At 66.8% G+C, this 55,306-nt stretch carries 57 protein-coding genes, 1 tRNA gene and 1 riboswitch (2 of these 59 running past the window's edge); of the genes, 42 read left to right on the top strand and 16 right to left on the bottom strand.

The window, feature by feature from the left end; translation table 11 throughout:
* From AC1ROX_RS02410 to AC1ROX_RS02435, 6 genes are all read left to right on the top strand, one after another.
* On the top strand, window positions 1–134 hold the 3' portion of the coding sequence (locus AC1ROX_RS02410; protein ID WP_493122009.1) for a transporter substrate-binding domain-containing protein. The gene continues 700 nt to the left of window position 1, outside the view; the window shows 134 of its 834 coding nt (coding positions 701–834); its start codon lies beyond the left edge, outside the window; it ends in the stop codon at window positions 132–134.
* A 13-nt stretch (window positions 135–147) separates the two neighbouring features.
* Entirely contained in the window at window positions 148–828 is a 681-nt protein-coding gene (locus tag AC1ROX_RS02415) for an amino acid ABC transporter permease (protein WP_493122011.1), read from the top strand.
* Window positions 828–1,487, top strand: coding sequence for an amino acid ABC transporter permease (locus AC1ROX_RS02420; RefSeq protein WP_493122013.1), 660 nt, complete (start codon window positions 828–830; stop codon window positions 1,485–1,487). The genes AC1ROX_RS02415 and AC1ROX_RS02420 overlap by 1 nt, the downstream gene beginning before the upstream one ends.
* Window positions 1,484–2,251 (top strand): amino acid ABC transporter ATP-binding protein, encoded by a 768-nt coding sequence (locus tag AC1ROX_RS02425; RefSeq protein ID WP_493122015.1) that lies wholly within the window; start codon window positions 1,484–1,486, stop codon window positions 2,249–2,251. Before AC1ROX_RS02420 ends, AC1ROX_RS02425 begins: the two co-directional genes overlap by 4 nt.
* A 9-nt stretch (window positions 2,252–2,260) precedes the next feature.
* Complete coding sequence (locus tag AC1ROX_RS02430) at window positions 2,261–3,175, top strand: aminotransferase class IV (protein ID WP_493122017.1); 915 nt, start codon at window positions 2,261–2,263, stop codon at window positions 3,173–3,175.
* A 130-nt stretch (window positions 3,176–3,305) separates the two neighbouring features.
* Window positions 3,306–3,962, top strand: coding sequence for a glutathione S-transferase family protein (locus tag AC1ROX_RS02435; protein ID WP_493122018.1), 657 nt, complete (start codon window positions 3,306–3,308; stop codon window positions 3,960–3,962).
* Here AC1ROX_RS02435 and AC1ROX_RS02440 read toward each other — a convergent pair whose 3' ends face one another.
* From AC1ROX_RS02440 to AC1ROX_RS02450, 3 genes are all read right to left on the bottom strand, one after another.
* Window positions 3,963–5,630: a hydantoinase B/oxoprolinase family protein gene (locus tag AC1ROX_RS02440; protein WP_493122020.1), complete on the bottom strand. Its 1,668-nt coding sequence runs from the start codon at window positions 5,628–5,630 to the stop codon at window positions 3,963–3,965. It abuts the gene before it with no gap.
* Window positions 5,627–7,642, bottom strand: a complete 2,016-nt coding sequence (locus tag AC1ROX_RS02445; protein ID WP_493122022.1) for a hydantoinase/oxoprolinase family protein — start codon at window positions 7,640–7,642, stop codon at window positions 5,627–5,629. The genes AC1ROX_RS02440 and AC1ROX_RS02445 overlap by 4 nt, the downstream gene beginning before the upstream one ends.
* A gap of 105 nt (window positions 7,643–7,747) precedes the next feature.
* A complete protein-coding gene (locus tag AC1ROX_RS02450) occupies window positions 7,748–8,005 on the bottom strand; it encodes an accessory factor UbiK family protein (RefSeq protein ID WP_493122024.1) in 258 nt (85 codons plus the stop codon).
* A 69-nt stretch (window positions 8,006–8,074) separates the two neighbouring features.
* Between AC1ROX_RS02450 and AC1ROX_RS02455 the strand changes: the two genes are divergently transcribed.
* From AC1ROX_RS02455 to AC1ROX_RS02475, 5 genes are all read left to right on the top strand, one after another.
* Entirely contained in the window at window positions 8,075–8,809 is a 735-nt protein-coding gene (locus AC1ROX_RS02455; RefSeq protein ID WP_493122026.1) for an enoyl-CoA hydratase/isomerase family protein, read from the top strand.
* 2 nt (window positions 8,810–8,811) lie between these two features.
* Window positions 8,812–9,609 (top strand): pyrroline-5-carboxylate reductase, encoded by a 798-nt coding sequence (proC, locus tag AC1ROX_RS02460; RefSeq protein WP_493122028.1) that lies wholly within the window; start codon window positions 8,812–8,814, stop codon window positions 9,607–9,609.
* On the top strand, window positions 9,606–10,229 hold the full coding sequence (locus tag AC1ROX_RS02465; RefSeq protein WP_493122030.1) for a TetR family transcriptional regulator: 624 nt from the start codon (window positions 9,606–9,608) through the stop codon (window positions 10,227–10,229). The genes proC and AC1ROX_RS02465 overlap by 4 nt, the downstream gene beginning before the upstream one ends.
* 129 nt (window positions 10,230–10,358) lie before the next feature.
* Window positions 10,359–10,793 (top strand): phasin family protein, encoded by a 435-nt coding sequence (locus tag AC1ROX_RS02470; RefSeq protein WP_493122032.1) that lies wholly within the window; start codon window positions 10,359–10,361, stop codon window positions 10,791–10,793.
* Window positions 10,794–10,892: 99 nt separating this feature from the next.
* Complete coding sequence (locus tag AC1ROX_RS02475) at window positions 10,893–11,231, top strand: tRNA-binding protein (protein ID WP_493122034.1); 339 nt, start codon at window positions 10,893–10,895, stop codon at window positions 11,229–11,231.
* A gap of 7 nt (window positions 11,232–11,238) precedes the next feature.
* Here the strand turns inward: AC1ROX_RS02475 and AC1ROX_RS02480 are convergent, their stop codons facing one another.
* The 4 genes from AC1ROX_RS02480 to AC1ROX_RS02495 form a co-directional block, all read right to left on the bottom strand.
* Window positions 11,239–12,330, bottom strand: coding sequence for a branched-chain amino acid aminotransferase (locus AC1ROX_RS02480; protein ID WP_493122036.1), 1,092 nt, complete (start codon window positions 12,328–12,330; stop codon window positions 11,239–11,241).
* Between the two features lie 76 nt (window positions 12,331–12,406).
* Window positions 12,407–13,762: an ATP-binding protein gene (locus AC1ROX_RS02485; protein WP_493122038.1), complete on the bottom strand. Its 1,356-nt coding sequence runs from the start codon at window positions 13,760–13,762 to the stop codon at window positions 12,407–12,409.
* Entirely contained in the window at window positions 13,759–14,463 is a 705-nt protein-coding gene (locus AC1ROX_RS02490) for a response regulator (protein WP_493122040.1), read from the bottom strand. The genes AC1ROX_RS02485 and AC1ROX_RS02490 overlap by 4 nt, the downstream gene beginning before the upstream one ends.
* Window positions 14,464–14,469: 6 nt before the next feature.
* Window positions 14,470–14,967, bottom strand: coding sequence for a MarR family winged helix-turn-helix transcriptional regulator (locus AC1ROX_RS02495; protein WP_493122042.1), 498 nt, complete (start codon window positions 14,965–14,967; stop codon window positions 14,470–14,472).
* Window positions 14,968–15,069: 102 nt separating this feature from the next.
* Between AC1ROX_RS02495 and AC1ROX_RS02500 the strand changes: the two genes are divergently transcribed.
* The 10 genes from AC1ROX_RS02500 (at window position 15,070) to AC1ROX_RS02545 (ending at window position 23,217) form a co-directional block, all read left to right on the top strand.
* Window positions 15,070–15,711 carry a glutathione S-transferase family protein gene (locus tag AC1ROX_RS02500; protein ID WP_493122044.1) on the top strand — a complete coding sequence of 214 codons (642 nt, stop codon included), beginning with the start codon at window positions 15,070–15,072 and terminating at the stop codon, window positions 15,709–15,711.
* Window positions 15,712–15,843: 132 nt separating this feature from the next.
* Entirely contained in the window at window positions 15,844–16,773 is a 930-nt protein-coding gene (locus tag AC1ROX_RS02505; protein WP_493122046.1) for a branched-chain amino acid aminotransferase, read from the top strand.
* Window positions 16,774–16,928: 155 nt separating this feature from the next.
* Window positions 16,929–17,294 carry a GCG_CRPN prefix-to-repeats domain-containing protein gene (locus AC1ROX_RS02510; RefSeq protein WP_493122048.1) on the top strand — a complete coding sequence of 122 codons (366 nt, stop codon included), beginning with the start codon at window positions 16,929–16,931 and terminating at the stop codon, window positions 17,292–17,294.
* Between the two features lie 17 nt (window positions 17,295–17,311).
* Window positions 17,312–17,797: a Spy/CpxP family protein refolding chaperone gene (locus tag AC1ROX_RS02515; RefSeq protein WP_493122050.1), complete on the top strand. Its 486-nt coding sequence runs from the start codon at window positions 17,312–17,314 to the stop codon at window positions 17,795–17,797.
* A gap of 71 nt (window positions 17,798–17,868) precedes the next feature.
* A riboswitch (TPP riboswitch) is annotated at window positions 17,869–17,986 on the top strand.
* Window positions 17,982–18,986: a glycine oxidase ThiO gene (thiO, locus tag AC1ROX_RS02520; RefSeq protein ID WP_493122052.1), complete on the top strand. Its 1,005-nt coding sequence runs from the start codon at window positions 17,982–17,984 to the stop codon at window positions 18,984–18,986. It overlaps the preceding riboswitch by 5 nt.
* Window positions 18,955–19,152: a sulfur carrier protein ThiS gene (gene thiS / locus AC1ROX_RS02525; protein WP_493122054.1), complete on the top strand. Its 198-nt coding sequence runs from the start codon at window positions 18,955–18,957 to the stop codon at window positions 19,150–19,152. Before thiO ends, thiS begins: the two co-directional genes overlap by 32 nt.
* 2 nt (window positions 19,153–19,154) lie before the next feature.
* The gene (locus AC1ROX_RS02530; protein WP_493122056.1) at window positions 19,155–19,931 is read left to right on the top strand and encodes a thiazole synthase; all 777 of its coding nucleotides are present in this window, start codon (window positions 19,155–19,157) and stop codon (window positions 19,929–19,931) included.
* Between the two features lie 4 nt (window positions 19,932–19,935).
* Entirely contained in the window at window positions 19,936–20,535 is a 600-nt protein-coding gene (locus AC1ROX_RS02535) for a thiamine phosphate synthase (RefSeq protein ID WP_493122058.1), read from the top strand.
* Complete coding sequence (locus tag AC1ROX_RS02540; protein ID WP_493122060.1) at window positions 20,532–21,491, top strand: ThiF family adenylyltransferase; 960 nt, start codon at window positions 20,532–20,534, stop codon at window positions 21,489–21,491. The genes AC1ROX_RS02535 and AC1ROX_RS02540 overlap by 4 nt, the downstream gene beginning before the upstream one ends.
* A gap of 37 nt (window positions 21,492–21,528) precedes the next feature.
* Entirely contained in the window at window positions 21,529–23,217 is a 1,689-nt protein-coding gene (locus AC1ROX_RS02545; protein ID WP_493122062.1) for an FAD-dependent oxidoreductase, read from the top strand.
* A 6-nt stretch (window positions 23,218–23,223) separates the two neighbouring features.
* On the opposite strand, the gene AC1ROX_RS02550 is transcribed toward AC1ROX_RS02545, so the two are convergent.
* The 5 genes from AC1ROX_RS02550 to AC1ROX_RS02570 form a co-directional block, all read right to left on the bottom strand.
* Window positions 23,224–23,694, bottom strand: coding sequence for a molybdenum cofactor biosynthesis protein MoaE (locus tag AC1ROX_RS02550; RefSeq protein ID WP_493122064.1), 471 nt, complete (start codon window positions 23,692–23,694; stop codon window positions 23,224–23,226).
* A gap of 4 nt (window positions 23,695–23,698) precedes the next feature.
* Window positions 23,699–23,950, bottom strand: coding sequence for a MoaD/ThiS family protein (locus tag AC1ROX_RS02555; protein WP_493122066.1), 252 nt, complete (start codon window positions 23,948–23,950; stop codon window positions 23,699–23,701).
* A complete protein-coding gene (gene pgsA, locus AC1ROX_RS02560; RefSeq protein ID WP_493122068.1) occupies window positions 23,947–24,534 on the bottom strand; it encodes a CDP-diacylglycerol--glycerol-3-phosphate 3-phosphatidyltransferase in 588 nt (195 codons plus the stop codon). Before pgsA ends, AC1ROX_RS02555 begins: the two co-directional genes overlap by 4 nt.
* A complete protein-coding gene (uvrC, locus tag AC1ROX_RS02565; protein WP_493122070.1) occupies window positions 24,534–26,420 on the bottom strand; it encodes an excinuclease ABC subunit UvrC in 1,887 nt (628 codons plus the stop codon). Before uvrC ends, pgsA begins: the two co-directional genes overlap by 1 nt.
* Window positions 26,421–26,702: 282 nt before the next feature.
* The gene (locus AC1ROX_RS02570) at window positions 26,703–27,428 is read right to left on the bottom strand and encodes a PhoH family protein (protein WP_493122072.1); all 726 of its coding nucleotides are present in this window, start codon (window positions 27,426–27,428) and stop codon (window positions 26,703–26,705) included.
* A gap of 351 nt (window positions 27,429–27,779) precedes the next feature.
* On the opposite strand from AC1ROX_RS02570, the gene AC1ROX_RS02575 reads away from it, so the two are divergent.
* From AC1ROX_RS02575 to AC1ROX_RS02585, 3 genes are all read left to right on the top strand, one after another.
* Window positions 27,780–28,619: an alpha/beta hydrolase gene (locus tag AC1ROX_RS02575; protein ID WP_493122074.1), complete on the top strand. Its 840-nt coding sequence runs from the start codon at window positions 27,780–27,782 to the stop codon at window positions 28,617–28,619.
* Window positions 28,620–28,697: 78 nt separating this feature from the next.
* Window positions 28,698–28,916 carry a hypothetical protein gene (locus AC1ROX_RS02580; protein WP_493122076.1) on the top strand — a complete coding sequence of 73 codons (219 nt, stop codon included), beginning with the start codon at window positions 28,698–28,700 and terminating at the stop codon, window positions 28,914–28,916.
* Window positions 28,917–29,081: 165 nt separating this feature from the next.
* Window positions 29,082–30,146 carry an SGNH/GDSL hydrolase family protein gene (locus AC1ROX_RS02585; RefSeq protein WP_493122078.1) on the top strand — a complete coding sequence of 355 codons (1,065 nt, stop codon included), beginning with the start codon at window positions 29,082–29,084 and terminating at the stop codon, window positions 30,144–30,146.
* 43 nt (window positions 30,147–30,189) lie between these two features.
* On the opposite strand, the gene AC1ROX_RS02590 is transcribed toward AC1ROX_RS02585, so the two are convergent.
* From AC1ROX_RS02590 to AC1ROX_RS02600, 3 genes are all read right to left on the bottom strand, one after another.
* Window positions 30,190–33,063 carry a DUF4114 domain-containing protein gene (locus tag AC1ROX_RS02590; RefSeq protein ID WP_493122080.1) on the bottom strand — a complete coding sequence of 958 codons (2,874 nt, stop codon included), beginning with the start codon at window positions 33,061–33,063 and terminating at the stop codon, window positions 30,190–30,192.
* Window positions 33,064–33,294: 231 nt separating this feature from the next.
* Window positions 33,295–33,370, bottom strand: a tRNA-Ala gene (locus tag AC1ROX_RS02595).
* Between the two features lie 57 nt (window positions 33,371–33,427).
* The gene (locus AC1ROX_RS02600) at window positions 33,428–33,784 is read right to left on the bottom strand and encodes a TIGR02300 family protein (protein WP_493122082.1); all 357 of its coding nucleotides are present in this window, start codon (window positions 33,782–33,784) and stop codon (window positions 33,428–33,430) included.
* Between the two features lie 146 nt (window positions 33,785–33,930).
* Between AC1ROX_RS02600 and aroA the strand changes: the two genes are divergently transcribed.
* From aroA to lhpI, 6 genes are all read left to right on the top strand, one after another.
* Window positions 33,931–35,274 (top strand): 3-phosphoshikimate 1-carboxyvinyltransferase, encoded by a 1,344-nt coding sequence (gene aroA / locus AC1ROX_RS02605; RefSeq protein WP_493122517.1) that lies wholly within the window; start codon window positions 33,931–33,933, stop codon window positions 35,272–35,274.
* A complete protein-coding gene (locus tag AC1ROX_RS02610; protein ID WP_493122084.1) occupies window positions 35,271–35,903 on the top strand; it encodes a (d)CMP kinase in 633 nt (210 codons plus the stop codon). Before aroA ends, AC1ROX_RS02610 begins: the two co-directional genes overlap by 4 nt.
* A gap of 151 nt (window positions 35,904–36,054) precedes the next feature.
* Window positions 36,055–37,785 carry a 30S ribosomal protein S1 gene (rpsA, locus tag AC1ROX_RS02615; RefSeq protein WP_493122086.1) on the top strand — a complete coding sequence of 577 codons (1,731 nt, stop codon included), beginning with the start codon at window positions 36,055–36,057 and terminating at the stop codon, window positions 37,783–37,785.
* A gap of 131 nt (window positions 37,786–37,916) precedes the next feature.
* The gene (gene ihfB, locus AC1ROX_RS02620; protein ID WP_493122519.1) at window positions 37,917–38,279 is read left to right on the top strand and encodes an integration host factor subunit beta; all 363 of its coding nucleotides are present in this window, start codon (window positions 37,917–37,919) and stop codon (window positions 38,277–38,279) included.
* Window positions 38,280–38,351: 72 nt separating this feature from the next.
* Window positions 38,352–38,753 (top strand): lipopolysaccharide assembly protein LapA domain-containing protein, encoded by a 402-nt coding sequence (locus tag AC1ROX_RS02625; protein ID WP_493122088.1) that lies wholly within the window; start codon window positions 38,352–38,354, stop codon window positions 38,751–38,753.
* Window positions 38,750–39,736, top strand: a complete 987-nt coding sequence (lhpI, locus tag AC1ROX_RS02630) for a bifunctional Delta(1)-pyrroline-2-carboxylate/Delta(1)-piperideine-2-carboxylate reductase (RefSeq protein WP_493122090.1) — start codon at window positions 38,750–38,752, stop codon at window positions 39,734–39,736. Before AC1ROX_RS02625 ends, lhpI begins: the two co-directional genes overlap by 4 nt.
* On the opposite strand, the gene AC1ROX_RS02635 is transcribed toward lhpI, so the two are convergent.
* On the bottom strand, window positions 39,720–40,922 hold the full coding sequence (locus AC1ROX_RS02635) for a CaiB/BaiF CoA transferase family protein (RefSeq protein ID WP_493122092.1): 1,203 nt from the start codon (window positions 40,920–40,922) through the stop codon (window positions 39,720–39,722). The genes lhpI and AC1ROX_RS02635 overlap by 17 nt on opposite strands.
* A gap of 315 nt (window positions 40,923–41,237) precedes the next feature.
* Between AC1ROX_RS02635 and AC1ROX_RS02640 the strand changes: the two genes are divergently transcribed.
* The 12 genes from AC1ROX_RS02640 to AC1ROX_RS02695 form a co-directional block, all read left to right on the top strand.
* Window positions 41,238–41,708: a MarR family winged helix-turn-helix transcriptional regulator gene (locus AC1ROX_RS02640; protein WP_493122094.1), complete on the top strand. Its 471-nt coding sequence runs from the start codon at window positions 41,238–41,240 to the stop codon at window positions 41,706–41,708.
* Window positions 41,709–41,765: 57 nt separating this feature from the next.
* Window positions 41,766–42,596 carry an FAD binding domain-containing protein gene (locus tag AC1ROX_RS02645; RefSeq protein ID WP_493122096.1) on the top strand — a complete coding sequence of 277 codons (831 nt, stop codon included), beginning with the start codon at window positions 41,766–41,768 and terminating at the stop codon, window positions 42,594–42,596.
* Entirely contained in the window at window positions 42,593–45,304 is a 2,712-nt protein-coding gene (locus AC1ROX_RS02650; protein ID WP_493122098.1) for a molybdopterin-dependent oxidoreductase, read from the top strand. The genes AC1ROX_RS02645 and AC1ROX_RS02650 overlap by 4 nt, the downstream gene beginning before the upstream one ends.
* Window positions 45,301–46,731: a 6-hydroxynicotinate reductase gene (locus tag AC1ROX_RS02655; protein ID WP_493122100.1), complete on the top strand. Its 1,431-nt coding sequence runs from the start codon at window positions 45,301–45,303 to the stop codon at window positions 46,729–46,731. Before AC1ROX_RS02650 ends, AC1ROX_RS02655 begins: the two co-directional genes overlap by 4 nt.
* Window positions 46,728–47,573 carry a UPF0280 family protein gene (locus AC1ROX_RS02660; RefSeq protein ID WP_493122102.1) on the top strand — a complete coding sequence of 282 codons (846 nt, stop codon included), beginning with the start codon at window positions 46,728–46,730 and terminating at the stop codon, window positions 47,571–47,573. Before AC1ROX_RS02655 ends, AC1ROX_RS02660 begins: the two co-directional genes overlap by 4 nt.
* Window positions 47,570–48,157 (top strand): amino acid synthesis family protein, encoded by a 588-nt coding sequence (locus AC1ROX_RS02665; RefSeq protein ID WP_493122104.1) that lies wholly within the window; start codon window positions 47,570–47,572, stop codon window positions 48,155–48,157. Before AC1ROX_RS02660 ends, AC1ROX_RS02665 begins: the two co-directional genes overlap by 4 nt.
* A 13-nt stretch (window positions 48,158–48,170) precedes the next feature.
* Complete coding sequence (locus AC1ROX_RS02670; protein ID WP_493122106.1) at window positions 48,171–48,551, top strand: hypothetical protein; 381 nt, start codon at window positions 48,171–48,173, stop codon at window positions 48,549–48,551.
* A gap of 76 nt (window positions 48,552–48,627) precedes the next feature.
* Window positions 48,628–49,833, top strand: coding sequence for an ABC transporter substrate-binding protein (locus AC1ROX_RS02675; protein WP_493122108.1), 1,206 nt, complete (start codon window positions 48,628–48,630; stop codon window positions 49,831–49,833).
* Between the two features lie 132 nt (window positions 49,834–49,965).
* Complete coding sequence (locus AC1ROX_RS02680; protein WP_493122110.1) at window positions 49,966–51,843, top strand: ABC transporter permease; 1,878 nt, start codon at window positions 49,966–49,968, stop codon at window positions 51,841–51,843.
* Window positions 51,840–52,589 carry an ABC transporter ATP-binding protein gene (locus tag AC1ROX_RS02685; protein ID WP_493122112.1) on the top strand — a complete coding sequence of 250 codons (750 nt, stop codon included), beginning with the start codon at window positions 51,840–51,842 and terminating at the stop codon, window positions 52,587–52,589. Before AC1ROX_RS02680 ends, AC1ROX_RS02685 begins: the two co-directional genes overlap by 4 nt.
* On the top strand, window positions 52,586–53,290 hold the full coding sequence (locus AC1ROX_RS02690; RefSeq protein WP_493122521.1) for an ABC transporter ATP-binding protein: 705 nt from the start codon (window positions 52,586–52,588) through the stop codon (window positions 53,288–53,290). The genes AC1ROX_RS02685 and AC1ROX_RS02690 overlap by 4 nt, the downstream gene beginning before the upstream one ends.
* Window positions 53,291–53,294: 4 nt before the next feature.
* Window positions 53,295–55,306, top strand: the 5' portion of a protein-coding gene (locus AC1ROX_RS02695) for a hydantoinase/oxoprolinase family protein (RefSeq protein ID WP_493122114.1). It continues 34 nt past the right edge of the window; 2,012 of the gene's 2,046 nt are visible here — the first part of the coding sequence; it begins with the start codon at window positions 53,295–53,297; the stop codon falls past the right edge of the window.

The following is a 55,306-nucleotide window of genomic DNA, read 5'->3' on the forward strand; positions in this document are numbered from 1 at the left end:
CCGCCTGGGTCGACAAGCAGCTGGTCACCTACTACCAGAGCGGCCAGACGCAGAAATGGTACGAGCAGGCGCTGGCCGACTTCGGTCTCGATCCCAAGCTCGCGCCGCCGATCATGAAAGAGATGATCAAGTAGGCGGCTCCGCCTCTTGGCCTATCAGTGGGACTTCTCGCCGGTCCTCGCCAACGCACCCTTGTTGGCTGAGGGCCTGGTGAACACGCTCAAGGTCACGGGCACAGCGCTGGTCTGCGGCGTCGTGCTGGGCCTCGCGCTGGCGCTGCTGCGGTTGTCGCCGCGGCGGGTCCTGTCGTGGCCGGCCGGCTTCGTCATCGAAGTGTTCCGAACGACGCCGCCGCTGGTCCAGCTCTTCTGGTTCTTCTTCGCCCTTCCGATGCTGGTCGGCATCGAGATGACGCCGTTCGTCGCCGGCGCCGTCACCTTCTCGATCCAGTCGGCCGCGTTCTTCGCCGAGGTGTTCCGCGCCGGCATCCAGTCGATCGAGCGCGGCCAGTGGGACGGCGCGCGGGCGATCGGCATGCGCCACGACCAGGCGATGCGTCGCATCATCCTGCCGCAGGCGGTGAAGCGCATGATCCCGGCCTTCATGGAGCGCGCCATCGAGCTCATGAAGACGACGACCCTGATCGCCACCATCTCCTATGCCGACCTTCTGTTTGCCGCCAACGAGGTCTCGCAGAAGACGTTCAGGCCGCTCGAGACCTACACGGTGGTGGCGCTGATCTATTTCGTCGTGATCTTCCTCGCGAGCCAGGTCGCACGATGGTTCGAGCTGCGGCTGGCGCGCAGTGGCGAATCGACGGTGCACTGATGCGCTGGGATTTCGCCTCGGTCTTCGACAATACCGACGCGCTGCTGGTCGGCGCGGCGGGCACCTTGCGCATCTTCGCCATCTGCCTGGTGCTGGGCCTGAGCCTCGGCTTGCTCGTCGGCCTCGGCCGCTATTCGCGCAACCGCTGGATCCACATCCCGGCCACGATCTTCGTCGAGTTCTTCCGCAACACACCGGTGCTCGTGCAGATCCTGTGGTTCTACTTCGCCCTGCCGATCCTGCTGCCGTTCACCATCACACCGCTGGCCGCCGCCTCGCTCGGCATCTCGCTCAACTCGGCGGCCTTCTCGGCCGAGATCTATCGCGGCGGCATCCAGTCGATCGAGACCGGCCAGTGGGACGGGGCGCGGGCGCTGGGCATGCGCTGGGGCCAGGCGATGCGGCGCATCATTCTCCCGCAGGCGCTGAAGCGCATGCTGCCGGCGCTGACCAATCGCGCCATCGAGATCTTCAAGATGTCGACCTTGGCGTCGGCCGTGGCCTATGTCGAGCTGCTGCAGCAGGGCAAGCTGATCGCCTCGCTCAACTACAATCCGATCGAGGCCTATACAGCCGTCGCGCTGATCTTCTTCGTCTTCCTGTGGCCGCTGGTGCAGTTCAGCTACTTCCTCGAACGCCGTCTGCGGAGGGACGAATGACGATCCTCCACGTCACCGGCCTCACCAAGCGCTTCGGCGCCACCGAGGTGCTGCGCGGCATCGATCTCGACGTTCAGCGCGGCGAGCGCATCGCCATCCTGGGCGCCTCGGGTTCGGGCAAGAGCACGCTGCTGCGCTGCCTCAACTTCATGGAGCGTCCGGGCGGCGGCACGATCGCGCTCGACGGCCAGGTGCTGGGCCGGGAGGGCCGCGCGGGCGAGCGGACCTATCGCGAAAGCGAGCTGATCCAGGTGCGCCAGCGGGTCGGCATGGTGTTCCAGCAATTCAATCTCTTCCCGCACATGACGGCGATCGGCAACGTGATGGAAGGGCTGCGCACCGTGCGCGGCATGCCCAAGCCGGAAGCCGACGCGCGGGCGCGGAAAGAGCTGGCGCGGGTCGGACTCGCGGAGAAGGCCGACACCTATCCGGCCCATCTCTCGGGCGGCCAGAAGCAGCGGGTCGCCATTGCGCGTGCGCTGGCGATGGATCCGGAGATGCTGCTGTTCGATGAGCCGACCTCGGCACTCGATCCCGAACTGGTGGGCGAGGTGCTGAACGTGATCCTCGCCTTGGCCAAGGAAGGCCGCACCATGCTGCTGGTCACGCACGAGCTGGGCTTCGCCTATCACGTCGCGACGCGCGTGATCTTCCTGGCCGACGGCGCGATCCACGAGCAGGGCACGCCGGACGAAGTCCTCAAGAACCCGAAGAAGGAGCGCACCCGCGCCTTCCTCGCCAGCCACAAGCAATTCAGCTTCTAGGGAAACGTCATGAGCAACGAGCAAGCGAGCGCCCAGGCCTACATGGCCGATGCGCGCAACGACCAGGTGCTGGTCTACGTGAACGGCGCGTTCGCGCCCCGCAACGAGGCCAGCGTCTCGGTGTTCGATTCCGGCTTCGTGCTGGGCGACGGCGTGTGGGAGGGGCTGCGCCTCGTGAAGGGCAAGCTGATCAGCCTGGACGCCCATCTCGATCGCCTGTTCGAGGGTGCGCGCTCGATCGATCTCGACATCGGCCTCGACCGTGCCGGCGTCACCAGGGTCGTGACCGATACCTTGGCGAAGAACGGCATGACCGACGGTGCCCATGTTCGCCTCATGATCACGCGTGGCCTCAAGAAGACGCCCAACCAGGATCCGCGCTTCGTGATCGGCAAGGCCACGATCGTCTGCGTCGCCGAATACAAGACGCCGATCCCCGAGGCCAAGGCCCGGGGCTACTCGCTCTTCACCTCGACCTTCCGCACGACCAATCCCGACCAGTTCGACCTGCGCCTCAACTCGCACTCGCGGCTCAACCTGATCCAGGCGCTGATCCAGGCCATCAAGGCCGGTGCCGACGAGGCGCTGATGCTCGACCCGCGCGGCTTCGTGGCCTCGTGCAACTCGACCAACTTCTTCATCGTGCGCGGCCGCGAACTCTGGACCTCGACCGGCCTCTACAGCTTCAAGGGCATCACCCAGCAGAACGTGATCGACGCCTGGCGCGCAGCCGGCAACGTCGCGAAGGAGTGCGATTTCACCCTCGCTCAGGTATACTCCGCCGACGAGGCCTTCGTGACCGGCACCCTGGGCGGCGTCACGCCGGCGACGAAAATCGACGGCCGCCCGATCGGCGACGGCAAGGCGGGCAAGGTGACGAAGCAAGCGAGCGACCTCTATCTGAGGTCGGTCGGGGCGCTGTAAGCGAAATAAACGAAACAAACGAATCAGACGAATCGGGGTAGGGGCTCCTGTGTTGCGGTAACTAAATACCGCAACAATTTCGCTCTTCGGTACTTCTCAACACCCTTCAACAGCCTGCTAGGCTCGTCCCATGAGCCACCCGTCCCCTTCCTATCGCCTCCACTACTTCCCCGAGTCGGGCAACAGCTACAAGCTGGCGCTGATGCTGACCTTGTGCGGCCAGACCTTCGAGCCGGTCTGGACCGATTTCGGCGGCGGCATCACGCGCACGCAAGAATGGCGCGCCACGGTCAACGAGATGGGTGAGATTCCCGTTCTCGAAGAGGATGGCGAGCGCCTGACCCAGACCGCGCCGATCCTGCTGAAGCTCGCCGAACGCCATGGCCGCTTCGGTGGAGAGAGCGAGGCGGAGACGTTCGAGATCCTGCGCTGGCTGTTCTGGGACAACCACAAGCTCACCGGCTACATGGCGACCTATCGCTACATTCGCGCCTTCACGCCGTCGGCCGATCCCGTCGTGCTCGCCTTCCTGCGCAAGCGCATCGACGACTATCTCGGAATCCTGAACGGCCACCTTGCGACTCGGCCCTTCGCGATCGGCGACCGGCCGACCATCGCCGACATTTCGATGATGGCCTATCTGTCCTTCCCCAAGCACGAAGCCGGCTACGACCTCGCGGTCAGCCATCCCGCCGTGAATGCGTGGCTTCTGCGCATGGCGTCACTTCCCGGCTGGAAGTCGCCGTACGACCTGCTCCCGGGCAAACGGCTGCGCTGCTACGTGTAGCTACTCCGCTGCGAGCTTCCGCGCCGCGCGCGGATCGCGTGTCAGGAGACCGTCGGCTAGGTCGCGCTCGATCATCGCATCGGGGCGCTCGACGACGCGGCCGAAGCCGGCGCCGCCGCCCACGAACATTTCGACGATGTCGCCCTTGCCGAGATCGAGCGCGGCCTTGCTCTTCAGCTCCTCGACGGTGCCGTTCGCGCGGAAGATGCGGCAGTAGCCGCGCTGGCCGGGCTCACCGCCCAGAAGGCCCTCGGGGGCGAGGCGGAAGCGGTCGGAGTAGATGGCGAGCTGCACGTCGTCGTGCAGGATCTCGCAGCGTCGCGTGAAGCCCGCGCCGCCGCGTCGGGCGCCCAGTCCGAACGAGTCGGGTGCCAGCTCGTAGCCGACGATGCGGAAGAAGCCGTAGTCGATGTCGAGCGATTCGACCGGCGCGTTGGAGCAGTTGCTGAGCGGCGAATCGACGGCATCGCAACCGTCGGCGTCCCTGGAGGCGCCGTAGCCACCGCCGAAGATTTCGAGATAGACGCTGTAACCCTTCTCGCCGAGATGGCTCAGGCAAAAAGCCGTCGTGCAGTCGAAACCGGTGGCGATCACCTTGTCGGGGAGCGCCTGGGCCAGCGCCTTCATCACCGCGTTGAACACGCGATAGGCCGGGATCATGCGCGCCCGCACCGGCGCCGGCGGCCGCGGATTGAGCAGCGAGCCGTAGGGCACCTTGATGGTGATCGGCCGCGCCATGCCCTCGTTGTAGGGAATGTCGGGACTGGTCAGCACCGACTTCACGCAGGACAGCGCCGCGGAGAGCGTGCTGGAATAGGGGCAGTTGAGGTTGCGCTTCACCTGCGCGCAGGTGCCCTCGAAATCGATCTCGACCGAATCGTCGGAGATGGTGACTTTGGCCTTCACCACCAGCGGCTCGTCGGTCAGGCCATCGTCGTCGACCGCGTCCTCGCCGTAGAAGGTGCCCTTCGGCGCCTGCGCGATGGCGGCACGCACGCGGCGCTCGGAATAGTCCTGCATCTCGCGCATCGCCGCCTCGACCTTGTCGGTGCCGTAGCGCTCGCAGAGCTGCTTCACCCGCATCACGCCGATGGCGTTGGCGGCGAACTGGGCGTTGAAGTCGCCGATGGTGAGGTCGGGCACGCGCACGTTGGCCGTCACGAGCCGTTCGAACGAGCCGCCGTTCCAGTCGTGCTCGAAACTGTAGCGCGAGGGCGGGAAGCGCAGCCCTTCCTGGTAGACGTCGGAGGCGTGGATGTTGAGGCCGGGCGCGCCGCCGCCCAAGTCGAGATGATGCGCCACCGAGGCACCGAAGCCCACGACCCGGCCTGCCACAAAGATCGGCGTGAAGATGAAGACGTCGGGAATGTGCTGGCCGCCCTCGAACGGGTCGTTGTTGATGAGGAAGTCGCCTTCCTTCAGCGTCTCGACGGGATGGCGGCGCAGGCAGGCGCGCAAGGTCTCGCCGATCGGGCCGAGCTGCATCGGGATCAGCTCGGCCTGCGCCACCGTGTTGCCGTCGCGGTCCATCAGGCCCGCCGACCCGTCGCGCGCCTCGCGCAGGATGGTCGAGTAGGCGGAGCGGATCAGCTTCACGCCCATCTCGCGAGCGCTCGCGATCAGCGCCTGGCTGATGACGGCATAGTCGATCGGACCGAGCTGGCTCATGGCGATCTCCGCAGGATCAGATTGTCCGCTTCGTCGAGCCCGGCCGTCCAGCCGGGCGGCACCCAGGTGGTGGCGGTGTAGCCCTCGATGACGGCAGGGCCCGTGATCTCCTGGCCCGTCGTCAGCGCCTCGGCCGTGTGGCGGGCGCAGTCGAGCCAGGTCTCGCCGTGGAAGATCTTCGCCTGCTCGGGTGCACGGGCCTCGAGCTTCTCGCGGTCGAGCTTCGGGGCGCCACCGATCGGCAGGGTGGCGCCGACCCTCAGGGTCACGATCTCGACGGGACGGTCGAGAGTGGCACCGTGCATGAAGGTGCGGTGATGGGCATCGGCGAACAGTCCGGCGAGATAGGCCGCGTCGAGCGAGCCCAGGCGATCGGCCGGGATCTCGACGCCGACCTCGAAGGCCTGGCCGACGAAACGCATGTCGAGCGTGTGCGTGTAGTCGAGCGTGCCCGGCAGCTTCATGTCGGCGAATTGCGCGGCAAGCCGCTCGCGCATCTCGGCGAAGATACGGCCGGCCTCACGCGCTGCCGCGTCGTCGAGCTTCATCTTGCGCGTGACGGCATCGAACTTGGTGTAGTCGGACGCGACCAGCCCATAGGCCGAGATGACGCCGGCATTGGGCGGCACGACGATGGTCGAGATGCCGAGCTCCTCGGCGATGCGCGCGGCATGGAGCGGGCCCGCGCCGCCGAACGGCACCAGCGCATAGTCGCGCGGATCGCGGCCGCGCTCGGTCGAGACGAGCTGGATGGCGCGCACGATGTTGGCGTCGGCGAGCTGCAACGCCGAGGAGGCAGCCTGCTCGACACTGAGCGTGAAGCGCTCGGCCAAAGGCTCGAAGGCGCGCCGCGCCGCCTCGCCGTCGAGCTGCATGCGGCCACCGAGGAAGGCGCCGGGCCGGATCGTGCCGATGACGATATGCGCATCGGTGGTCGCGGGTTCGGTGCCGCCGCGGCCGTAGCAGGCGGGGCCAGGATCGGCGCCGGCGCTCTGCGGGCCGACCCGCAACATGCCGCCATCGTCGACCCAGGCGAGCGAACCGCCGCCGGCGCCGACCGAGACGATGTCGAGCACCGGCGTGCGGATCGGCAGTCCGTCGATCTCGGTCTCGGCGGCCAGCGAGGGTCGGCCGTCCTGCACCAGGCACACATCGGTCGAGGTGCCGCCCATGTCGAAGGTGATGAGGTCCTTGAAGCCCGAGCGCGCGGCCTGGCGCGTCGCGCCGACCACGCCGGCGGCAGGGCCGGAATAGAGCGCGGTGATGGCGCTCTGGCGCATCGCCTCGGCGGGCAGGCGGCCGCCGTTGGATTGCATCACGGTGAAGCGGCCCTTGAAGCCCGCCTCTGCGAGCTTGCCCTCGAAGCGATGCAGGTAGCCGTCGATCACCGGCTGCACATAAGCCGATAGAAGCGTCGTCGAGGCGCGCTCGAATTCGCGGAACTCGCGCGCCACCTGATGGCTGCAGGTCACCAGCACGCCGGGCAGGGCCTCGCCGATCAGTGCGGCCAGCCGCTTCTCGTGCACCGGATCGGCGTAGGCGTTGAGCAGGCAGATCGCGACCGCGCGATAGCCGCCATCCCTGAGGGCAGGCAGCAGCTCGGCTTTCACCCTCGCTTCGTCGAGTGGCGTTTCGACGGAGCCGTCGGCGCGCAAACGCTCGACCGCCTCGAAACAATCCTTGCGGCGCACCGGCGGCGCGGGCTTGGCATAGAAGAGATCGTAGATGTTGCGCCGGTCGTGGCGCTGCATGAACAGCAGGTCGCGAAAGCCCGCCGTGGCGATAAAGGCTACGGTCGCGCCCTTGCGTTCCAGCACCGCGTTGGTGGCGACGGTCGAGCCGTGGCCGAGATCCTCGATGCGCGCGAGATCGATGCCTGAAGCCGTCAGCGCGGCGAAGGCGCCGACATCGGGCGACTTCGGCGTGCTCGGCACCTTGGTGACGACGACCCTTCCGCCCTCGACGGCGACGAGGTCGGTGAACGTTCCCCCAACCTCGACGCCGACGCGCATGTGCTTTCCCTTCGAGTTGAGTCGTATTCGTGTCATCCCGAGCGCAGCGAGGGATCCTTGCTCAGCAGTTCAAGGATCCCTCGCTGCGCTCGGGATGACAAATTTTCAGCTTTGACCGTCGCCAAGCTTCGCCTGCAGCTCGGCGATCTGCTTCCTCAGCTCCTCGTTCTCCTCGCGCGCCTTGGCGGCCATCGCCTTCACGGCGTCGAACTCGTCGCGCCGCGGAATGTCCATGCCGTCCAGGATCTTCGCGATCTGGTCGCGCACGCGGGCCTCGACCTCGTCCTTCATGCCGGTCAGCGCACCCATCGCGCCGTTGGCCACCTTGGTGAGGTCGTCGATGAAGGGATTGCGGGTTTGCATGGCTGGTCTCCTGATGCGGCGAGTATGGGCGGCTGGTAGCATCCTTCGCAAGAAGCACTGGAGGACGCCGTGGGCCTGGTCAAAGTCGAGTCGAGCGAAGGTATCACCACCATCACCATGATGCGCCCGGAGAAGCGCAATGCGCTGACCCAGGAGCTGTGCGACGGCCTCTACGACGCCTATCGCGCCTTCGAGGAAGGCGACGACAAGGTTGCCGTGCTGCAGGCCGACGGCCCGGCCTTCTGCGTCGGCGCCGACCTCAATAATGCGCCCGCCGCCATGTGGAAGGCTGTGCCGCATGTCAGCCACCCGCTCACCAAGCCCGTCATCGCCGCCACCCAGGGCTGGGTGATCGGCGGCGGCATCTGCCTGGTGATGACCTGCGATCTCATGGTGTCTGCGGATACCACGAAGTTCATGTACCCCGAGGCCAAGGTCGGCGTGTTCGGCGGCCTGATGCCCGGCATCGTCTCGCGCATGCCGCACAAGGTGGCGATGGAACTGCTGCTGCTCGGCGAGGAAATCTCGGTGAAGCGCGCCTATGACGTGGGCTTCGTGAACAAGGTCGTGCCGCTCGGCGAGGAACGCGCGGAGGCGCGCCGCATGGCGACGGTCATCGCCCAGTCCGCGCCGCTGGTGATCCGCACCCTGCGCGACTTCGCCAACCAGACCTTGCCGCGCGGCCCCGCCGAGAACTTCATTCCGGAGCGCTACAAGCTCGAGACCATCGCCAACTCCGAGGACCGCAAGGAAGGCGCCGCGGCCTTCCGCGAAAAGCGCTCGGCCAAATTCAAGGGACGCTGATCATGGGCAAGTTGCTGCTGGTCGGTTGCGGCAAGATGGGCGGCGCGATGCTGGACGGCTGGCTGGCGCGTGGTCTCGTGGCTTCCGACATCATCGTCGCCGAGCCGGTCGAGGCGATCCGTCCCCGGCATGCCGGGGTTCGTGTCGTTTCCTCCTCGACCGAGGTGACGGAGGCGCCCGAGATCGTCGTGCTGGCGGTGAAGCCGCAGTCGATGGACGAGACCTTGGCAGACCTTCGCCGGTTCGCTGGCAAGGGCGCTGTGTTTCTCTCCATCGCGGCGGGCAAGACGCTGGGCTATTTCGCCGCCCATCTCGGCCACACGGCCAAGATCGTGCGTTCGATGCCCAACACACCGGCGGCGGTGCGCCAGGGCATCACTGTGGCGACGGCGGCGGCGAGCGTGACGGCCGACGAGAAGAAGCGCTGCCACGAATTGCTGGAAGCGGTCGGCCAGGTCCTGTGGGCCGACGACGAGGCACTGATGGATCCGGTCACCGCGCTGTCGGGCAGCGGCCCGGCCTATGTCTTCCTGCTGGTCGAGGCAATGGCCGCGGCGGGCGTGAAGGCCGGCCTCCCGGCCGACATGGCCATGCAGCTCGCCCGCGCCACGGTGGCCGGCAGCGGCGAACTCTTGAAACAGTCGAAGGAGCCCGCGGCGCAGCTGCGCGTTAACGTCACCAGTCCCGGCGGCACGACCGCCGCAGCCCTGCAGGTCCTGATGGCAAGCGACGGAATCCAACCCGTGTTCGACAAGGCCCTTGCGGCCGCCTCGCATCGTTCGAAGGAACTGGCGGGATGAGCGAGAACGGCGACAAGGCTCTCGACGCCTTCCTCGGCCTGATCGCCGAGAAGGGCTATGCCGACGTGGCGCTGCGCGACGTGGCGCAGGCGGCGGGGCTGGGCTTCGCCGATCTCTATCGCCTCTATCCCGACAAGACCGCGTTGGCCGCGGCCTTCATGGCCCGTATCGATGCGGAGGTGCTGGCGGGAACGCCGTCGGCGGTCGATCCCGAGGAGACGGCGCGCGACCGCCTGTTCGACGTGATGATGCGCCGCTACGACGCGCTGAAGCCGCACCGTGCCGCGCTTCACGCGCTGCGGCGCGCGGCCCTGCGCGATCCCATGCTGGCCCTCGCCATGGCCCCGGCGCTGCGCCGCTCGATGGCGGCCATGCTGGAAGCCGCCTCGGTTTCGAGCGAAGGGCTTCCCGGTGCGTTGCGGCAAAACGGGCTGCTGGCCATCCACCATGCCGTTTCCCGCGTCTTCGACGGCGACGAGACGGGCGATCTCTCGAAGACGATGGCCGCGCTGGACAGTCGCCTGAAGACGGCGGAGCGCTGGGCGCAAACCTTTGAAAAATATACCAAATCGCCGCGTCCGCGGGCCGAACCCGACGTGCCGATTTCGCCCGAGGCGTGAGTGTTTTGTGCAGTGCACAAAATCACCCCTTGACTCGCTGCAGCGCATCCCTAAATTAGGCTCCGTTGTGCACCGCAGCAAAGGCGGGGCACCTAGCTCAGCCTTTGTTTGTCCCCGCAGGAGAGATCCATGTACGCCAACGGCGCCTTCAAGAACCCCTTCGCCGATTTCGACTTCAGCAAGGTCGCTGGTGAGTTCAAGCTCCCGGCCGTGAATGTCGAGTCCTTCGTCGAGACCGCTCGCAAGAACTTCGCGACCATCACCTCGGTCAACACCGCCGCCGTCGAGTCGATGAAGACGATCGCGCAGCGCCAGGGCGACATGGTCCGCGCCGCGATGGAAGACCTCTCCAAGCACGGCAGCGAAGTGCTCGCCGCCGCCACCGTCGAGGAGAAGGCCGCCAAGCAGATCGACTTCATGAAGAAGACCTACGAGTCGGCGATCACCAACTCCAAGGAACTGGCCGAGCTCTACACCAAGGGCCAGACCGACGCCGTGACGGCGCTGAGCGCCCGCGTCGCCGAGCTGACCGAAGAGGTCAAGGCCGCGATCGCCAAGAAGTAAGCGTTCAGCGTAAGCGTTGATCGGCCAGTCGCCGATCGGGAAGGGGCCGCATTCGCGGCCCCTTTTCTTTTGCGCGCGCCGTTCTAGTTTCAGCGCACCATGACATCCATCACCTATGAAGATTTCGAGCGTGTCGACATCCGTGTCGGCACCATCGTCGAGGCGGCACCGCTCGAAGGCGCGCGCAAGCCTGCGTACAGACTGCTGATCGATTTCGGCGGCGAGATCGGCACGAAGAAATCCTCGGCGCAGATCACAGTGCATTACACGCCGGAAGAGCTGATCGGCCGTCAGGTCGCGGCAGTCGTTAACTTCCCGCCGCGCCAGATCGGCAGGTTCATGTCGGAAGTCCTGACGCTCGGCTTTCCCGCCGCCGACGGCAGCGTCGTCCTGATCGCGCCGACCAAGCCGGTGCCGAACGGCGGCAAGCTCTTCTAGGTGCGGCCTAGAAGACCTTGTGGATCCAGCGGTGCGGATCGGCCGTGCGGCCGCGCTGAATGCCAACGAGGGCGGCCTTCAGCTCCTCGGTCTTGGCGCCGGAGCCACCATTGCCGATCCTGAACTCGCCGTCCTTGCTGCGCACCGTGCCGATCGGCGTGACGACCGCGGCGGTGCCGCAGGCGAAGGCCTCGCGCAGGCGGCCGCTGGCGGCATCCTTGCGCCACTGCTCGATCGAGTAGCGCTCCTCGCTGACCTTGATGCCCTTGTCCTTCGCAAGCGTCAGCAGCGAGCTGCGCGTGATGCCGGGCAGGATCGTGCCGCCGAGCGGCGGGGTGATCATCGAGCCGTCGTCGAACACGAAGAAGATGTTCATGCCGCCCAGCTCCTCGATCCAGCGCTGTTCGACGGCGTCGAGGAACACGACCTGGTCGCAGCCATGACGCGTCGCCTCGGCCTGCGCCTGCAGGCTGGAGGCATAGTTGCCGCCGCACTTGGCGGCGCCGGTGCCGCCGGGCGCCGCGCGGGTGAAGTCGTGCGAGACCCACACCGATACCGCCGGCGCATCGGTCTTGAAGTAGGCACCGACCGACGAGGCGATGACGATGAACAGGTAGTCCGACGAGGGCTTCACACCGAGGAAGATCTCGTTGGCGAACATGAAGGGCCGGATGTAGAGGCTGCCGTCGCCCTCCGGGATCCAGGCGCGATCGATCTTCACCAGCTGGTCGACGGCCTCGAGGAACACGTCCTCCGGCAGGGACGGCATGGCGAGCCGCTCAGCCGACTGCTGGAAGCGGCGGGCATTCTCCAGCGGGCGGAACAAGGTCGCGCCGCCGTCGGCCGTGCGATAGGCCTTCAGCCCCTCGAAGATCTCCTGGGCGTAGTGCAGCACGGCGGCCGCCGGATCCATCGGGATCGGCGCGCGCGGCTCGACCTTCGCATCGTGCCAGCCCTGGGACTCGTGATAGCGGATGGTGACCATGTGGTCGGAGAAGACGCGGCCGAAGCCCGGATTCTTGAGCAGCTCCGCGCGCTTCTCGGCGGCAAGCGGCGACGGATGGGAGACGTGCGTGAACTGAAGCGGTGTCTTGGACATTGTCTTGGACATTTCTCTCTGAAGTATTTCTGTCACTCTATCACAGGCGGCCGCGCCGCAAGTCCCGGGGCATCGCTCACAGCGGAATTCGCACGACCACGCGCAAACCGCCGAGGGGGGAGGCGGCCAGCGTGACGTCGCCGCCATGGCTGCGCGCCACGTCGCGGGCGATGCTGAGGCCCAATCCCACCCCGCCGGTCGCGGCATTGCGCGATTCGTCGAGGCGGAAGAACGGCCGGAACACATCTTCGTACTTCTCGGGCGGGATACCCGGGCCATTGTCGTCGACCGTGATCTCGACCGTGGTCCGGCCGCGCACGGCCTCGACCCTGATCCTGCTGGCATAGCGCTGGGCATTGGACACGATGTTGGTCAGGCAGCGCTTGATGGCCACGGGGCGCAGCTCGACGTCCATGTCGCCTCTCCAGGCGAGCTCGAGATTGGCATTGCCGTGCCGCGCGCCGGCCGCGACATCCTCCAGGATCTCGGAAAGGTCCGACATCACCGGCTCCTCGTCGCCTTCGCCGCGCGCGAAGGCGAGGTAGCCCTCGATCATGCGCTGCATGTCGTCGACATCGTCGGACAGTTCCCGCACTTCCGGCGAATCCGGCAGCAGCGCCAGCGAGAGTTTCATGCGGGTGAGCGGCGTGCGCAGGTCGTGGCTGACGCCGGCCAGCATCTCGGTGCGCTGCTGGATCGAGCGGCGCAGGCGGATGCGCATCGTGTGGAAGGCGGTGGCGGCGTTGCGCACCTCGCGCGTGCCGCCCGAGAAGGCGAAGTCGGGCACGTCGCGCCCCTTGCCGAGCGCATCGGCCGCCACGCCGAGATGCTCGATGGGCACCAGCTCACGCCGCATGAACCAGATGGCGAGTCCGAACAGGACGAGGGCGAGGCCGAGCTGGGCCACGACATAGGCGAAGCTCGAGCCGAAGGTGAGGCGCACATGCGGCACCAGCACGTCCATCACGTCGCCGTCGGACAGCTGGATCTCGACCAGGAGCTGGCCGCCGCCGATATTGTTGTCGAGGAAGAAGGGCCGCTTCAGGTCGGCCTCGAGCGCGCCCTGGACTTCGCGCGCCACGATGTCGAAATACTCGGGCTCCTTGAAGGGCCGCACGATGCCCTTGCGGAACGACACGAACAGCAGCAGGTCCTGCGCGGAGCGGCGCAGGATCCAGTCGCGGTGCTCGTCGTCGGGGAAGTCAGAGCGCAGCGAGATCAGCAGGCGCAGGTCGCGCACCAGCAGGATGGCGAGGCGATTGGTGACGTTGTCGCCGCGCTGGCTGTAGAACCACCAGGCCGACAGCGCCTGCAGCAGCAGCATCGGCACCACGATGATGATGAGGGCGCGCGCGAACAGGGTCTGCGGCGAATGCTTGTCCGACCATTGCGCGATGCGCTCGAAGATATCGCCGATGGTGCTCCACCTCATGCGTCGACCAGCCGATAGCCCTGGCCGCGCACCGTGCGCAGGTAGCGCGGAAAGGACGGGTCGGGCTCAATCTTGCGCCGCAGCCGCGTCACCTGCACGTCGATGGCGCGCTCGTTCACGTTGGCGCCCACCGTCTTGCACAGGGTCTCGCGGCTCAGCACCTCGCCGATGCGGCCGGTGAAGGCGCGCATCAGCGCGATCTCCGCGTCGGTCAGCGCCACGCGCTTGCCCTTGTGCGTGAGCTCGCCCAGTTCGAGATCGAACAGCATCGGGCCGAACGTCACCTGCCGCGGCGGCTCCACCGGACCCATGACGTTGGCCGGCCGGCCGCGGCGCAACACGCTCTGGATGCGCAGCAGCAGCTCGCGCGGCTCGAACGGCTTGCCGAGATAGTCGTCAACGCCTCGCTCGAGGCCGGCGATGCGGTCCTTGGTCTCGACCATGGCGGTCAGCATCAGGATCGGCACGTCGTCGGTGCGGCGTAGCTCGGCCGCGAATTCCAGGCCGGTCTCGCCCGGCATCATGACGTCGAGCACGATCAGGTCGAAGTCGAGCGAGCTGATGCGCTGGCGCGCTTCCGCGGCGTTGGCGGCGGTCGAGACGCGGAAGTCGTTGCGCGACAGGAACGACTTCAGCAGCTCGCGCAGGCGCGTATCGTCGTCGACGACCAGGATGTGCGGCTTGTCGGTCGACGCATCCATGGCGTGCTAGCGGCCGCCGCCGCGGATCCGCTTGTCGACCACGAGGCGCTCCGGCGGATCGAGCAGGCCGAGCAGGACCTTACGGAAGCCTTCGACCGCCTCGGCGCCGGTCTCGCGATAGGCGCGGGCGAAGCGCTGGCTCTGGCGGTCGGTGAGGTCGCGTTCGAGTTCCTGTCCCTTGGGCGTGAGCCAGAGCAGTCGCTCGCGGCGGTCGCGCGCGCCGCTCTTCTGCTCGACATAGCCCTGCTCGATCAGGTCCTTCAGCACGCGGCTGATCGACTGCTTGGTGACCTTCAGGATCGACAGGAGGTGACCGACGGTCTGGCCGGGATGGCGCCCGATGAAGTAGAGAGCGCGATGGTGGGCGCGGCCGAGCTGGTGGTCCTTCAGTCTCTGGTCGATCTCGAAGGTGAAGTCGCGATAGGCATAGAACATCAGCTCGATGCCCTGGCGCAGCTCTTCGTCGCGCAGGAAAAGGGGGTTGGCGGGGGCTCTGGATTCCACGCGGTCTTTATAGAGCGGGCGCGTTGCGTTGACACCCTGCGCGGGCCGATGTTACGGCGCGGCCGCCCTTCCAGACATTTTCTTATCCCGTGCGAGGATGCCATGCTGACCGTCCACCATCTCGGCAGATCGCAATCGGAACGGATCGTCTGGCTCTGCGAAGAGCTCGGCCTGGACTACAAGCTCAGGGTCTACGACCGCGATGCGGTCACCCGGCTCGCGCCGCCCGAGTACAAGGCGCTGCATCCGCTCGGCGCCGCACCGGTGATCCAGGACGGCGATGTCCTGCTGGCCGAGTCCGGCGCCATCGTCGAGTACATCGTCGCCAAGTACGGCAAGGGAAGGCTCGTCCTGGCGCCCGATCATCCCGACTTCGCCCAGTTCCTCTACTGGTTCCACTTCGCCAACGGCACGCTCCAGCCGGCGACCGGCCGCAACATGATCCTGGGCCGGCTCGATCTCCCGGCGGACAATCCCCTGATCAAGGCCATGAAGGGCCGTCTCGACCTGGCGCTGGGCCTCCTGGAGGCGCGGCTCGCAAAGGCCGATTACCTGGCCGGGGCCGAACTCACGACCGCCGACATCATGGCGGTCTTCTCCCTGACCACCATGCGTTACTTCCTGCCCTACGATCTGGCGCCCTATCCGGCGATCCGCGCCTATCTGCAGCGGATTGCGGCCCGCCCGGCCTACCAGCGGGCGATGCAGAAAGGCGACCCGGGAATGCCTCTGCTCCTGACCTGAACATTCACGGCGGAAAACACCACAGGGTCAGTGCGATTGACAAGGTCAGTAATATTGACCTATTTGAACGGATAGTTGTTCTGAGGACCACCTCAGAGACCTATTTGGAATCAATCGAGAGAGGATATCGCAATGTCCTTAACCATGGATGACCGGGACGGTTTCATCTGGCTGGACGGCAAGCTGGTCCCGTGGGGCGAGAGCCGCATGCATGTGCTGACCCACGCGCTGCACTACGGCTCGGCCGTCTTCGAGGGCGAGCGCATCTATGACGGCCGCGTCTTCCGCCTCGCGGCCCACAGCGCCCGCCTGATCCGCTCGGCCAACCTGCTCGACTACGATCTCCCGTGGTCGCGTGAGCAGATCGACGAGGCGACCCGCGCCGTCGTGAAGGCCAACGACCTCACCGCCGGCTACATCCGTCCCATCGCCTGGCGCGGCTCGGAGGTGCTGGGCGTGTCGGCGATCGGCACGACGGTCCATCTCGCCATCGCGCCCTGGGCGCAGGAAGGCCGCCTCTCGGTGCAGGCGCGCGACGCCGGCATCAACGTGACCATGGCGAAGTACCGCCGGCCCTCGCCGGAGACGGCGCCGGGCCACGCCAAGGTGGCCGGCCTCTATGTCATCTGCGGCATCGAGAAGGACCGTGCGCTGAAGGCCGGCTTCGACGATGCGCTGATGCTCGACTGGCAGGGCCGCATCGCCGAGACGACCGGCGCCAACATCTTCCTGGTGATCGACGGCAGGCTGGTCACGCCGACGCCGCACAATTTCCTCGACGGGATCACGCGCCGCGCGGTGATGGGCATGGCGAAGAAGCGCGGCTGGACGGTCGAGGAGCGCGACGTGATGCCGGAGGAACTGGCCCAGGCCAGCGAGGTCTTCCTGTGCGGCAGCGCCGCCGAGATCGTGCCGGTCGGCTCGATCGACCAGCACCATTTCCAGGCCGGCCCGGTGGCGAAGACGCTGATGGCCGACTTCCAGAAGCTGGTGCGGGAGCCCGACAGCGAGGGCTTCGGCGAGGCCACGCATCTCCTGCAGGAAACAGCCCGGGCAGCCTGATTCGAAGCCGGTTTCATCGAGGCGTTTGGCGCGTCGGTTCGGACATCATTCGGCAGGAGGGATGCAAGCAGAGAAGCTTGACGCTTGGCGGGTCGGCCGCTTGACTGCTCGCAGCGATCAGCCCGGCTATCTCTTCAGCGTTTGAGTGGTGTGCAATGAAAAGTACCTTCGGAAGAGCCCGGCCGATCCTCTTCCCGCTGCTTCTCGCCCTTGCCGTTCCCGCTGCGGCGGCACATGCCTTGATCTTGCCGCCGGCCGTCGAACGGCAGGCGGACGAGCACATTGTCCTCGTCGATCAGGGATGCGGACCCGGCTGGTGGCGCGGACCTTGGGGACATTGTCGCGACACGCCTTACACCGGCAACCTGCCGGGCGGCGGCTACGGCACCAACGTCGGCGAATCCTACTGGGGCAGCTACAACACCGGAAACGGCTGTCCGCCCGGCTGGTGGCGGGGACCCTGGGGCCACTGCCGCAACACGCCCTATCATGGCCGCCTTCCGGACGGCAGCTGGCAATGATCTTCATGAGGAACGACATGACCCGCCGATACGCGACGCTCGTCGCGACGACAGTCCTGACTGCTGCCTGGCTTTCCGTAGCGCCGCAGGTGGTGATGGCGCAGCAGGCTGCCCCCGTGCCGGCCTATACCGACGCCGACCTGCAGGCCGTGCTCAATGCCCGCATCGCCGCGCTGAAGGCGGTGATCGGCCTCACGCCTGAGCAGGAGAAACTGTGGCCGCCCGTCGAAACGGCTATCCGCGACGCGGCGCGCAGCAACGCCGAGCGGCTCAAGCAGCGCCAGGCTGCCAAGCCGGGCGATTTCCTCGATATCCTCGGTCTGGTGGCCGACGGCGAGGAGGCACGGGCCAGGGAAATCCGCAAATTCATTGCGGCCGCCAAGCCGCTGATTGCGACGCTGACGCCGGAGCAGAAGCGTCGGATGCCGGCCTATCTCGGCATGACCGATTATCCGGGACAGCCGAGCGGCGGCCTCTGGGTGTTCCAGGAAGAACAGGGCTGACCGTCGCGGGCGGCGATCGGATCATTGGCCCCTGCCACCTTGACAGGGGCGCCCGCGATCCCCTTTTCTCGAAGACGTCCGAGGGGTGCCTGATCTTCCAGCGGAAGACGGGCTGAGACAGCCTTAACGGCTGAACCCTTTGAACCTGATCCGGGTCATGCCGGCGAAGGAACGGGAGTCAGCGTTGGATCGTCTTGTCGTATCAATCATTGGAGCTGGCGTTGCGGGCCTGGCCTGTGCGACCGAGCTTGCCGACCACGGCGTGGCCGTCGAGGTGCTGGAGCGCGCCGGACGGGTGGGCGAAGGCGCCTGCTCGTGGATGGCGGGCGGAATGCTGGCGCCTTGGTGCGAACGCGCGACCACCGACGAGGCCGTGGCGCGTCTTGGGGCGCCGTCGATCGACTGGTGGCGGAAGCATTTCCCCGGCACCGTCTCGAAGGGCAGCCTCGTGGTCGCGCCGGCACGCGATGCCGCCGACCTCACGCGCTTCGCGGCGCGGACCGAGCGCCATGAATGGCTCGACGGCGACGCAATAGCCGCGCTGGAGCCCGATCTCGCGGGCCGCTTCCGCCGTGCCCTGTTCTTTCCCGATGAGGCCCATCTCGAACCGCGCAAGGCGCTGGCGTCGCTGGCTGCGAGTCTCGAGGCGCGCGGCGTTCCGATCCGGTTCGGGGTCGACGCAAAGCCAGCCGAATCCGGTTCGCGCTTCGTCGTCGATTGCCGCGGCCTGGCCGCGCGCGACGCGCTGCCGGACCTGCGCGGCGTGCGCGGCGAGATGGTGGTGGTGCGCAGCCGTGACATCGTGCTGTCGCGGCCGGTGCGGATGCTGCATCCGCGCATTCCGCTCTACATCGTGCCCCGCGGCGACGGCATCTTCATGATCGGCGCCACGATGATCGAAAGCGAGGAACGCCGTGCGGTCAGCGTGCGTTCGGCGGTCGAGCTGCTGAACGCGGCCTACACGCTGCACCCGGCGTTCGGCGAGGCCGAGATCGTCGAGCTGGGGGCCGACCTGCGCCCGTCCTTTCCCGACAACCTGCCGTGCGTGCGACGCAACGGCCGCGTGCTGCACGCCAACGGGCTTTACCGGCATGGTTTCCTGCTCGCGCCCTGGCTGGCGCGGCAAGTGGCCGATGCCGTACTTCTGGAGACGAGAGATGCGGATATTCCTGAACGACGACATGCATGAGGTCTCGCCCGGCACATTGGCCGCGGCCCTCGAAACCCTCGGCTTCGGAGGCCGCAAGATCGCGACGGCGGTGAACGGCCGCTTCGTCGCCGCTGCCGCTCGGCCGCGCACGGAGCTGGTCGACGGCGACAAGATCGAAGTCGTCGCGCCGATGCAGGGAGGATAATCATGTCGTCCTTCTACGGCGTCGACCTGAAGTCGCGGCTGCTGCTCGGCACGTCGCGCTATCCCTCGCCCGCGGTCCTCGAACGCGCGGTCAAGGCGTCGGGCGCAGAGGTCGTGACCGTGTCCCTGCGGCGCGAGAGCGGTGCAGGCAAGGCCGGCCAGAGCTTCTGGTCGCTGATCCAGTCGATGGGCGTGCGCGTGTTGCCCAACACGGCGGGCTGCCATTCGGTGAAGGAAGCGGTGACGACTGCCCACATGGCGCGCGAGCTGTTCGACACGCCGTGGATCAAGCTCGAAGTGATCGGCGAGGCCGACACGTTGCAGCCCGACGTGTTCGGTCTCGTGGAAGCCGCGCGCATCCTGTCCGAGGACGGGTTCGAGGTGTTTCCCTACACGACCGAGGATCTCGTCGTGGCCGAGCGGCTGGTCGAGGCGGGCTGCAAGGTGCTGATGCCGTGGGGCGCGCCGATCGGTTCGGCGCGCGGCCTGAACAATGTCTACGGCCTGCGGTCGATGCGGGCGCATTTCCCTGACATCCCGCTGGTGGTCGATGCCGGCATCGGCGTGCCCTCGCATGCCGCGGCGGCGATGGAACTGGGCTACGACGCGGTGCTGCTCAATACGGCGGTCGCCGAAGCGGGCGATCCGGTCGAGATGGCGCGCGCCTTTGCGCTCGGCGTCGAAGCCGGCCGCGCCGCCTATCTCGCGCGCCCGATGGAGCCGCGCGACATGGCCGTGCCGTCGACGCCGGTGATCGGCAAGGCCGCCCTTGGAGACTAGAGAGATGCTCGATCCCTTCTATCCCGTGGTGCCCGATTCCAGCTGGGTGCTGAAGCTGGTGCCCGTCGGCACCAAGCTCATCCAGTTGCGCATCAAGGATCAGCCCGAGGCGGAGATCCGCCGGCAGGTGCGTGAGGCCAAGGCCGTCAGCGAACAGCATGGCGCCGACCTGATCGTGAACGATTACTGGCAGGTCGCGATCGACGAAGGCTGTTCGTGGGTGCATCTCGGCCAGGAGGATCTGGTCGATGCCGACGTGAAGGCGGTGCGCCGCGCCGGCATCAAGATCGGCGTCAGCACGCACGACCATGCCGAACTCGACAAGGGTCTCGCCATCGATCCCGACTATGTGGCACTTGGCCCGATCTGGCCGACCGTCCTGAAGCAGATGCCGTGGGCGCCGCAGGGCACCGAGCGTCTGGCCGAATGGAAGAAGCTGATCGGCAACCGGCCGCTGGTCGCGATTGGCGGTCTCACCTTGGAACGCGCGTTGCTCTGCCTGAAGTCGGGTGCCGACATCGCTTCGGTCGTGGGCGACATCGTGAACAATGCCGATCCGATCGGTCAGGCCAAGGCCTGGATCGCCGCGACGAGAAGGCCATGACCAACCGTTACGCCCGGCAGGCGGTGCTGCCCGAGATCGGAGAGGCGGGGCAGGCGCGCCTTGCCGCCGCTTCGGTGCTGGTGGTCGGCGCCGGCGGTCTCGGCTGCCCGGTGCTACAATATCTCGTGGGCGCCGGTGTCGGCCGGCTCACCATCGTCGATCACGACACGGTCGAGGAGACGAACCTGCATCGTCAGCCGCTCTACGGCATGCCCGACATCGGCAAGCCGAAGGTCGAGGCGGCGCGCGCCACCCTGCAGCGCTTCAATCCGAACGTCCGCATCGACACGGTCGCCGAGCGTCTGACGCCGCAGAACGCGCAACGCCTTGTCGAAGGCGCCGACATCGTGGTCGACGCCGCCGACAGTTTCGCCGTGACGTACATGCTGAGCGACGTCTGCCACGCGACCGCCAAGCCGCTGGTCAGCGCGTCGGTGATCGGCATGACCGGCTATGCCGGTGCCTTCTGCGGCGGCGGCCCCAGCTATCGCGCGGTATTCCCTGAAGTCTCGGTCGATGGCGGCACCTGCGCCACCGTGGGCGTGATCGGGACGGCGGTCGCCGTGCTGGGTGGCCTGCAGGCGCATCTCACGCTGCATCATCTGCTGGGGCTCGAACCCTCGGTCTTGGGCCGCGTCATCACGTTCGACGCCAAGCGCGTGGTCTTCGGCGGTTTCGGCTTTGCCGACAGTCCCGAGCCCGAGGAGGCGGTGTCCTTCATCGCGCCCGATCAGGTGCGATCCGACGACATCGTCGTCGACCTGCGCGGCCTCGACGAGGCGCCGGTCTCGCCCTTTGCCGGTGCGCGGCGGCTGGTCGTCGACACGATCGACGAGCTGGGCACGCCCGACGGCCGGGTCGTGCTGGCCTGCCGCAGCGGCCAGCGGGCGCTGATGGCGGCGGATCGCTTGCGCGAACGGGGCGTCACAAATCTTGCGCTGGTGGCCTTGGGCTAGAGAAGCCAAAGTGGCCGGGAGCTAGAGGAGTTCCGGCGTGGCCAATCCCGTTCCCCCGACAATGGAAGAGACCCGCCGCCACCAGATGTATCCCGTGCTGACGGCGGCGGAGCAGAAGCGCATCGGGCGGTTCGGCAAGAAGCATCATTTCAAGGCCGGCGAGTTCCTGGCGCGGACGGGCGAGGACAGTCCCGGCATGTCGGTCATCCTGTCCGGCCGGATCGCCATCCTGGGTCATGACGGGCTGGATCACATTTCGCCGATCGCCACCATGGGGCCGGGTGACTTCGCCGCCGAACTGGCCGAACTCTCCGGACAACCGGCGATGGTCGATGTGCGGGCCGAGGAGGATGTCGAGGCGCTGATCGTGCCGCACGACCGGCTGCGCGCCCTGATGGTCGCCGAGGCCGAGCTCGGCGAGCGCATCATGCGGGCGTTGATCCTGCGCCGCGTTCGTCTCATCGAGGTCAACAAGGTCGGACCGATCCTGGTCGGCGAGCTCACGCAGCCGGGCATGATCCGCCTGCAGGGCTTCCTGACGCGCAACGGCCAGCCGCACACCATCCTCGATCCGGAGAACGATCCCGACGCGGCGAAGATGATCGAGCGGCTGTCGCCCGATGCCGAGGATTATCCGCTGGTCGTCTGTCCCGACGGCACGATCCTGCGCAATCCTAGCGACCAGGAACTGGCCCTCTGTATCGGCCTGCTGCAGGAAAGCGGCGAGCCGAGGATCTACGACATCGCGATCGTGGGCTCGGGTCCAGCCGGTCTCTCGACCGCCGTCTATGCCACCTCCGAAGGCCTGTCGGTGCTGGTCGTGGAAACCCGCGCCTTCGGCGGCCAGGCCGGTGCCAGCGCCCGCATCGAGAACTATCTCGGCTTCCCGACCGGCATCTCGGGCCAGGCGCTGACCGCGCGCGCCTTCGTCCAGGCGCAGAAGTTCGGCGCGCAGTTCGTCATCCCGCTCGAGGTGGCACGACTCGATTGCGGCGGCGGCCTCGATCGGCCGATGACCTTGGAGATGACGGACGGCTGGAAGGTGCAGGCGAAGACCGTCGTGATCGCCTCGGGTGCGCGCTACCGCAAACTCTCGTTGCCGAACCTCGAGCATTTTCTGGGTCGCGGCCTGTGGTATTGGGCCTCGCCCATCGAGGCGAAGCTCTGCGCCAATTCCGAAGTCGTCATCGTCGGCGGCGGCAATTCGGCGGGACAGGCGGCCGTCTTCCTGGCGGGCCATGCCGCGAAGGTCTGGATCCTGGTGCGCGGCCCCGGTCTCGCCGAGACCATGTCGCGCTATCTGATCGACCGCATCGCATCGGCGCCGAATGTCGAGGTGCTGGCCGAGACCGAGATCGTCGAACTCGTCGGCTCCGAGCAGAGCGGGTTGCGCGGCGTGAAGTGGCGGCACCGTCCGAGCGGCGCCGACACGCACCGGCCGATCCGCCACGTCTTCCAGTTCCTGGGCGCGGAGCCCGCGACCGAGTGGATGACGGATTGCGGCATCGACGTCGATAGGACCGGCTTCATCCGCACCGGCGCCGACGTCGAGGCGCCGTGCCCCGAGCGTCCGCCGCTCGCCTACGAGACCAACGTGCAGGGCGTCTTCGCCGTCGGCGACGTGCGCTACGGATCGGTGAAGCGGGTGGGTGCCGCGATCGGCGAGGGCGCGAACGTCGTCGCCCAGATCCACGGCGTGCTGGAAGCGATGAACGAGGCGAAGTAGCGCCGCCTACTTCTTCTCCCAGCGCGCCGCCGCTGCATCATCGCCTTCGTGGGCGCCGACCCATTGGTCGCCCTTCGGTGTCTCTTCCAGCTTCCAGAAAGGCGCCTTGGTCTTCAGCCAGTCGACCAAGAACTCGCAGGCCTCGAAGGCGGCCTCGCGATGCGGCGAGCCGACGGCGACCAGCACGATGCGCTCGCCCGGTTCCATGCGGCCGTAGCGGTGCACGATCAGGGTCGCTTCGAGCGGCCAACGCCGGTTCGCCTCGGCCTCGATCTCCTGCAGCGCCGTCTCGGTCATGCCGGGATAATGTTCCAGCGTCAGCGCATCGATGCGGTCGCGGTGATAGCCTTCGCGCACATGCATCTCGCGTACGAGGCCCACGAAGACCGCGAGGCCGCCGATCCGCTTGTTGCCATCGGTGAGATGGGCCAGTTCGGCGCCGACATCGAAGTCGGCTTCTTGGACACGCACGCTCATGGCGTCACCCGCCGGTGAAGGGCGGGAAGAAGGCGACTTCGCGCGCGCCCGCGAGCTTCACGTCGAAGGTCGCCGTGCGCTGGTCGACGGCGGCACCGAACGCCGCGCCTTCGGCCAGCGCCTCGGCATGACCGGGGCTGCGGCTGCGCAGCCACACGATGAGGTCGCCCACCGTGTCGATGTCGGACGGCGGCGTGACTTCTTCTTCAGGCACGCCGACGGTCTTCTTCATCCACGCGAAGTAACGGACTTTCACTTCTGTCCACCCGCCGGCGGCGCATCCTCGGCCATGTGGCGCAGGCCGGTGCGCAGATAGTCGTAGCCGGTGATGAGCGTGAGCGCCGCGGCGATCCAGATCAGCACGACGCCCGCCTGGGTGACCCAGTGCGCGGCGGAGTCGCCGACCAGCAGCGCCGCGATCGCGACCATCTGTACCGCCGTCTTCCATTTGGCGAGCGCGCTCACCGGCAGGCCGACCCGCAGTTCCGCCAGGAACTCGCGCAGGCCGGAGACCAGGATCTCGCGCGCCAGGATGATGAGGGCAGCCAGCACGTTCACGCCGGCGAGCGTGCTGTTGTCGACCAGCATGACCAGGGCGGCGGCGACCAGCAGCTTGTCGGCGATCGGATCGAGAAAGCGGCCGAAGCGCGAGATCTGGTGATAGCGTCGCGCGAAGTAACCGTCGAACCAGTCGGTAACCGCGGCGGCCACGAACAGCGCCATCGACAACCACTGCGCCCAGCCGCGATCGAGCCAGAAGCAGGCGACGACCAGCGGGATCGCGACGATGCGCGACAGGGTGAGCACGTTGGGAAGATTGAACAACATCGACCCGGACATTACCGGCCGCCCCGGAAGTGGTCATGGATTTTCTGGGCGAGTGCCACGGAGATTCCGGGCACCGACTTGATGTCCTCCAGGGTCGCACCTGATACCGCACGGGCGCTGCCGAAATGATTCAGCAGCGCGCGCTTGCGGCCTGCGCCGATGCCCGGCACCTCGTCGAGCGCTGAACGGGTGAGATCGGCCGCGCGGCGCGTGCGATGCGTGCCGATCGCAAAGCGATGTGCCTCGTCCCGCAGGCGCTGCAGGAAGTAGAGGACGGGATCGCGCATTTCGAGCGAGAAGGGCGGCTTGCCGGTCATGAAGAAGCGCTCGCGGCCCGCATCGCGGTCGGGCCCCTTGGCGATGCCGACGAGAGGAATGTCCTCGAGGCCGAGCTCGGCCATCACGCCGCGCACCGCTTCGAGCTGGCCCTGGCCGCCGTCGATCAGCAGCAGGTCCGGCCAGTGCTCGTCGTCGCGCTCGGGATTTTCCTTCAGCGCGCGGCCGAAGCGGCGGGTCATCACCTCGCGCATCATGGCGAAGTCGTCGCCGGCGGCGCCCTCGGTCTTGATGTTGAACTTGCGGTAGGCGTTCTTGTTGAAGCCCTCGGGCCCCGCCACGATCATGGCGCCGATCGCCGCCGTGCCCTGGATGTGACTGTTGTCGTATACCTCGATGCGCTCGGGCGGCGCGTCGAGGCCGAACACGCGCGCCACGCCTTCCAGCAGGGTGCGCTGTGTGCCGCGTTCGGCCATGCGGCGGGCCAGCGCCTCGCGCGCATTGTTCACCGCCTGTTCGAGCACGTCCTTCTGGTCGCCGCGCTTGGGCTGGCGGATCTCAACCTTGTGGCCGGCCGACAAAGCGAGCGCGCTTTCCATCAGCTCGCGCTCGGGAATGTCATGGCTGGTCAGGACCAGTTTGGGTGCCTGACGCGCTTCGTAGAACTGGCCCATGAACGCTTCCAGCACCTGCGGCTCGTCGAGGTCGCGCCCATGGCTCGGGAAGTAGGCACGGTTGCCGAGATTCTGGCCGGCGCGCAGGAAAAAGACCTGGATGCAGATCTGCCCGCTATCGGCGTGAGCGGCGAAGATGTCGGCCTCGTCGATCGACGGCAGGCTGATCGACTGGTGCGACGTGATATGGGCCAGCGCGCGGATGCGATCGCGCAGGATGGCGGCGGCCTCGAATTCGAGATTGGCCGAGGCCTGCTCCATGCGCTGCGACAGGGTCTGCTGGATCTCGCGGTTTCGCCCGCCCAGGAAGCCGCGCACGTCCTCGACGATGGCGTCGTACTCGGGCTTCTCGATGCGGCCGACGCAGGGCGCCGTGCAGCGCTTGATCTGGTACTGCAGGCAGGGCCGCGTGCGGGTCGAGAAGACGCCGTCCGAGCAGGAGCGCAGCGGAAAGGCGCGCTGCAGGGCGTAGAGCGTGCGGTTGACGGCGGTGGCGGACGCGAAGGGGCCGAAATACTCGTTGGCCGGCTCGCGCGTGCCGCGATGCTTGGCGAGCTGCGGCCAGTCGGTGTCGCGGCGGATGACGATGTAGGGGAACGACTTGTCGTCGCGCAGCAGCACGTTGAAGCGCGGCCGGAAGCGCTTGATCAGGTTGTTTTCAAGAAGCAGCGCCTCGGCTTCGCTGTCGGTGACTGCGAATTCCATGGTCCGCGTCGCCGAGACCATGCGGATCAGGCGTGTGGCGAGCCGGGTCGGCTGGGTATAGGCGGCGACGCGGCTGCGCAGCGAGCGCGCCTTTCCGACGTACAGAACTTCTCCGTCGGCCGCGATCATGCGGTAGACGCCCGGCTTGCGCGGCAGGGTCCGCACGAAGTCCGCGATGATCCGCATTCCGTCGGAAAGCGAGCCTTCGCTGGGGGGCAGGTCGATGTCGGTTTCGTCGGTCATCTGGGACGCGGAAAATGGCCCCGCGAGGACGTCTGCACAAGGCAATCGGCGGCATGTGGGGAAGTCTGTGAAGAAACCGACCGTCCCACGGCCGTTACGTCAGCGTCACTGTATTGACTCAATGAAAAAGGGGTGGCAGTCACCCGCCACCCCTCGTTTAAGCTTATGTTCCGATTTGCTTTTTCGCCGTTTTGCGCGGGGACAGAAAAGGCTGGTTATCTTTTTTGTTCCCGGTACGGTCCAATCGGCCGTCGCGCTTCGATGTGTGGATAAATTTGGGGGCTACAGCACCGACAGCATGCGGCCGACCAGCGGATGACGGACCACGTCCTCCTGTGTAAGCCGCACGACGGAGACGTCGTCGAGCCCTTCCAGCCGGGTCGCGATCGAGGCAAGGCCGGACAGTTCCGGCAGCAGGTCGGTCTGGTCCGGATCGCCGGTCATCACCATCGTCGAGTGCCAGCCAAGCCGGGTCAGTAGCATTTTGAGCTGGCCGTAGGTGCAGTTCTGCGCCTCGTCGATCAGGACGAAAGCATTGTTCAGCGTGCGGCCGCGCATGAACGCCACGGGGGCGATCTCGATCGTGCCGTCGTCGAGATGCTGGGCCAGCCGCTTGGCGCCCAGCCGGTCGTTCAGCGCATCCCACAGCGGGCGCAGGTAGGGGTCGAGCTTCTCGCGCATGTCGCCCGGCAGGAAACCCAGATTCTCGCCGGCTTCGACGGCCGGTCGTGACAGCACGATCCGCGAGACGGTGCCGCTTTCCAGCGCTTCGACGGCAGCGGCGATCGCCACGTAGGTCTTGCCGGTACCGGCGGGGCCGAGCGCCACGGTGAGGGGCTTGGCCTCGATCGCTTCCATCAGCACGCGCTGGTTGTCGCTGCGCGGCCGGATTTTCTTGATGTAGCTCTGGTCTCGATCGTTGGCCGGAGTGTGGTCGAAAACGACGTTGTGAATACGGGCGCTATCGATAGCGTGCAGCTTGGCTCGGCGTGCGGCGCGTTTGGCCATATTCGGACTCCGGTGTCAGGGTCAGGGAAGCGGAACCGATCGCCCAAAACAAAAACGCCCCCGGCGAGCGGAGGCGTTGGCGATCGGTGGTCTGGCTGAAGGGTGAGGCAGACAGGGCACGCGGTGGATGTTCCACCGGTGAACCAGTTTCCGTCGGGGGACATGTCCTCGAACGGATAAAAACCCTCCCTCAGCTACCTGTCGAAAGCGTAGTCCCAATCCTGCCCTCCGGCCACCACATTTATGGTCTGCCACTGAAAATTAACCCAAGGGAAAGGGATCCGTCTCGCGGGGAGCCGCCGGCAAGAGGAGCGGCATGCTAGAGAAGGGGCCTGTAACCGGGGGATGACGATGAGCGAGATCGTGTGGCGCAACATGACGCGGGCTGAACTCGACAAGGCTTACGACAATACCAACGCCGTGGCCGATTCCGGCCCGCGCCGCGACGGCTGGATCGAGCGCAGTGATCTCTTCCGGGCACGCCACGCCGAGAGCCTCGATCTCGCCTACGGTCCGCGGCCCCGCAACAAGCTCGACCTGTTCCGCTGCGGCACGGCCAAGGCGCCGCTCTTCGCCTTCATCCATGGCGGCTACTGGCAGCGCAATGCCAAGGAGACCTTCGCCTGTATGGCGGAAGGGCCGCTGGCCAATGGCATGGATGTGGCTTTCGTGGGTTATACGCTGGCGCCCGACGCGACCTTGTCGGCCATCGTCACGGAGATCGCCGAGGCCGTACGCTGGCTGCGGCGCGAAGGCCCACGCCATGGCGTGGGGCAGGGCCGGCTGGTCGTGTCGGGCTGGTCGGCGGGAGGTCATCTGACGGCAACGACGCTTGCGATGGACGAGGTCGATGCCGGCCTTGCCATCAGCGGCATCTACGATGTCGAGCCCTGCCGGCTGAATTACCTCAACGAGAAGTTGCAGCTCACGGCCGAGGAGGCGGCGCGGACGAGCCCGCTGCTGCATCTGCCCGGCAAGAGTGCGCCGGTTGTCCTGGCCTACGGCACCGGCGAACTGCCCGAGCTGCAGCGCCAGTCCGTCGCCTATCACGACGCACGCCGCGAGGCCGGCCTCCCGAGCGAGTTGCTGCCGCTTGCCGGCCTCAACCATTTTTCCATCATGGACGAGCTCGAGAGGCGCGATGGTTCTCTGGCGATGACAGCTGCCCGTTTGGGGCGTAAAGATGGTTGAAGACTAGTGGATACATTGCACACGGATCGCGTTGTCGTCAGGGCGGCGTAAGCAACCGTGACTAGGTTCTCGTTGCTCATGACGTTTCCTGAACTCAGTCCCCCCCAGCAGACCATCGTCCGGCGCCTCGCCCTCGGCCTGTCGCTGCGCGGCCTCGGCGTTCGTCAGGATTTTTCGCAACTGGCGAGGCTGGGGCTCGTGACGGGAAACCGGGACTATCCGCAGCTCACGGACGCGGGCTTCGCCTGCCTGCATGCGATGCCGCCCGACAGGAAGCCGGGTCCGTTCGCCGCCTGACAAAGGCCTTGGATTTCCTACGACCTCGCGTCACATATCCCTCACCGATGTTTGGATGATAATCTGTCCTGTCTGGAGGTAGGGTCAGGTATGAGCGTCGATCGAGAGGCAGCAACCGCTGCCCCGGCAGGCGAGCGAGAGCTCCGTTCGAAAAAGACTGGTTGGGTGGCGCGCATCGCCCTGGTGACGGCTTCGGTCCTGCTGTCGCTGGCGTTGCTCGAAGTGGGATACCGGCTGCTGCACGGGGGCCCCGGGAGCCTGACGCACTGGCCGAACCTGGCGCACCTGCGGATGGGCACCGGCCCCGACCCCAAGAGCGTGCGATGCCAGTATGCCTACAGTCCGGCGATCGGCTGGACGTCGCCGTTCAACTGCGCGTCAGGCGGCTACAATTCGGATGCCGACAGTTTCCGCCGGACATCCCCCAAGGCGTCCCTCGCCGAACCGCCCATCCTCGTCACCGGCTCGTCTTTTGCGAAAGGCGACGAAGTGAAGGATGACGAGACGTGGCCCGCCTATCTCCAGGACATGATCGGCCGGAAAGTGTCGAATGCGGGGGTCAGCGGATACGCCTTCGACCAGATGGTGCTCAGCACCGAACAGCTCGTCCCGAAGGTGAAGCCGCTCTTCGTCATCGCCAGCTTCACGCCCGGCGATATCCGGCGGGCCGAACTGAAGGTCGCCTGGAGTCGCGAGAAGCCCTACTTCGCTGTGACCGACGGGAAGCTCGATCTCCGCAACGTGCCGGTCCCGGGAAAGCCGGGCGCGCCGATTCCCTTGCCGGCGCCGGCGGAGTGGCTCGGACGCTCCGCCCTGGCCGAGTTCGTGGTGCAGCGCCTCGGTATCCAGGAGGGCTGGTACTTCAGCGAGGTACAGGCCGTGCCGCGCGGCACCGGTGAGACGATCGCCTGCCTGCTGATGCCGCGGCTCGCCGCCCTCGGCGTGCCGGTCGTGGTCATGGCGCAATACAGCCGCGCCTACTGGAAGAATGGCGGGCCCTACGGGACGGCAGACCATCGCGCCGTCCAGAAGGTGCTGGGCTGTGCGGCTGCGGCCGGACTGATCCCGTTCGATCTGGCCGATACGATGAAGGCAGCTGTCGACACTCATGGCGTCGACGCGCTCTACCGTTCCGACCACCATTCGGCCGAGGGCAATCGCGTGGTGGCAGACCTCGTCATGCGCGAACTCGTCAGACGGCGGCTCGTGAACCAGACGGCGGATCGCTAAAGCCTTTCCGACTTGGATTGAGACGTCGGAACTCGGGATCAATCTAAGGGACGAGAATCCCCTTACCGGCGGCACTCGTAAAATCGAGTTGGACCACGAGGTCGTTGAAGTCCTGGTCGCCGCCACCCCTGGTGTCTTCCCAGCCCCAGGTGTTCAGGCCAAAGTTCCACAGGTGACCCTGCCCATCCGGGTTGGCCTGCGAGAAGGCGAAGTAGGTATCGCCCTTGCTCATGTTGACGAGCGCCATGGCGACGAAGTCGCCGGCGTCGACGTCGAGCAGCGAGTTCTGAGTGAAGTTTCCGTAGCCCGGCCCGCCGAGCAGTATGCCGCCCGAGCCCAGCTGATAGGCATTGGCTTGCGCCGCTGCGGCGTATCCCGCTTGTCCGGGAGCGATGCCGTTGACCGTGCCGGAAAGGTCGTCGACCTGGTAGAAGATGGCGCCGAGCGAGTCTTTGCCGTTCTGCCGTACCCGCACGATGGCCGTTGCATCGTCGGCGCCGGCTGCGGTTTCGGCGATCGCAACCGGTTGCGCCACGCGAACCGCGCCGCCGCCTCCGCCGAAGTCCGCAAACCCGAAATCCGAACTGAGCGTCCCTTGCGGCGAGCTCGCCGCCGAGCCGTTGAGCGTCATATCGAAAGATGCGCTGTCGGCGGCGTGGGTTTGCACGACCGTGCCGATCTTGTAGCCGTCGAACATGGTGACGAGGCCCGGATCGAAATCCGACTGCAGCGTCTGCTGGGCAAAACGCATCGTCCAGGCATAGGTGCCGCTTCCGGCATTGGAGAAACTTATGTCGGACGCTCCGGCGTCGACGTCGATCTGGAGGCTCCCGGCCGACATTGCCTGGAGCAGCAGGGTCTGGTCCGCTCCGCTTTGCCATCCGTCCGCCTCGTGCCATGTCAGGACATGGGGCGCGGCATCCGGCCCGTCGTGGAAAAAGAGCTCGCTGTGCGCGATTGCACTCAAGGCGCGTGCCAGCAACACCCCGTTGGGCGATCCCAGGCCGGAGGCGAGATCGTAGCCGGGACCGGCCTCATAGCCGAAGCCGGTTGGTGTGATGTCATGACCGTCCGCGTGATACGTCCCGTTCTGCAGAAAAGAAGAAGTGTTGTTGCCGTGCACGATGTCGTTGAAGGAGCCAGGCGCGATAGCGGCCGCGACATAAAGCAGATCGGTCATATACCCGAGCGTCATCTGCGTTCCCTGATCGAGCAGGATCGCGTTTATCTGCGATGCGAGCGAAGCCCAGAACGGAGTCGCACCGCTCGTGCCGCCGTCTCCATGCGCCTTGTCCATCTCTTTCGTGGGCACAAGATAGAAGAGGTTGCCGCCTGCATTGGCTGACACGTCGGGTACTCCGCGACCCGTCAGAGCCTGCCCATCGGTCGTGGTCGGCGTCAGCCCGAATTCCGTTTGATAGTGTGGCACAGGCTGCGTGGAATCCACGCCCCCATTGCCGGCGAGGTTACCGTAGTAGCCTTGCCGATCGAAGGTGGTGCCATCGAGCTTGTAGGTATTCCACACCGTTTCGATAAAGCGGGCGGCGTCCGGCGCGCTGGATGGCAACACGCTGAGGCCGTTGGCGACAAGACGCCAGATCGTGTCGGCGTCGCCGGCCAGGGCGTCATTTCTGATCTTGGAGAGCGTCGGATCGGTTTCGGCAATTTCCATGCTGCTCAGCGAGGTGCCGCCGACGATGACGCTGTACTGGCTGGCACGTGCACCGCTCACGTTTGTGAGGCCGTTTGGCGTCGCATATCCGGAGCCCCCATCACCCGCAGAGGAGAAAACGGTGATCCCCGCGAGCGCGGCATCCGCCAGGAGTTGACTGACGGCAAACGCGAACGGCGAGTCCGGCGTCATCCGCGCGACGGTAAAGCGTTCGGAAGATGAGATTACCTCCGGGTCATGACTCGTATCCCAGATCGCTGCCTGATAGGTCGTGAAAGGTTCGGACTTGGCGTGATCCTTTTTGCCGGACCCCGCATAGAGCACGAGCTTGCTTTGCGGATTGATCGTCGTAACGACCCCCACATCGAGTGAGCGCTCGCCACTCTCTTTATCCTTGTCTCCGCCCGGATCGACGCCGACCGCGTCACTTGCCGTGTCGATGCCGGCGCCCAGGCGATAGTTATCGAGACGCGTGTCGAAATCGTCTCCCTTTATCCGGATGCCGAGATCGGATTCGAGCAAGCCGACCGTGCCGGTCTTGACCGTAAGCCAGTACTCACCTGTCAGCGGGAAGTTGTAATAGTCGGCGGCAATGTCGGAGGGATAGAGCGCTTTCTCATCCGAAGTCAGGAGTGAACCATTGCCGATTCCCGGTCCCGGCGCTGGTGGAACCAGAATGCCGTCCGTCCGGTTCGGCAGCGCGGTGTGAAACTCGAAACTGTCGAACCAGAGGCCTGCCACGCCCAAGGGCCCCGAAAGCTCCGCCGGGAGAGACAGATTGCCGTCCCAGTACCAGGTCGTGTCCCCGGTGGCGGTCTGGCCCTGCATCAGTTTTGTATTGAAGAGGGTATTGAAGCCCGACTTGTCGAGCTCGACCCAAAGAGTGCGTGACTCGATGGACGAAATATACTGCGAGCTCGTCGTGTCGTAGTCGCGCGTCTTGATATTGACGTCGGGCGACTTCAGGAAGTTGACGACATTCTCGTATGTCTGTTCGTTCGCCCCGAACGTCGACCACAGCGTGCCATCGGCCGTCATCTTGGCGATTTCCTGCTGGCGCGGCCCCCAATCCATACTCAGAAGTTGATCGAGCGTTGCGGCATCGGAATTGCGCTCGAACACCAAAGCGACGTTGACCTTGAAGTCGTCAACCTCTGTACCGCCCATTATTGGCCCGACGTCGCTGCGATACCCCTGGAAATCGAGGAAGGTGGAATTGGCCAAGGTATCGTAGCTGATCGGCATCGTCGGAACTCGCTTTGCGGCTCTACGCGGCGAAGGTAGGTAGCCACCCGTTGGGGGTCAAATTAACGCTGTAATAAACCTCGAAGGTCATGAGCGAGGTGTGCCGGCGATCAGGTCCTGGTGAGCGGGAATGACGGGGCGGGGCGGACATCCAGGCTCAGTCGACGTGCGACGGGCATGCCCCGGCAAGACAAAGGGCCCAGCCGTTTCCGGCTGAGCCCTTGTTTTAGTTGGTGGAGCCAAACGGGATCGAACCGTTGACCTCTACAATGCCATTGTAGCGCTCTCCCAGCTGAGCTATGGCCCCGAATTCCTTGGGAAGGCGCGAGGTTATAATTGCTGCCTCGCGCGCTGGCAACAGCCTCTAGCGGTCGCCTTCCTCCTTGTCCTCCACCTCGACTTCGACCTCGATATCGTCCTCGTCGTCGTCGAGATCGTCCGCCGACAGCGCCTCGTCGCCGTCCACGTCGGGCAACTCGTCACCGTCCAGATCGTCCACCTTCTTCTTGGCCGCCGCCGCCTTGGCGGCTGCCGCTGCGGCGGCGGCTGCCGCCGCTGCCGTCGCGGCGGCCGCGCCGCGGCCGCGGCGAACCTTCACGAAGTCCTCGCGATCATGCTCACGCCCGCACTTGGGGCATTTGATCGGGCTCTTGTTCAGGTCATAGAAGCGCGCTGCACAGCTCTGGCAGGTGCGTTTGGTGCCCCAGCTCGCTTTGACCACGCTAAATCTCCTGCAAATCGGCCGAATGGGCCGCGAGGGAGCGCGTATGTCACGCGTCTTTCACCCTGTCAAAACCAAATTCAGGCATGCTAGGAGGGCGCCGCGCCGTCATCGCGCCTTCTGCCACTTCTGTCGTGGAGACTGTCCTGTCCGCTCATGCCGCTCCGGCGAAGCTGATCGCCCATCCTGTGGACCGGTTGCAAGGCCGCGTCCGGGCTCCCGGCGACAAATCGGTCTCCCATCGCTCCCTGATGTTCGGCGCCCTTGCACTCGGCGAAACGAAGATCACCGGCCTGCTGGAAGGCGAGGATGTCCTCGCCACGGCGGCCGCTCTGAGGGCGCTCGGCGCCAAGGTCGACCATCAGGGCGAAGGCGCATGGCGCGTGCGCGGATTTGGCGTGGGCGGCGCGCACGAGCCCGACAATGTGCTCGACCTCGGCAATTCCGGGACATCGGCCCGTTTGCTCGCCGGCATCCTGGCCAGCCACCGCTTCACCAGTTTCATGACCGGCGATGGCTCGCTGCGCCGCCGGCCGATGCAGCGGGTCATCGCGCCCCTGTCGCGCATGGGCGCGCGCTTCGAATCGCGCGAGGGCGGTCGCATGCCGCTCGCCGTCCTGGGAACGGACGAGATGGTGCCGATCGAGTACCGCCTGCCCGTCGCCTCGGCGCAGGTGAAGAGCGCCATCCTCCTGGCCGGCCTCAACGCCGCCGGCGAGACGACGGTGATCGAGCCTGAAGCCACCCGCGACCATACCGAGCGCATGCTGCGCCATTTCGGCGCCGAGGTGCGGGTCGGCCCTGCAGATGGCGGCGGCAAGCGCATCACCGTGGTCGGCTGGCCCGAGCTCAAGGCGCGCGACATCGCCGTGCCGGGCGATCCCTCGTCGGCGGCCTTCGCCGTCGTCGCGGCGGCCATCCGCCCGGGCAGCGACGTGACGGTCGAGAATGTCGGCCTCAACCCGCTGCGCGCCGGTCTCTACGAGACGCTGCGCGAAATGGGCGCCGACATCACGGCCGAGAACCAGCGCGAGGTCGGCGGCGAGCCGGTGGCCGACCTGAGAGTCAAAGGCGGCGAGCTGACCGGCGTCGACGTGCCGCCCGAGCGGGCGCCGTCCATGATCGACGAATATCCGATCCTGGCCGTGGCGGCCTCCTGCGCGCTGGGCACGACGCGCATGCTGGGCCTGGCCGAGCTGCGGGCCAAGGAAAGCGACCGGCTGGCCAGCGTGTCGGCCGGGCTGGCGGCCAACGGCGTTCGCCACGAGATGGGCTCTGACACGCTGTTCGTGCACGGCACCGGCACACCGCCGGTCGGCGGCGGGACGGTCGTCACCCACCTCGACCATCGCATCGCCATGTCGTTCCTCGTGCTGGGCCTTGCCTCGCGCAACGGCGTGGCGGTCGACGACGGCTCGCCGATCGACACCAGCTTCCCGGGCTTCGTCCGGCTGATGGGCGCGCTCGGGGCCAAGATCGAGGCGGCGTGACGAAAGGGCGGGTCATCACGATCGACGGGCCGGCAGGGGCCGGCAAGGGCACGCTGGCCCGCCGGCTGGCCGACCATTTCGGCCTGCCCCATCTCGACACCGGCCTGCTCTACCGCGCGGTCGGGCTGAAGGCCGAGAAGACCGCCCGTTCACCGGTCGAGATCGCGGCCGGACTGGATCCGTCCGACCTGGCCGATCCCGAGCTTCGGACGGACGAGGCGGGCCAGGCCGCGTCGAAAGTCGCGGTGATTGCCGAGGTTCGGGCCAACCTGCTGGATTTCCAGAGGAAATTCGCCGGTCAGATGACCGGTGCCGTGCTCGACGGGCGGGATACCGGCACCGTCATTTGCCCCGATGCGGCTGTGAAATTGTTCGTGACCGCCAGCGTCGAGGCGCGGGCGGAACGCCGGTACCGGGAGTTGCGCGACAAAGGGGTGGACATTATAAAGCCGCGCGTTCTTGCCGAGATGGCGGAGCGGGACCGTCGCGACAGCGAACGGGCGGCAGCACCTCTTAAAGCCGCACCCGATGCTTACCACCTCGATACCAGCGACATGGATGCCGACGCGGCCTTCGCCGCCGCTTTGGCGTTCATCGAGCGCAAGGGCTTTCGATCCTCCGGGCCGTAAGTCGCCGCCGGCGGATCGAAGATTTCCAGCGGCGACTGCGCCGGGACGTGTCGTCCCTGCGCCGGTGTTTCAAGGCAGTGGATCCGCCGGACTTAACCGGTTGGCCGACGGGCGGCAGCGTTTCGCCCGGGATCGATGAAGGAGAGTTTGAATGGCCAAGGGCAGCGCCCTGCGTACCCCGAACGACGCCGCAAGTGCGGAGTTCGCAGCACTACTCGAGGAATCGCTGGGCGGTTCGTCGAGCTTCGAAGGCACGGTCGTCAAGGGCCGCGTCATTCGCATTGCCAATGATTTCGTCGTGGTGGATGTCGGCCTCAAGTCCGAGGGCCGCGTCGCGCTGCGTGAGTTCGCCAACGGTGGCACCGCCGCCCCCGAGGTCAAGGAAGGCGACGTGGTCGACATCTTCGTCGATCGCATGGAGAACAAGGAGGGCGAGGCCGTCCTGTCGCGCGACAAGGCTCGCCGCGAAGAGGCCTGGACCGTTCTCGAGAAGGCGTTCACCGACCAGGAACGCGTCATGGGCACGATCTTCGGCCGCGTGAAGGGTGGCTTCACGGTCGACCTGTCGGGCGCCGTGGCCTTCCTGCCGGGCAGCCAGGTCGACGTGCGCCCGGTGCGCGATGTCGGCCCGCTGATGGGCCAGGCCCAGCAGTTCGCCATCCTCAAGATGGACCGCCGCCGCGGCAACATCGTCGTGTCGCGCCGCGCCGTCATGGAAGAGACCCGCGCCGAGGACCGTACGCGCCTGATGGGCGCGCTGTCCGAAGGCCAGGTGCTCGACGGCGTCGTCAAGAACATCACCGACTACGGCGCGTTCGTGGATCTGGGTGGCGTCGACGGCCTGCTGCACGTCACCGACATCGCCTGGAAGCGCATCAACCATCCGTCGGAAGCCCTCACCATCGGCCAGCAGGTCAAGGTGCAGGTCGTCCGCTTCAACCCCGAGACGCAGCGTATCTCGCTCGGCATGAAGCAGCTGATGAGCGATCCGTGGGACGGCGCGGGTGCGAAGTACCCGGTCGGCCTCAAGCTCAAGGGCCGCGTCACCAACATCACCGACTACGGCGCGTTCGTCGAGCTGGAGCCGGGTGTCGAGGGTCTGGTCCACGTCTCCGAGATGAGCTGGACCAAGAAGAACGTGCACCCCGGCAAGATCGTGTCGACCTCGCAGGAAGTCGAAGTGATGGTGCTGGACGTCGACATGTCCAAGCGCCGCATCTCGCTCGGCCTCAAGCAGTGCATGGCCAACCCGTGGGAGAGCTTCGCCGAGCAGTTCCCGGCCGGCACCGAGCTCGAGGGCGAGGTCCGCAACATCACCGAGTTCGGCCTGTTCGTGGGCCTGCCCGGCGACATCGACGGCATGGTCCATCTCAGCGACCTGAGCTGGGACAAGGCCGGCGACGAGGCGATCCGCGACTTCAAGAAGGGCGACCAGGTCAAGGTCAAGGTCCTCGACGTCGACATGGACAAGGAGCGCATCTCGCTCGGCATCAAGCAGCTCGCCAACGATCCGTTCGAGAAGGTGGGTTCGGTCGCCAAGAAGGGTGACGTCGTCACCGTCATCGTGGCCGGCATCCAGGACAATGGCATCGACGTCACGGTGCAGGACGGCATCCCGGGCTTCATCCGCAAGACGGAGCTCAGCCGCGATCGCTCCGAGCAGCGCCCCGACCGCTACGCGATCGGCGACAAGCTCGACGCCAAGATCACCAACATCGACAAGGCCTCGCGCCGGGTCGTGCTGTCGGTCAAGGCCCGCGAGCTCGACGAGGAGAAGAAGGCGATGGCCGACTTCGGTTCGTCCGACTCGGGCGCCAGCCTGGGCGACATCCTGGGTGCAGCCCTCAAGAGGCGCGCCGAGGCCGACGAGGACGAGAAGTAAGCTCGTTTTCATCAAGGTTTACGGAAAGGCCGGCCCGCAAGGGTCGGCCTTTTCTTTTGGTTTCAAGGGCTTACGCTTGACGAACCTGTTATCTGGTTTAATATCAAGGACTTAATCATTGTGCTCAGGGGCTGAATCGCCCCGTCCATGGAAACGCGATGACCAAGTCCGAGCTGATTGCCCGCCTGGCGGCCCGGAATCCGCACCTCTACCAGAGGGATGTCGAGCGGATCGTCGCCACCGTGTTCGATGAGATCTCCAAGGCCCTGGCCACCGGGCACAGGGTCGAGCTGCGCGGCTTCGGTGCGTTCTCGGTGAAGCAGCGCGATCCGCGCACCGGCCGCAATCCGCGCACCGGCGAGCAGGTCGCGGTGGCGTCCAAGCGCGTGCCCTATTTCAAGACCGGCAAGGACCTGCGCGACCGGCTGAACAAGGAGGCCGCGCGCGCCGCTGGCCTGCTGCCGCCGGAGTCCGAGGACGACGACAAGACCTAGCCCCACGAATCGGCCTTGGAGCGCTCGTCCGCCTCGCGTCGCGGGGGTGCGGTGTGGCATGCTCCGCGCCGCATGAAAATCCTTTCCCGCGTCCTTTTCCTGCTCTTCATCCTGATCGGCGTCCTGGTCGCGGTCAGCAACGCGCAGCCCGTCCAGCTGGCGCTGTGGCCGCTGCCGCATATCATCGTGATGCCGGTTTACCTTCTGGTCATCGCCATGCTGATGCTCGGTGTCCTGGCGGGGCTCGGCATGGGCTGGTGGGCCGGCCGGCATCATCGCCGCCGCGCCCGCGAGGCCGGCGGCGAGGCGGCGCGGCTCGACCGTGAAATCGCGCGCCTCAAGGCCGTACAGGCGACGCAGCAGGCCACGGCGCCCACGGGGCCTGCACCGCGCGACCAGCGCGCCCTGGAGCGGCAGAGCGCCTTGGTGGCGCCGGAACTCGGCTCGCGCACCGTGCGGGGTCCGTTTTCATGAAGGTCCTGTCGGCGGCCGAGATCGACGCCGCCCTGGACGACCTCACCCTGATCGACCGGCTCGACGCGCTGTTTCGGGCGGGCTGCGAGATGCCGGTGCGGCATCACCATCCCATCAAGGAGCCGCTGGGTGTGGGCTCGGCCGACGCGATGCTGCTGCTGATGCCGGCCTGGACCACAGGCGCCTCCGGTTGTGTCGGCGTCAAGGTCGTCACCGTGTTCCCCGACAACGGCAAGCGCTCGCTGCCGTCGATCTATGGCCAATACCTGCTGCTCGACGGCAGCACCGGTGCCACCCTGGCGCTGCTCGACGGCACGATGCTGACCAAGCGGCGCACCGCCTGCGCCTCGGGCCTCGCCTCGCGCTACCTGTCGCGCCCCGATGCCTCGCGCCTGCTGATGATCGGCACCGGCGCCTTGGCGCCCGAACTGATCCGGGTGCATGCGAAGGTGCGGCCGATCCGCGAGGTGACGATCTGGGGCCGCACGCCGGCCCAGGCCGAGGCGCTCGCGGCAAGACTGTCGGCATCGCTCCCCGAAGCGGTCGGCCGTCCGGTCACTGTGCGGGCCGTCAGCGACCGCAAGGCCGCGGTTGGGGAAGCCGACATCATCTCCTGCGCCACGCTCTCGAAGGCGCCTCTGGTCGAGGGTGACTGGCTGCGTGAAGGCCAACATGTGGATCTGGTGGGCGCCTACACGCCCCAGATGCGCGAAAGCGACGACCGGGCGGTGCAACGTGCCCGCCTTTATGTCGATACCCGCGCCGGCGCGCTGAAGGAGGGCGGAGATGTTGTCCAGGCGATCGCCAGCGGGGCGATCGGGCAAACCCACGTGATCGCCGACCTGTTCGAGCTCTCACGCGGCCGGCAGGCCGGCCGCGCGGCCGGCGATGCCACCTCGATCACGCTGTTCAAGTCGGTCGGGGCGGCGCTGGAAGACCTCGCCGCCGCCGAACTGGCCGTCGAGGCTACGACGGCTCGATAAGCGCGCCGGACTTCTTCAGCGCCTCGATATCGGCGGCGCCGACGCCGGCCTCCGCCAGCACGGCGCGCGAATCCTGCCCCTGCAGCGGCGCCAGGGTGCGGATGCTGGGCGGCGTCCTGCTCATGGTCATCGGCGGCTCGACCATCATGATCTCGCCCTCCGACGGATGCGGATATTTCTTGAAGAGCTGGCGCCAGACGAGGTGCGGGTCCTCGAACAGGTCGGCCGGCTTGGAGACCGGAGCGTTGGGGATCTGCGCCGCATCGAGCAGCTTCACCCATTCGGTCGTTGTCTTCGACGGCGCGATCGCCTCGACCATGGCGTACATGTCGCCGATATGCATCGAGCGGGCGTTGATGGTCGAATAGCGCGGGTCTTGCAGCACCTCGGACCGGCCGACCAGCTCGAAGAAATTGCGCCAGTGCTTGTCGTTGTAGGGCAGGATCGCCATCCAGCCGTCGAACGTGCGGTAGGGCTTGCGGGTGCGGGCAAGCAGGCGGGTGTAGCCGACCTCGCCCTCGTCGCTGAACGTCCGCTCCCACAGATGCTCGACCAGCAGCCAGGCCGACATGGTCTCGAACATCGGCACTTCGACGAACTGGCCCTCGCCGGTGCGCTGTCTATGCATCAAGGCTGAAAGGGTCGAGAAGGCGAAGGTGAGACCCACCGTCTTGTCGGCGATGATGGTCGGCGGATATTTCGGGACGTCGTCGCCGGCGGCGCGACCCATCAGGTCGGCGATGCCGAAGCGGGCCTGGATGGCATCATCGTACGCGGGCAGTTTTCCGTAAGGACCTTCCGCCGAATACCCATAGGCACCGACATAGACGATGTCGGGCTTCACCTTGCGGATCTCCTCGTAGCCCAGGCCCAGCGCTTCGATGGCTTGCGGCCGCAGCGCGTGGACGAAGGCGTCGGCCGTCGCCACGACCTTGAGCAGGGCGGCGCGCGCGTCCTTGTTCTTGAGGTCGAGGCAGAGCGAGCGCTTGTTGCGATTCACATAGAGGTAGGTCGGTCCCATGCCCGGAGTCTTGCCGGGCTTGCCGATATGGCGCACCGCGTCGCCTTCGGGCGCCTCGACCTTGATCACGTCGGCGCCCTGGTCGGCCAGCAGCATCGTGCCGTAGGGGCCGAGGATGATATTCGTGAGGTCGACGATCCTGATGCCTTCGAGCGCGCCGGGCATTGCCTTGTCCTTTGTTGCGGAGTGTGCGGCCACACTGCCATCGCCTTCGCCGCGCGTCATCGTCCCTGCCATTGCGTCGCAGAACGTCGCCGGAAATCCTTGAAGGCGCGAGGATTTGCCCGGTAACGGTGAAGGACTCGGGTCGTCGGAACGTCCGGTTGCAGGAGCGAAAGAAATTCGCGCTGCCGCTTCGGCGTTGACGAGTCAAGAGGTTCGCACCTCGCATTGTTCATTCACCCAAGACAAAGAGTGTTATGTGACCGTTGTGCGACGCGCCCTGCCGGTGTAGCCAAGGAGCAGCAAGCCGGGGGGGCGATGCGAAGCAACGTTGCAAAAAAGCAGCTCGATCCAAAGACGGCATCGAGCGCGGCCAGGCCCTATCGCATCGAAGATCAAATCGGCTACCTGCTGCGACGTGCGCATCAGCGCGCGAGCGCCATCTTCCAGGTCGGCATCGGCGATCCCAACATCACGCCGACGCAGTATTCGAGCCTGGCGAAGCTCGACGAATATACCGAGCTGTCGCAGAACCTGCTGGGCCGCCTCGTCGGCATGGACAAGGCCACCATGCAGGGCGTGGTGCGCCGGCTGAAGGAACGCGGCCTGGTCGACTCGCGGCCCGATCCCGGCGATGCGCGCCGCACCTTGCTCAGCCTCACGACCGAAGGGCAGCGACTGGTCAACAAGCTGCTGCTGAACGGTCCCGCGGTCTCGCGCGAGACGCTGAAGCCGCTGAGCGCGCAGGAGCAGAAGCAACTTCTGGACCTTCTCTCGCGGATCATCTGAAACAGACTCATTCGTTTGACTCGCCCGTGCGCTGTGTCATCGTATGTACACGAACGAATGGGCGACTACCTCCGACCCCGAGGCCTTGAAGAGGCTCTCCAGGCACTGACCCGACCTTTCACGGTGCTGGCCGGTGGCACCGACTTCTACCCTGCGCGCGTCGGCCGGTCGGTGACCGAGGATGTGCTCGATATCGCCGGAATCGCAGCCCTGCGCGGTATTTCCGAGACGTCTGATGGATGGCGGCTCGGTGCGACAACCACCTGGACGGAGTTGATCGAGGCCAGCCTCCCGCTGCTGTTCGATGGGCTGAAGCAGGCGGCACGGGAGGTCGGCGGCCGCCAGATCCAGAACGCTGGAACGATTGCGGGAAATATCTGCAACGCCTCACCCGCCGCCGATGGCGTGCCCGCGCTGCTGACGCTCGATGCCGAGGTGGAGCTTGCGAGCTGCAGCGGGACGCGCCGCCTGCCGCTCGCGTCCTTCATCACCGGCGTGCGCAAGACCGAGCGGCAGCCCGGCGAACTCGTCGTGGCGCTGCATGTGCCGCGTCCGAAATACGAGGCGAGAAGCGCGTTCCTGAAGCTGGGCGCGCGGCGCTACCTCGTGATCTCCATTGCCATGGCTTCGACCTTGGTCGAAGTCGAGGATGGCAAGGTCGCGGCGGCGCGGGTCGCCGTGGGCGCCTGTTCGCCCGTTGCGCAACGCCTGCCGGCCCTGGAGCAGGCGCTGATCGGCGCGACGGTCGATGCGCGCCTCGGCGAACGGGTCGAGGCGTCCCATCTGGCGCCGCTGTCGCCGATCGACGATGTGCGCGGCAGTGCCGGCTACCGCTCCGATGTGGCCCTGGTCTTGCTGCGGCGGCTGCTGGCGAAGGTGGCCGCATGAAACTCGAATTCATCCTGAACGGACGCGAGGCGTGCTGGGACGGCGCGCCGGTCACGCGGCTGGCGGCGGCATTGCGCGACGATCTCGGCGTAACCGGCACCAAGGTCGGCTGCGATGCCGGCGATTGCGGTGCCTGCACGGTGCTGCTCGACGGGCGGCAGGTCTGTTCCTGCCTCGTCGCGATGGGTCAGGTCGAAGGCCGCACCGTCGAGACGGTCGAAGGTCTCGAGAGCGGCGCCGATGCAATGACCGCGCTCCAGCAATCTTTCCTCGATCATGGCGCGGCCCAGTGCGGCATCTGCACGCCCGGCATGCTGATGGCGGCCCAGGAGCTGGTGCGCCGCAACAGCAAGCCGACCCGTGCAGAGGTCGAGGACACGTTGGGCGGCGTGCTCTGCCGCTGCACCGGCTACGGCAAGATCGTCGATGCGGTGATGGATGTCGTCTCCCCGGCGCCCGCGAACGCGCCGCCGGCCGGTGAAGCCGTCGGTTCGCGCATCGTCCGCGTCGACGGGCACGTCAAGGTCACGGGCCGTGACCAGTTCGGTGCCGATGCCATTCCCAGGAACGCGCTCTGGGTCCGCGTCGTGCGCTCGCCCTATGCGCGGGCGCGCTTCGAGCTGGGCGATCTCGAGCCGTTGCGGCAGCGTCTTACCGCCGTGATGACCGCGGCGGACGTGCCGTTCAACGGCTACGGCATCTATCCCGATATCAAGGACCAGCCGGTGCTGGCCGACGGGCTGGTTCGCTATCGCGGGGAGGCCGTGGTGGCTTTGGTCGGCGAGCGGGCTGAGGTGCTGGCGATCCGCGATGACGAAGTGCCGATCACCTGGATGCCTGAGCCGCCTTTGTTCGGTGTCGATGCCGCGGTGGCCGACGATGCGCCGCTGGTCCAGGCCGACAAGCCTGGCAACCTGCTGCTGAAAGGCGGCGTGAAGCGCGGCAACGTGGGCGCCGCGTTCGAGGCGTGTGCCGCCGTGGCCGAAGGCACGTTCGAGACCGCCTTCGTCGAGCACGCCTATATTGAACCGGAGGCCGGCTGGGCCTTGCGGGTCGGCGACCGCATCGAGGTCCACGCCACCACGCAGACGCCCTACATGGATCGCGACGAGGTCGCCAACCTGATGCGCCTGAAGCCAGAGGCCGTGCGCATCGTGCCGACGGCCTGCGGCGGCGGCTTCGGCGGCAAGCTCGACCTGTCGGTGCAGCCATTGATCGCCATCGCCGCCTGGACGCTGGGACGGCCCGTCGCGCTGGTCTACACGCGGCCCGAGAGCATGGCTGCCAGCACCAAGCGCCATCCCGCGCGGGTGAAGGCCAAGTTCGGCTGCGACGCCGACGGCAAGCTCCTGGCCTGCGACGTGACCGCACTCTTCGATACCGGCGCCTATGCCTCGTGGGGGCCGACCGTCGCCAACCGGGTGCCGGTGCATGCGATGGGTCCCTATGCCATTCCCAACGTGCGCACCTGGGGCGAGGCGTTCTTCACCAATGGTCCACCGGCCGGCGCCTTTCGCGGCTTCGGCGTGCCGCAGGCGGCCATTGCCCATGAGGCAATGCTGGACGAATTGGCCGACAGTCTCGGCATCGACCGGCTGGAGTTCCGCCATCGCAACGCGCTGCGGGCCGGCGACACGACGGCGAGCGGCCAGACGCTCACCCATTCTGCCGGGCTCGCTCAGTGTCTTGAGGCTCTGCGGCCGCATTGGGAAAAGGCGCACGAGGCGATTGCTGCCTTCAACGCCAAAGGCGGTTCGCATCGCCGCGGCATCGGCATCGGCTGCATGTGGTACGGCATCGGCAACACCTCGATGTCCAACCCCTCGCGCATGCGGGTGGGCCTGTCGCCGGGCGGCACGCTGACGCTCTACAGCGGCGCGCTCGACATCGGACAAGGCAGCAACACGATCATGGTGCAGATCGCCGCCGATGCGGTCGGCCTGCCGGCGTCGCAGTTCGCGCTGGTGACCGGCGACACCGATCTCACCGCCGACGCCGGCAAGACCTCGGCGTCGCGCCAGACCTTCGTGTCCGGCAAGGCGGCGGAGAAGGCGGGCCACGATCTGCGCCAGCAGATCCTGCGTCTGGCCAATGCCGGGCCTGATGCGGTTCTGACCCTCGATGGCGCCAAGCTTTCCGTGCGAGACGGCGCCGAGGTCCGGACCATCGATCTCACCACGGCCGGGGCGCTGATGGGCGAGGGCACCTTCGATCCGCCGACCACGCCGCTCGATGCCGACGGGCAGGGCGTGCCCTATGCGACCTATGCCTTTGCCGCCCAGCTCGCCGAAGTCGAGGTCGATGTCGAACTGGGCACGGTGAAGGTGCTGCGCATCGTGGCCGCGCACGATGTCGGTCGCGCGATCAACCCGACCCTCGTCGAAGGCCAGATCCATGGTGGCGTGGCGCAGGGGCTGGGCCTCGCGCTGATGGAAGAATACCTGCCCGGCCGCACCGAGAACCTGCACGACTATCTGATTCCGACCGTTGGCGACGTTCCTGAGATCGAGTGCATCCTGATCGAGGATCGCGAACCGCTGGGTCCGTCCGGTGCCAAGGGAATCGGCGAGCCGGCGCTGGTGCCGACGGCGCCGGCCATCCTCGGCGCGGTCCATCACGCGACCGGCGTGCGCGTCCACCGTGTCCCGCTGTTGCCGCACCGTCTGCGCGAGGCCATCGTCAAGAAAGCAGAGGCGGAGACAGAATGAGCGACGACATCTCGCTCTCGGAGGCCGAACGCAGCGCCGGCATCGTGCGCTGCGATGCCTGTCCCGTCCTGTGTCGCATCCGTCCCGGCCGTGCCGGCGCCTGCGACCGCTATGCCAACGAGAACGGCGCGCTGGTACGGGTCGATCCGCTGGTGCTGCTGGCCAAGCCCGATCTCGCGCGCGTCGCCTTCATCGAAGGCAGCGAAGCCTGGCGCGGCGAACTCGGAAAAGGAGACGGCGCCTTCGTCACCGGCATCGGCGCCACCACGACCTATCCCGACTACAAGCCGGCGCCGTTCATCGTCTCCTCGAAGCATGACGGCGTCGACATGGTCACGGTCGTGACCGAGGGAATCTTCAGCTACTGCGGCGTCAAGGTGAAGATCGACACCGACCGCTATCTCGGGCCCGAGCAGGCGGCGGTGCGGGTGAAGGGCGAGGCGGTGGGCCATGTCACCACCGCCGAATACGGCTCGCAGATGCTGTCGCTGGGCGGCGTGCATCATCTCACCGGCGGCAGCAAGAAGGAGGGCGTCGTCACCTGCGATGTGCTGCTGGCACTGTGCAACCGCGAGGCCATCGAGCTCAGCATCGATGGCGGCTCGACGGTGATCGTGCAGGCCGACAGGCCGCCCGTGGTGAACGGCATGCTCGAGGAGCGCATGCGGGTCGGTTGCGGTTCCGCGGCCATCGGCATGTTCGCGCCGCAATGGAAGGACCATGTCGACGAGGTGATCGTGGTCGACGACCACATCACCGGCGTGCTGAGCGAGCATCAGGGCGGCGCCTTCCTCGACATGAAGCCGGCCGGCATCCGCGTTCGCGGCCGTCGTTCGACGCCGGGCCGCTACTTCCAGGTGGCCGAGCCGGGCCTGGGCTGGGGCGGCACCAATGTCAGCGACCCGCTGGAGATCATCGAGAAGATCGATCCCAAGCAGGCCTGGCCCGGTCTCAAGCTGCTGATGGTCTCGACGACAGGCGAGCATTCGGCCTGGTTCACGCTCGACAATGAGTTGAAGCCGCAGCCGGCCGAGATGCCGGTGCCGGTGCGCCATGTGGTGGAGCGAATCGCCGAGAATTGCGAGCCCGCGCTCTGCACCGTGCTGTTCATGGCCGGTGCCGGCGGCTCGCTGCGCGCCGGCGTCACCGAGAATCCCGTGCGACTGACGCGCTCGGTGCGCGATACGCTCACCAAGGTCACGCTGGGTGGCGTGCCGGCCTTCATCTGGCCGGGCGGCGGCATCACCCTGATGGTCGACGTGGCGCGCATGCCGGAGAAATCCTTCGGCTATGTGCCGACGCCGGCGCTGGTCGCGCCCATAGAATTCACCCTGCGCGCCGACGATTATGCGGCGCTGGGCGGCTATGCTTCGCGCGCCGTGACCCTGGAAGACGTGCTGGCCCGTCACAAGGTGAGGGTCGAATGAGTGCCGTCGCCGCCCGCCTTGGCGACGGCCGGCTGCACCTGCAGCACGGTCCGATCGACCTCATCATCGAGGCGTTCGGCGCGGCGGACGAAGTCGAGCGTGCCTATGGGCAGGCCATCGAGCGCTTCGGCGATATCCTGCCGACCTTGGTCGGCGAACTTCCCGTGCTGCGCCGGCCAGTGGGCGAGGCCTATCCGCTGCTGCAGGGACCGGTGGCGCGGCGCATGGCCGAAGCCGTGTGGCCGCACCGCGCCGCCTTCATCACGCCGATGGCCGCCGTCGCGGGCGCCGTGGCCGACGAGATGCTGCAGGCGATGGTCCGCGGCCGTGCGCTCGACAAGGCCTATGTGAACGACGGCGGCGATATCGCAATCCATCTCGCGCCATGCCAGTCGCTGCGCGCCGGCATCGTTGCGCAAGCCCTCGACGGTGTAGCGCTGCTGACGCACGAGCGTCCGGTGCGCGGCATTGCGACCTCGGGCCGGGGCGGACGGTCCTTCTCGCTGGGCATTGCCGACTCGGTGACCGTGCTCGCGGTGACGGCGGCGGCAGCCGATGCCGCGGCAACGATGATCGCCAACGCCGTGAACGCCGAGCATCCGGCCATCGAGCGCCAGCCCGCGCGCTCGCTCGATCCGGACAGCGATCTCGGCGACCGCCCGGTGACGGTCGCAGTCGGCGATCTGCCCTTGGAGATCGTCGACGCAGCGCTGGATCGCGGATTGGCGGAAGCGCGGCAGCTCAGGCTGCGCGGGCTGATCGACAACGCGGCGCTCTCGCTGCAGGGACATTGGAGACTGGAAACAGGCGGCACGCCGCTTGCTCTGTCGGAGGCGGGATGAGCGATCTGGTGAAGGTGCGGAAATACGTGGCGACGGTCGAAGAGACGCTGCACGACTTCGGCCCGGCGCTGGCGCGGCCGGTGACCAAGGCCGTGGTCGGCGGCGTCATCGCCAATCCCTATGCCGGCCGCCACGTGGCCGACATCCAGCCGATGATGAAGGCGCTGGAGCCGCTGGCCATCGGCCTGACCGAACGGGTGATGAAGATCCTCGGCGCCAGGGGGGCGGAGCTGGAAGCCTACGGCAAGGGCGCCATCGTCGGCCTCAACGGCGAGCTGGAACATGCCGCCCTCTGGCATCAGCCCAGCGGCTTCGGCATCCGTCACGCGATGGGCGGCGCCAAGTCGATCGTGCCCTCGACGGTGAAGGTCGCGGCCGCCGGATCGCGCATCGACATTCCGCTGCATCATGTGACGGCGGCCTACGTGCGCAGCCATTTCGACGCCATCGAGTTCTGCGTGCCGGACGGGCCGCGTCCGGACGAGATCGTGTTCATCGTCGCCGCCTCGATCGGCGGCCGCCCGCATGCGAGGGTGGGCGGGCTGACGCCGGCCGAGATCAAGCTGGGCGATGGTCAGCGATGACCAGGGGGCAACGATGAACGAAGACGCGCTCGCCGCGGCCATGAAGGCGATGGACGATTACATCGACGGGCTCAATCGCCACGACGAGGCGGCGGTCAACAATGCCTGCAATTTCCCGCATGTGCGGCTGGCCGGCGGCAAGGTCGTCGTCTGGCCCAACCATGGCGACTACAAACTGGGCGATTTCATCGCCCGCGCCGGCGACGGCTGGCATCACAGCAAGTGGGACGAGCGCACGCCGATCCATGTCGGCCGCGACAAGGTCCATCTCAAGGTGAAGTTCAGCCGCTGGCGCGCGGACGATTCGCTGCTCAGCGTCTTCGAGACGATCTACATCGTGACCCTGCAGGACGGTCACTGGGGAATACAGGCCCGGTCGAGCTTTGCCGACTGAGCGCTTGTGGGAGAGGGGCCGGCCTCGCTAGGGTCGGTTCACAGGGTGTGTTTCACATATTGAAGAGGGGGATGTCATGCTGACCCGCAATCGTCTGCTCGCTGCAACGGCCGCGCTCGTCGCGCTGTCGCTCGTCGGACCGGCCGCTGCACAGGCGCCGATCAAGATCGGCGAACTCAACAGCTACAAGGTCTTCCCGGCCTTCCTCGAACCCTACAAGAAGGGCATCGAACTGGCGGTGGAAGAGGTCAATGCCGCCGGCGGCGTGCTCGGCCGCAAGATCGAGGTCGTGAGCCGCGACGACAACGGCAATCCCGGCGATGCGGTGCGCGTCGCCGAGGAACTGCTGAGCCGCGAGGGCGCGTCGTTCCTGATCGGCACCTTCCCGTCGAATGTCGGCCTGGCCGTCGCCGACTTCGCTAAGCAGCGCAAGGTGTTGTTCATCGCCGCAGAGCCGCTGACCGACAAGATCGTCTGGGACCAGGGCAACGCCTACACGTTCCGCCTGCGCACCTCGACCTACATGCAGACGGCGATGCTCATCCCCGACGCCGTCAAGCTGAACAAGAAGCGCTGGGCGATCGTCTATCCGAACTACGAGTACGGCCAGTCGGCGACGGCCGCCTTCAAGAAGCTCCTGAAGGAGAAGCAGCCCGACGTCGAGTTCGTGGCCGAGCAGGCGCCGCCGCTGGGCAAGGTCGATGCCGGCGCCGTGGCGCAGGCCCTGGCTGACGCCAAGCCCGACGCGATCTTCTCCTCTCTGTTCGGTCCCGACCTCACGAAGTTCGTGCGCGAGGGCCAGACCCGTGGCCTGTTCAAGGGCGTCGAGGTGTTCAATCTCCTCGCCGGCGAGCCCGAGTATCTCGATCCGCTGAAGGAGGAATCGCCCGACGGCTGGTACGTCACGGGCTATCCGTGGAGCGAACTCAAGACGCCCGAGCACACCAAGTTCCTCAATGCCTACCAGGCCAAGTTCAAGGACTATCCGCGCCTGGGTTCGGTGGTGGGCTATGCGACGGTGATGTCGGCCGTCGAGGGGATCAAGAAGGCGGGCTCGCTCGACCAGGAGAAGCTGGTCGCCGCCATGAAGGGTCTCACGCTCATGACGCCGTTCGGCATGGTCGAGTACCGGCCGATCGACCATCAGTCGACCATGGGCGCCTATGTCGGCCAGATCGGCGTGAAGGACGGCAAGGGCTACATGAAGAACTGGCGCTTCGTCGACGGCAAGGACGCCCTGCCGAGCGACGCCGACGTCCAGAAGATGAGGCCGAAGAACTGACGGTGACGCAGTCACCGTCATCCCGAGCGAAGTCGAGGGATCTCGCCTGATGCGGGCGAGGTCTCTCCACTCCGCGTGGAGTTTACCCCGAGGTATTCGAGGGGCGCTCCGGTCGAGACGACGATCTAAGCCGTGACCCTCGCTTCCTTCATCATCCAGCTCCTGAACGGGCTGGCCGCCGCCGCGTCGTTGTTTCTCGTGTCGGCCGGCCTGTCGCTGATCTTCGGCGTCACGCGGATCGTGAACTTCGCGCACGGTTCGCTCTACATGCTGGGGCTCTACGGCGCCTATTCGCTGATCCAGTTCTTCGGCCGCACACCGCTGGGCTTCTGGGGGGCCGTCGTGCTGGCCGCCGTTGCGGTCGGGTTGGTCGGCATCCTGATCGAGGTGCTGGTGCTGCGGCGCATCTACCGCGCGCCGGAGCTGTTCCAGTTGCTGGCGACCTTTGCCGTGGTGCTGGTGATCAAGGACATCGCGCTCTTCACCTGGGGCGCCGAGGACCTGGTCGGCCCACGCGCGCCCGGCCTGTCGATGGCGGTCGAGATCATGGGCCGCCGAATCCCGGCCTACGACCTGTTGCTCATCGCCATCGGCCCGGTCGTGCTGGGTGCGATCTGGTTGCTGCTGACGCGCACGCGCTGGGGCGCATTGGTGCGCGCGGCGACGCAGGATCGCGAGATGGTGGGCGCGCTGGGCGTCGACCAGGCGAAGCTCTTCACCTCGGTCTTCTTCGTGGGCTCGGTGCTGGCCGGGTTGGGCGGCGCGCTGCAGATCCCGCGCGAGCCGGCCAACCTCGAGCTCGACCTCGCCATCATCGCCGATGCCTTCGTGGTCACGGTGGTGGGCGGGCTGGGCAGCATCGGCGGTGCCTTCCTGGCCGCCATCATCATCGGCGTCGCCAAGGCCTTCTGCATCGGCATCGGCACAGTCACCTGGTTCGGCTTCGAGATTTCCTTCTCCAAGCTCACCCTGGTGGTCGAGTTCCTGATCATGGCGCTGGTGCTGGTGGTGCGTCCCTACGGCCTGCTCGGCAAGCCGCAGGCCGCGCAACGCGCCGCCTCGGAGCCAGCGCCGCCATTGCAGGTGCCGTCCTGGACATTCGCCCTGGTCTGGCTGGCGCTGCTCGCCCTCGTGCCGCTGGTCGCCGACCGTTACGCCACGATCCTGCTGACCGACATCGTCTGCTTCGCGCTGTTCTCGGTCTCGCTGCACTTCATCATGGGCCCGGCCGGCATGGTCTCGTTCGGCCACGCCGCCTATTTCGGCATCGGCGCTTACGCGGCAGGCCTGTTGATGAAGCGCTTTGGCTTGCCAATGGAAGCAGCACTTCTGCTGGCGCCGCTGGTCGCCGGCGCCTTCGCCATTGTCTACGGCTGGTTCTGCGTGCGGCTGTCGGGCGTCTATCTCGCCATGCTGACGCTTGCGTTTGCGCAGATCAGCTGGTCGATCGTCTTCCAGTGGGATTCCGTGACCGGCGGCAGCAACGGGGTGTTCGGTGTCTGGCCGGCCGCGTGGCTCGCCGACAAGACCGTCTACTACTACCTCGCGCTGGTCCTGTGCGGCGCCGGCATCGTGTTCCTGTGGAGGGTGCTGTTCTCGCCGTTCGGCTACGCCCTGCGGGCCGGCCGCGATTCGCCGTTGCGCGCCGAGGCGATCGGCATCGACCTGCGCGGCTTCCAGTGGGCAGCCTTCGTGCTGGTCGGTGCACTGGCCGGCCTCGCGGGCGCGGTCTACGCCTTCTCCAAGGGCAGCATCTCGCCGTCGAGCATTTCGATCGCGCAATCGACCGACGGTCTCATCATGGTGCTGCTGGGCGGCGTCGAGACGCTGACGGGTCCGGTGGTGGGCGCCGCGATCTTCACTTGGCTGCGCGATGCGGTGGCGCGCAACACCGAGTTCTGGCGCGCCGTCATGGGCGGCGTGATCCTGCTGATCGTGCTGCTCTTCCCGCAGGGATTGGTCGGCGGCCTCAAGGCTCTCGTCGCACGCTGGCGGGAGCAGCGGGCATGAGCCATCCGGTTCTCCAAGTCGATGGCCTGCACAAGGCTTTTGGCGGTGTGCAGGCGGTAGCCGACGTCTCCTTCGCCGTCTCCGCGGGCGAGATGCTGGCGCTGATCGGACCCAACGGCGCGGGCAAGAGCACCTGCTTCAACATGCTGAACGGCCAGCTCGCGCCCGACTCGGGCATCGTGCGCCTCGAGGGCCGCGACATCGTGGGCCTGCGCCCGCGCGCCATCTGGCGGCTGGGCGTCGGCCGCACCTTCCAGATCACCGCCACGTTCGCGTCGCTCAGCGTTCGCGAGAACGTGCAGATGGCGCTCTACTCGCATGCCGGCCGCCTGCGTTCTCTGCTGTCGCGCTTTGGTGCCGCGTTCCGCACCGAAGCCGACGCGCTGCTCGACCAGGTCGGCATGCTCGACCAGGCGGAGCGGACCTGCGGCGTGCTGGCCTATGGCGACCTGAAGCGGGTCGAGCTCGCGATCGCGCTGGCCAACGAACCGCGCCTGCTGCTGATGGACGAGCCCACCGCCGGCATGGCGCCAAAGGAGCGCGTCGCGCTGATGGAGCTGACGGCGCGGCTGGCGCGGGCGCGCAACATCGCCGTGCTGTTCACCGAGCACGACATGGATGTGGTCTTCACCCAGGCCGACCGCATCATCGTGCTCGACCGGGGTGTGCTGATCGCCGGCGGCACGCCGCAGGAAGTACGCGCCAATCCGAATGTCCGCGCGGTCTATCTCGGGAGCGCGCACTGATGCTCCAGGTAAACGATCTGCACGCCTTCTACGGCCGCGCCCACATCCTGCATGGCATCTCGCTGGAGGCCCGCGCGGGCGAGGTGGTGGCGCTGCTCGGCCGCAACGGCGCCGGCAAGTCGACGGCGATGAAGGCAATCATGGGGCTGGTGCCACCGGCCCGCGGCGAGGTGAGCTTCGCCGGCCAGCGCATCGAGCGCCTGCCACCGTATCGCATCGCGCGCCTCGGTCTCGGCTACGTGCCGGAGGAACGGCGCATTTTCACCGAACTGTCGGTAATGGAGAATCTCGAGGTCGGCCGGAAGGGAGCACGCACGGGCGTGCCGCTCTGGACCGAAGAGAAGCTGTTCAAGCTGTTCCCCAATCTCGGGCGCATGCGCGAGCGGCCGGGCGGGCGCATGTCGGGCGGCGAGCAGCAGATGCTTACCATCGCGCGCACCCTGATGGGCAATCCGAGCTGTGTGCTGCTCGACGAGCCGTCGGAAGGGCTGGCGCCCATCATCGTCGAGGAGATGGGCAATTCCATCCGCGCGCTGAAAAGCGAGGGCATGTCGGTGATCTTGTGCGAACAGAACCTGCACTTCGCGCTGGGTGTCGCCGACCGCGCCTACATCATCGAGAAGGGCCAGATCCGCTTCGGCGGCTCGATGGCCGAGCTGGCGGCCAACGACTCCCTGCGCGAACAATATCTTTCGGTTTGAACCCATGTCCGCCAAAAGCACCTTCACCGTCGGCATCGATGTCGGCGGTACCTTCACCGACCTGCTGGCGATCGATCCGGCCTCCAACGAGGTCAGGCTCGCCAAGGTGCCGACGACCGTCGACAACCAGGCCATCGGCTTCATGGCCGCCCTTGCGGCGGCCGGCCTCGATCCCGCTTTGCTCCAGGCTGTGGTGCATGGCACGACGACGACCACGAATGCGCTGCTCGAACGCAAGATCGCCAAGGTGGGTCTGATCACGACCAGGGGCTTCCGCGACGTGCTGGAACTAGGGCGCCGCACGCGGCCCCAGGCCTACGGGTTGCGCGGCACCTTCAGGCCGATGATCGACCGCGAAGTGCGGCTAGAAGTGCCCGAACGCATAGATGCCGACGGCAAGTTGCTGACGGCGCTCGACGAAGCCGCCGTGGCCGAAGCGGCGAAGGCGCTGCTGGGGGCCGGTTGCGAGGCCGTCGTCATCCATTTCCTGCACAGCTACATCAATCCGGCGCACGAGCGCCGCGCCGCCGAGATCGTGCGCGGCCTGTGGCCCAACGACTATGTCACCGCGGGACACGTCATCCTGTCGGAGTATCGCGAGTACGAGCGCGGCGTGACGGCGGCGGTGAACGCCTCGGTGCAGCCCGTGCTCGACCGCTACCTGTCGCGCCTGCGCACGGAGCTGAAGGCCAAGGGCTTCGACCGCGACCTGCTGGTGATGCAGGGCAATGGCGGAACGATCTCTTCGCAGCTCATTGCCGAGGCGGCGGTGAACACGGTGATGTCGGGCCCGGCCTCGGGCGTGATGGCGGCGGCCTATACCGGCCGCGCCTCTGGCCATCCCAACCTGATCACCTACGACATGGGCGGCACCTCGACCGATGTCGGCCTGATCGAGAATGCCGTGCCGCAGGTGTCGGGCGAGCTCGAGCTCGAATATGCGATGCCGATCCACGTGCCGATGGTCGACGTGCACACGATCGGCGCGGGCGGTGGCTCGATCGCCTCGGTCGACGCGGCGGGCATGCTGCGGGTCGGGCCTGAGAGCGCGGGCGCCCGGCCCGGTCCCATCTGCTACGGCCGCGGTGGCGCCGAGCCCACCATCACCGACGCCAACCTGATCCTGGGCCGGCTCAACCCCGACAAGCTTTTAGGCGTCGACCATCCCGTGACGCTCGACCATGTCCGCGGCCTCGTGCTGGAGAAGGTCGGCCAGCGGCTCGGCCTCGACGCCGAGTCGGCCGCCGCCGCCATCCTGCGCATCGCCAACGACCGCATGGCCGGCGCCGTGCGCCTCGTGTCGCTGTCGCGCGGCCACGATCCGCGCGACTTCGCGCTCTTCGCCTTCGGCGGCGCCGGCCCGCTGCACGCGACGGCGCTGGCGCGCGAGCTCGGCATCCCGACGGTGCTGGTGCCGGCGCGGCCGGGCATCACCAACGCGCTGGGCTGCGTCGTGGCCGACCTGCGCCACGACTATGTGCGCACCGTGAACAAGCCGCTCTCCGCCGTCGACGATGCCACGGTGGCGCGCATCTATGCCGAACAGGCGGCCGAGGGCGAGGCCACGATCGGGCGCGAGGGCGTGCCGGTGCGCGAGCTGCGCCGCGTCCTGTCGGCCGACATGCAGTTCCAGGGGCAGAGCCACATCCTGTCGGTCGGCGTCGACAGCGCCGACATCGGCGTCGCCGGCCTGCACAAGGCTTTTGCCGCCGCCTACTTCCGCCGCTTCGGCATCGAGCTGCCGGAAATTCCGCCGGTCCTCGTCAACCTGCATACGGCCGTGATCGGCGTGCGTCCGGAAATCTCGCTCGGCGCGCTTGCCGCCACCGAACGTGCGCCGACGCTTGCCGCCGCGAAGCTCGGCACGCGCCGCGTCTGGTTCAGCGACGGCTGGCACGATACGCCCGTCTATGCCCGCGAGAAGCTGCCGCTCGACGCCACGCTCGAAGGTCCGGCGATCCTCGAGCAGCTCGACTGCACGACGGTCGTCGAACCGGGCGACAAGGTGCGACAGGA

It is taken from the genome of Reyranella sp. GW821-FHT14A01 (assembly GCF_058803965.1).

Coding starts and splice junctions, on each gene's coding strand:
- AC1ROX_RS02435 (WP_493122018.1), top strand. CDS start 3,306: ATGAGCCACCCGTCCCCTTCCTATCGCCTCCACTACTTCCCCGAGTCG.
- AC1ROX_RS02590 (WP_493122080.1), bottom strand. CDS start 33,063: ATGCCGATCAGCTACGATACCTTGGCCAATTCCACCTTCCTCGATTTC.
- AC1ROX_RS02665 (WP_493122104.1), top strand. CDS start 47,570: ATGAGCGATCTGGTGAAGGTGCGGAAATACGTGGCGACGGTCGAAGAG.
- AC1ROX_RS02685 (WP_493122112.1), top strand. CDS start 51,840: ATGAGCCATCCGGTTCTCCAAGTCGATGGCCTGCACAAGGCTTTTGGC.
- AC1ROX_RS02510 (WP_493122048.1), top strand. CDS start 16,929: ATGAAAAGTACCTTCGGAAGAGCCCGGCCGATCCTCTTCCCGCTGCTT.
- AC1ROX_RS02625 (WP_493122088.1), top strand. CDS start 38,352: ATGAAAATCCTTTCCCGCGTCCTTTTCCTGCTCTTCATCCTGATCGGC.
- AC1ROX_RS02420 (WP_493122013.1), top strand. CDS start 828: ATGCGCTGGGATTTCGCCTCGGTCTTCGACAATACCGACGCGCTGCTG.
- AC1ROX_RS02440 (WP_493122020.1), bottom strand. CDS start 5,630: ATGAGCCAGCTCGGTCCGATCGACTATGCCGTCATCAGCCAGGCGCTG.
- AC1ROX_RS02550 (WP_493122064.1), bottom strand. CDS start 23,694: ATGAGCGTGCGTGTCCAAGAAGCCGACTTCGATGTCGGCGCCGAACTG.
- AC1ROX_RS02485 (WP_493122038.1), bottom strand. CDS start 13,762: ATGAGGTGGAGCACCATCGGCGATATCTTCGAGCGCATCGCGCAATGG.
- uvrC (WP_493122070.1), bottom strand. CDS start 26,420: ATGACCGACGAAACCGACATCGACCTGCCCCCCAGCGAAGGCTCGCTT.
- AC1ROX_RS02465 (WP_493122030.1), top strand. CDS start 9,606: ATGAGCGAGAACGGCGACAAGGCTCTCGACGCCTTCCTCGGCCTGATC.
- pgsA (WP_493122068.1), bottom strand. CDS start 24,534: ATGTCCGGGTCGATGTTGTTCAATCTTCCCAACGTGCTCACCCTGTCG.
- AC1ROX_RS02445 (WP_493122022.1), bottom strand. CDS start 7,642: ATGCGCGTCGGCGTCGAGGTTGGGGGAACGTTCACCGACCTCGTCGCC.
- AC1ROX_RS02425 (WP_493122015.1), top strand. CDS start 1,484: ATGACGATCCTCCACGTCACCGGCCTCACCAAGCGCTTCGGCGCCACC.
- proC (WP_493122028.1), top strand. CDS start 8,812: ATGGGCAAGTTGCTGCTGGTCGGTTGCGGCAAGATGGGCGGCGCGATG.
- AC1ROX_RS02475 (WP_493122034.1), top strand. CDS start 10,893: ATGACATCCATCACCTATGAAGATTTCGAGCGTGTCGACATCCGTGTC.
- AC1ROX_RS02530 (WP_493122056.1), top strand. CDS start 19,155: ATGTCGTCCTTCTACGGCGTCGACCTGAAGTCGCGGCTGCTGCTCGGC.
- AC1ROX_RS02635 (WP_493122092.1), bottom strand. CDS start 40,922: ATGCCCGGCGCGCTCGAAGGCATCAGGATCGTCGACCTCACGAATATC.
- AC1ROX_RS02480 (WP_493122036.1), bottom strand. CDS start 12,330: ATGTCCAAGACACCGCTTCAGTTCACGCACGTCTCCCATCCGTCGCCG.
- AC1ROX_RS02500 (WP_493122044.1), top strand. CDS start 15,070: ATGCTGACCGTCCACCATCTCGGCAGATCGCAATCGGAACGGATCGTC.
- AC1ROX_RS02515 (WP_493122050.1), top strand. CDS start 17,312: ATGACCCGCCGATACGCGACGCTCGTCGCGACGACAGTCCTGACTGCT.
- AC1ROX_RS02535 (WP_493122058.1), top strand. CDS start 19,936: ATGCTCGATCCCTTCTATCCCGTGGTGCCCGATTCCAGCTGGGTGCTG.
- AC1ROX_RS02650 (WP_493122098.1), top strand. CDS start 42,593: ATGAAACTCGAATTCATCCTGAACGGACGCGAGGCGTGCTGGGACGGC.
- AC1ROX_RS02655 (WP_493122100.1), top strand. CDS start 45,301: ATGAGCGACGACATCTCGCTCTCGGAGGCCGAACGCAGCGCCGGCATC.
- AC1ROX_RS02670 (WP_493122106.1), top strand. CDS start 48,171: ATGAACGAAGACGCGCTCGCCGCGGCCATGAAGGCGATGGACGATTAC.
- AC1ROX_RS02490 (WP_493122040.1), bottom strand. CDS start 14,463: ATGGATGCGTCGACCGACAAGCCGCACATCCTGGTCGTCGACGACGAT.
- AC1ROX_RS02505 (WP_493122046.1), top strand. CDS start 15,844: ATGTCCTTAACCATGGATGACCGGGACGGTTTCATCTGGCTGGACGGC.
- AC1ROX_RS02645 (WP_493122096.1), top strand. CDS start 41,766: ATGGGCGACTACCTCCGACCCCGAGGCCTTGAAGAGGCTCTCCAGGCA.
- thiS (WP_493122054.1), top strand. CDS start 18,955: ATGCGGATATTCCTGAACGACGACATGCATGAGGTCTCGCCCGGCACA.
- AC1ROX_RS02540 (WP_493122060.1), top strand. CDS start 20,532: ATGACCAACCGTTACGCCCGGCAGGCGGTGCTGCCCGAGATCGGAGAG.
- rpsA (WP_493122086.1), top strand. CDS start 36,055: ATGGCCAAGGGCAGCGCCCTGCGTACCCCGAACGACGCCGCAAGTGCG.
- AC1ROX_RS02570 (WP_493122072.1), bottom strand. CDS start 27,428: ATGGCCAAACGCGCCGCACGCCGAGCCAAGCTGCACGCTATCGATAGC.
- AC1ROX_RS02580 (WP_493122076.1), top strand. CDS start 28,698: ATGACGTTTCCTGAACTCAGTCCCCCCCAGCAGACCATCGTCCGGCGC.
- AC1ROX_RS02575 (WP_493122074.1), top strand. CDS start 27,780: ATGAGCGAGATCGTGTGGCGCAACATGACGCGGGCTGAACTCGACAAG.
- AC1ROX_RS02640 (WP_493122094.1), top strand. CDS start 41,238: ATGCGAAGCAACGTTGCAAAAAAGCAGCTCGATCCAAAGACGGCATCG.
- AC1ROX_RS02675 (WP_493122108.1), top strand. CDS start 48,628: ATGCTGACCCGCAATCGTCTGCTCGCTGCAACGGCCGCGCTCGTCGCG.
- AC1ROX_RS02470 (WP_493122032.1), top strand. CDS start 10,359: ATGTACGCCAACGGCGCCTTCAAGAACCCCTTCGCCGATTTCGACTTC.
- AC1ROX_RS02660 (WP_493122102.1), top strand. CDS start 46,728: ATGAGTGCCGTCGCCGCCCGCCTTGGCGACGGCCGGCTGCACCTGCAG.
- lhpI (WP_493122090.1), top strand. CDS start 38,750: ATGAAGGTCCTGTCGGCGGCCGAGATCGACGCCGCCCTGGACGACCTC.
- AC1ROX_RS02430 (WP_493122017.1), top strand. CDS start 2,261: ATGAGCAACGAGCAAGCGAGCGCCCAGGCCTACATGGCCGATGCGCGC.
- AC1ROX_RS02450 (WP_493122024.1), bottom strand. CDS start 8,005: ATGCAAACCCGCAATCCCTTCATCGACGACCTCACCAAGGTGGCCAAC.